Source organism: Nitrosomonas communis (genome assembly GCF_900114745.1).
Lineage (GTDB): Bacteria > Pseudomonadota > Gammaproteobacteria > Burkholderiales > Nitrosomonadaceae > Nitrosomonas > Nitrosomonas communis_A.
In genome coordinates this window covers 57672-115342 of record NZ_FOUB01000005.1, presented here as the reverse complement: position 1 = coordinate 115342, position 57671 = coordinate 57672, and the positions used below count along the sequence as shown (strand labels likewise).

The following is a 57671-nucleotide window of genomic DNA, read 5'->3' as shown; positions in this document are numbered from 1 at the left end:
GCTGCATCATGTCGGACTCAGGTTTTTCTTGAGATAATCATTCCGCATGTGAGTGATTTACTGAATTGTGGCTCTGATTGTGCTTGAAGACTCAGATTTTGCTTTGCCGAGAAAAAATGATGTTGATTTGGCTGAATTGGTGCCAATAGCATGTTTTCATCGAAACATGAGGTATTACTTTGGATATGCTTCATAAATGACACAATACATTTCGGGATTTCCGCGCAAGATTAAGTAATAACATTGGTATGTTATTAGCAATCGAGATGTTTGTGCCCAACCATTACAACATGTGTTTGCAATGCAACCAGCATCATATCTATAAGATATATCTTGTTCAATCATCATAGTCTTTATGAAAGCATAGATATATGCCATCATAATGAGGTGTTATCTACTAATAAATTCTTTTAATACACTATACTAGTAGAAAAAAAGGAAGGATTGCCTATGATCTTACGTGCAAATTCTAACGTACATTTTGCAATTATGACAACAGCTAAGTCACTCTTCTTATAGAAATCTTAATCTAGATAAAAAGTTTATTGGATTTATAATCACTTGCTTTTTGCCTAACAAAATTATGAGTGTTTTAAAGAAAATTACCTATATAGATTACTCATTTCAGGAATAATCAACTAAATGTTTCCGGTATAATCAGATATCATCAAAAAAGCTATCGTCATATAGATGAATTTGAATTGCAGGAATGTATTAAATTACTTCTCAAATAAATATATTGTCTCTAAATCGCATGAATACACTTAATTAATATGCAATCAATATTTGGCAGACAAGAGAAGCAAAATCTCTCATATATGATCTTAAGTTGCAAATGATAATTCTCAATTAAATACAGCAAGTGTAAATGCAGTATCACTAGAATCAAAGTTCCTCCTTTTATTTTATCGTAACACAAGCTGCTTACCACCCCCATTTCAGAGAAATAGTTTGATGCACGATCAAATAAACCATTCATAATTCTGAGATAAATTCTCATTTCTTAAGCAGAAATATAGAAATTTTTCCAATAAAGTCAAGATCTTATGAAAACATCCACAAACAATTTAAACCATGGTGCGCAGCAACAGAGCGACGAGGATAAATTATCTATTAATGACAATCGATATGAATTATCTCCTTTACAGGAAGGAATGTTGATTCATTCCTTAGCAGATCCTGGAGTAGGTATGTATATTTCACAGGGAGTTCATTCGTTTGAGCAAATTGATGTGGAAGCCATGATAGAAGCCTGGCAAATGATCGTTGATCGCCATGAGGTGCTACGTACTTCTTTTGTTTGGGAAAATATGGATAAACCCATGCAAGTTGTACACTCAAAGGTGAATGTAAAGTTTGAAATGCACGATCTGAGAACACATAGAGACTGGGAACAAAAGATAAAGGTACGCGAATTACTGGCAGCAGATCGTAACAAAGGATTCAATTTAAGCTGTGCACCTCTATTTCGTCTGCATTTAGCGCAACGCTCCGAACGGTCTTATTATCTTGTATTCACTCATCATCACCTCTTATTAGATGGTTGGTCTATTCCAATCCTATTAAACGAAGTTCGATCTCTATATCAAGCTATTTTACGTAAGCATGAAATTTCCTTGCCACAACCCAAGCCTTTCCGGTTGTATATTCAGTGGTTACGCAAACAGAAACTAGACAGTGAAAAAAAATTCTGGCAAGAATATTTGAAAGGTTTCAAACAGCCCACGCCACTACCGTATGACCTTGGTCCGCATCGGCAGGTAGGATATCCACTCAAATTTCAGGAATGGAGTTTGGAAGTTAAAGATCCCTTATTCACTACCCTAAAAACCACAGCAAGAAATTGTCATGTTACACTCAATACACTGATTCAAGCAGCCTGGGCAATTTTGTTGAGTCGCTATAGCGAACAAGAGAATGTAGTATTTGGCTGCTTACTATCTGGCCGATCTTCTGCCATGAATGGGATTGAAGCTATGATTGGCATGTTTCTTAATACATTGCCAATGCTTGTAAAGGTCGACCCTAAAGCACCGCTCAATAAGTGGCTTAAATATTTACATGATCAGCAAAATGCGCTGCAAGAACATGAATTCAGCCCGTTGAATCTTGTACAACGCTGGAGTGAGATTCCACCTGGTACGAGTTTATTTGAATCTGTTATTGATACCAATAATACACACCAACCCCAAGCAGAAACCGATGAAGCCTTGTTGACACCTATTAACCAGAGTGTCCCAATACTTTTATTTGCAAAACCAGCAGCTGGCAGGCTGATATGTGTTCTTATTTACAACGATCGTCGATTTACCAAGCCTGCAATTGTTCAAGTCGGTGAACAATTAATCACATTGTTAACCTCAATGTGCGAAAACTCTCTGCAACCAGTGGGAGAGCTTACCATGATTTCGGATGCTGAGATCAAACGTATCACAGCATCATGGAATGATACCCAGACTTTTTACCCCAGAAACAGTACTTTGCATCAGTTGTTTGAAGCTCAAGTTGCGTCTAAACCAACTGCTCTTGCTGTAAAGTTCCTTGATCAATCACTTAGCTATGAAGAATTGAACCAGAAGGCTAATCAATTAGCACACTATTTATACGCGATGGGGATTAGCAGGGGAAAACTTGTGGGGTTTTGTCTTGATAGATCTTTGGATATGGTCATAGTGATACTGGCAGTTTTGAAATCAGGGGCAGCATATATACCACTTGACCCGAATTATCCTTTAGATCGCTTGAAAAGGATGCTTACTGATTCCAAGGCAGAACTATTACTTACCCAAAAGAAATGGTTGGCTGAGCTTGAAGGAATAGCACCGCGTCACTTGTGTGTCGATATCGATTTCAAGAACTGGGCATACGAAAAAAACACCAATCTTTTCATTGATCTAAGCCCTGAAGATATCGCATACATTCTGTATACCTCCGGTTCAACAGGAGTTCCTAAAGGAATAATGATACCGCATCGTGTGACAGTTAACCGGATGTTCATTGAATTTGATCCGTTTGAGCCTGACGAAGCGCTTTGTGCCAAAACTTCTATCTGCTTTGTCGATTCAGTTTGGGAGTTATGGAGCGCTTGGGCTAATGGTCTACCGGTAACTTTGATACCTGAAGCACAAATTAAAGATCCAAGTCGACTACTTGACATTCTGTCCTCTTCCGGGGCCACTCGTATCGTGCTGGTACCCTCTTTATTACGTTCGATGCTGGATGCAGAACCTGACCTACGTTCCAAAATACCCAGGCTGAAACATTGGATCTGCAGTGGCGAGGCTTTACCAGCAGACTTGTCAGCACGGTTTATGCAAGCATTGCCCCATGCTGTACTGACTAACCTCTATGGCGCTACCGAAGTCTGGGATGTCACGCGTTGCGATACACGTGATGAATTACCCTACGAGACTATGCCGATTGGTAAAACCATGGGTAATATGCAGACGTATATATTAGACGAAAAGATGCATCCAGTTCCAATCGGCATCATCGGGGAACTATACATTGGGGGTGAACACATGGCTCACGGTTACTGGAGGCGTCCCGATCTGACAGCCCGGCAGTTTGTACCTAATCCATTTAGCCGGGAGCCAGGTCAACGCTTGTACAAGACCGGAGATCTTGGACGTTGGTTGCCTGATGGCAATATCGAATATCTGGGTCGACGTGATCATCAAATACAACTGCGCGGCTTTCGCCTGGAACTAGGGGATATCGAAAGCGTTATTCGCCAGCATCCGAGCATTTCTCAAGCTGCTGTGGTTGTCACAGATGACCAACGCTTAGTAGCGTATATCGTCTCTGATAGAGATCCGCCACCCAGTTCGGTGGAACTTCGTAAACATGTAAGATTGCGCTTACCGGAACATATGACGCCTGCTTTTTATCTTCCGCTAAAAGATTTTCCGCTCACTCCAAATGGAAAGACCGATCGACGCAGATTGCCCAAACCTAAGGCCGAATCGCTTAAACAAATTATCGAAAAGGAAGCCATTTCACGTCCGCCAGAGTCGCCAACCGAGAAAACAGTGGCTACAGTATGGGCAAACAATCTAAAGCTTGATAAGGTGGGAGCTGAATCGGATTTCTTCCAATTGGGTGGCGATTCATTGATGGCCGTTCGCATTATTACTCAAATAGGGAAAACCCTGAATATTAGCATACCGCTAAGTGTGTTGATGGAAACCCGAACCGTAGCAGATTTGGCAGGCTGGATTGATAATGCTATTTCTAATGGCCTTGCAAATCCTTTGACTAAGCTTCCCGATATTTCTAAAGTTGACCATAAGAAAGCTCCCTTATCCTATGCTCAACAGCAAATGTGGTTATTAGATCAGTTAAACCCGGGCAGCATTTCGTATACCGTACCTAATATCTTGGGTTTCCCCTTCAAGGTTGATATTGAAGCTTTGAACATGGCCTTGGCAGAAATTCTACGACGCCACGAAACATTACGTACCACTTTTGCGGCCATCGATGGAGAACCGTTTCAGGCTATTCATGAAGTGCATCAGGTAAAGATCCCTATAGTAGATTTAACAGATTTACCCATTGAAAATCGAAACCAAGTTGCCCAGAAGGGTATACGTGAACAAATCCGTTTGCCATGGAATCTGGCTACTGGCCCATTATTTCGCTACCAACTAATAAAGTTTGCAGAAGATGACCATATTTTGGCAATGACCCTGCATCATATTGCTACCGATGGTCACTCCATGAGCATACTTTCAAACGAGATTCGAGTGCTCTATAAAGCCTTTCAAGAGAGACAGCCATCACCGCTAAAAGAGCTACCAATTCAATACGCTGATTACGCCATTTGGCAGCGCGACTGGCTTAAAGGTAAACAGCTTGAACATCAGATAAATTTCTGGAAGCGGAAACTTAGCGATACTAGTGTTTTGGAATTACCAACGGATCATGCACGCCCGACAGTACATCGATACAAAGGCAATCATTTCAGTATTTATCTGGATGAAACTGTTTTACAAAAGATGCGCGAATTGGCGTCAGAAGGAGGAGCTACTCCCTTCATGGTATTGCTGGCTTCATTTCAATTACTGCTTGCACGTTACACTGGCCAGAATGATGTTTGTGTAGGTACCCCCACATCCAATCGCGCTCAGCCACAATTAGAAAAATTAATCGGTTATTTTGTCAATACGTTGGTGATTCGAACCAAGATTGAAGGAAACCCTAGTTTTCGTGAATTACTCGATATTGTTCGCTCTGAATGTTTGGAAGCTTACGACCATCAGGAAATACCCTTCGAAATGCTGGTGGATGCACTGGGTGTGCAACGAAATCTGAGCTACAACCCTTTGTTCCAGGTATTGTTTGTACATCAAAAGCTTAACCACGAGGAGCAGGTTGGCACACCCACCCGGCATTTAGCTCCAACACAAGAGACAGCCAATTTCGATCTGGTGCTAAACGCTCAGGAATCTATGGATAAGCTGGAATGCAAACTCATATATAACTCAGATCTATTCGAACCTAGCACGATCGAACGTTTGGGTGCTCATCTCGAATTATTGATGAGGCAATGTGTAACTGACCCGGATCAGTCAATTTCACATACCTCGCTGTTACTTCCCAGTGAACGTTTACAAATTCTACAGTCCTTCAGTCAGCAGAAAACCCTTCCCTTTGAGACGCGTCTAGCCCATCAGATCATCGCAGCCAATGCACACGCAAACCCAGATAAAATTGCAGTGCAGCTCGACGATAACACGCTTACTTACGCTGAACTTGAACGGCGTGCCAACCAGATGGCGCACCATCTTAAAAAATTGGGTGTAGGTTCCGAAACTGTGGTGGGCTGGTGTGTAGAAAGAACACCCGAGATTTTTATCGGTTTGCTTGCAATCATGAAAGCGGGCGGTGCATTTTTATCCTTAGACCCAGCATATCCTCCAGAACGCATGGAGTATATGCTGCGAGATACAGCAGCATCTCTAGTCATCACCCAAAAAAAATTATTGGCACACATTCCATCTGATTGCTGTCCTCTTGTTTTGCTGGACGAAGATCAAGATATTATTTCTGGCTATGAAACTACACCGCCTGATAATGAGGTGCAGCCTGAGAATCTGGCTTATATCATCTACACTTCTGGTTCTACCGGTTTACCCAAAGGTGTAATGATAGAACACAGAAATCTAGCCAACTTGATATCGGCACAAATTCAAAAATTTGCTATCACTCCAGAAAACAAGGTGTTGCAAACACTTTCCTTGAGTTTTGATGCTGCTTTGGGTGAAATTTTTCGCACACTGATGGCAGGTGCAACATTGTATTTGGCTCATAAGGACAATTTAATGCCGGGAGCCCCAATGATTGAGTTACTCAAAAACCAGCATATTGATTCGGTGACCTTGTCTGCAGCTGCATTGGCTGCATTACCCAAAGTCTCGCATGAATTGCATGAATTGAAAAAAATTACTGTTGGTGGTGATACGTGTGCTCCCGAATTAGTTATGCATTGGGGAAAAAATCGGAGATTCATGAACGGATATGGGCCTACTGAGACTACCATCGGTGCCACCCTTGCGATTAATTGGGAACCCCATAAAAAGCCTCCTCTTGGAAAACCACTACCTAATGTTGAGGTCTATGTTCTGGACCGCTGGATGCAACCCGTTCCGGTTGGCATCCCTGGTGAGCTGTATATTGGTGGTATTGGTGTTGGACGTGGCTATCTTAATCGCCCAGAGCAAACCGCTGCCAGTTTTATACCCCATCCGTTTAGTACCCAACCTGGGGCACGCCTATACTGTACAGGCGATTTAGGGCGATGGCTGCCTGATGGTCAACTGGGTTTTCTGGGACGCGCTGATCATCAGGTCAAAATTCGCGGCTACCGTATAGAATTAACTGAAATCGAGGCTGCGCTAAGCCGACATCCTAATGTCAATCAAGCTATAGTAATCTTACATAAAAAAGCGGATATTAAGCGTCTGGCGGCATACGTGACCCCTAAGGGCGATTTAAGACCGACTGGAAGTGACCTTCGCGCATATTTAAAAAAATGTCTTCCTGATTACATGATTCCTGCTTTCCTAACAGTATGCGATTCTTTACCGCTGACTGTTACTGGAAAAATAGACCGCAATGCCCTTCCTGAGCCTTCAAAGGATGAGCTAAGTCAGGCACAAGAGTATGTTGAGCCTAAAACGGTTATTGAAAAGTTTTTTGCTGGTATTTGGGCTAATGTACTTGGTCTAGAAAAGGTTAGCGTTAATTCTAATTTTTTTGAGCTTGGTGGCGACTCGATTATGAGTATCCGTGTCGTAGCGCGAATAACCGAAGCAGGTTACCAACTGACGTTGAAAGAGATGTTCAAATATCAAACTGTGGCTGAACTCGCTATTGCATTAAGTGCTGATAGAGAAATAGTGGCAGCGGAACAAGGTCTAGTAACTGGCAACATTCCACTAACGCCTGTACAGCAATGGTTTTTTGATCTAAAGCTGGTTAACCCGCATTATTTTAACCAATGGATGGTTATTCCCACCCCCCCTGTTTTAGATTGTGACAAGATGCGTAAGGCTATAGAAGCAGTTACAGCGCACCATGATGCCTTGAGAATTCGGTTCAATCAAGACGATAATGGCAATTGGACACAGTATAACTCAGATATTCTAGAGCCTATTCCCTTCTCCATAGTTAATTTGTCGAATAATCTAGACATTGAATGTGAACAGATCATCCATACTGAATTTGAGCATCTTCAACAATCACTGAATCTCGAATATGGACCTTTATTTCAAATATGCTGGTTTAGCCTCGGAGCAAATCATAGGGGGCGTTTACTGATAATTGCACATCATTTAGTCATTGATATCGTATCTTGGGCAATACTAATTGAGGATTTAATGACAGCATATCGGCAATTAAATGATTCGAAAGAGGTTCATCTGCCGATAAAAACCAGTTCATTTAAACAATGGGCACAAGCTCTTGTTGAGTACGCCCAATCACACAATATAAAAGAAGAAGTACCATACTGGTTGAGTATTTCAAAACAAACATTCCAGTCTTTACCGGTTGATAACATTGACCCTGATCATAGTCTTGCCACTACCCAGTCTGTTCTCGCAGAAGTAGCGCCGGCGAAAATTCAACATCTTCAAAATGTGGTGGCACCATTTTTTAAAACTCAATTTAGTAATATTTTATTAGCAGCCTTGGCTATTTCACTTAGCCGGTTTAGCAGTAATACACAAATTCAGATTAAAGTTGAAGGACAAGGGCGAGAAGATATTGGTGTGGAACTGAATCTTTCGCGCACACTGGGGTGGTTTACCAGTTTCTATCCGTTATCGATTACAGTATATCCTGATCTTCAGCTCATGGAGCAAGTCAGCGCTGTAGTTCATCAAATAGAGACAGTACCTAACCGCGGAATCGGTTATTCGGCGTTGTGCTATTTGAATCATGATAAAGAGTTGCAGACTAGTATCAATTTGATACCTGAATCAGAGATTGTATTTAATTTCAGCGGTCAATCTGGAGCACGTGACTCGAACAGTGCTCCTTTATCCGATAAGGATATTTTTCCTTTAGGGCAACTTGCTGAGACAGGAAAAATTCAGCTTGCTGAATCTGATCAAGGACAACGGCGTCATCTCATCGAAATTGGTGCGGGTATTCTGAATGGTTGCTTATTTGTTCGATTCACTTATGGTGGCAAAAGATTTAAGAAAAGCAGCATTGAAAGGCTGTGTCACACTTTATTAAGCACACTTGAAGAAATGATTGAGTTTCCGGTTATATGAAGGTTAATGACTATATTATTACCAGTGGCGGCCCTTGGAAGGTCATCGTTACGCTAGTCAGACTCGAATCGATCAGATTAGATGGCATAAATTTCTAAGAGTCTGTTTCAAAACTCCTGAAATAAGGCTGAGTGGCGGCCAACCCTTTATCCTTCGCCTCACTGGTAGTGTTATCGAAACTTTACCAGGAGGATCAAACAGTATGGACGTCCATCACCCGGAAAGAGTATGCGCATAACCGGTCAGGTTAAGCAAGTAATATGACAAACGCGTCATAGGAAAAGATCAAACCTCATTTACCGCCGCCATCCAGAATGGGGCACTCCCGCAAAGCCTGTCTTTGTGCCGTGGTTAACGTGATTTACTATTTGCTGCAATCGGGTTGCCAGTGAGACATGCGGCCTAAAGTCTTTCCGCCATGGCAGACGATCAGCCGTTATTATTCCATTTCCAAATCAAAAATGACGCGAAGGCCAGCCGCAGACAGTATAAATAATACGGCAAGGTGAAGCCGACAAAGTCAGTTTTGATTTAGAAATGGAATTAGACCTTCAACAAAACATTCATGTCTTAAAATATTCTGATCTGGATGAAATGAAATTGAATACCAAGAGCATTGAATCAATTAAAGCGCTTCTGAAAAGTACCATGATTCGCATCTCTAAATAGTTTTGTATAAAAACGCCAGTTAGCTCCACCTATAGCTTGATAAAGTTTCATAGGCTCATGACCAACGTTGGGAATAACACGTAAGACATGAGGCATTCTCAGCCGTGTTAAATGTGCAGCAAAATCCAAATTAGGTCCTTTTATGTTATCTTGCTCACCGATTACGATACGAATAATACTTTTACGAGCACGTATTTTGTCAGCATATTCCTCACCTAGTATCCATGGACTCATAGCTCTAAAATAGGCAGGATCATTTCCATAAACATTCTTCATTATCCTGACGCGATCAGGGGCCTTTTCTTTAGGCCCTTTGGATGCGGTAAAATCCAATTGCATTGGTCCAGCTCCCAGTATAGATACTGCACCAAAGATATCAGAATACTTAATACCCAAACGTGCAGCACCATATCCCCCCATGCTGAAACCTTCAATAAGCCTACCATGACGAGATTGGATGGTACGGTAAGTCTGATCTATATGAGGTATTAATTCATTGATGATTACTGTTTCCATCGGTACAGCACCGTCTTTTGAATTACACCACATACTTTCAGCCATTCCATTGGGAAACACCAGCAGTACTGGTGGTAATTTGCCATTTTTTATAGCTTGGTCAAAATACTTGGCCAGCATTGGCAAATGCTCTACGCCACCGGTGTGCCCATGCAACCAATAAATTACCGGAAAACGTCTCTCTTTCTGAATATGGTATGCATCTGGAAAATAAATATGATAACTAACATTTTGTTTAGCTGCATTGCTGTGAAAAAATTGTTGCTTTAAACCCGGTGCAGTAGCGGGAGGTGTAATCCACTGGATGCTGTATACATTGGCTGCATTCACGATACCTGAGGTCAAGATGACCGAGCAAAATAAACTAATGAGCGATGTTTTTGCTCTAATGATAGTAATGATTATATTTCGATAACTTTGAGCTGATGATACTTTTCGAATTAAATTGCGTAAATTATTCAATCCCATCTGTCTTCTCATTCACCATTACTATTGTCAATTTACACCAAAGTTTCCGTGATATTTGGTTAATATAAGCTGGAACTATACTTCACTAGCATATCTATAATTGATTTTCTGGAATAAATATTAAATTGAATACCAAAATCATACGAAGATGATATTCAATCTTTATTTGGGTTTTTATTTTTATTCTGCAGAAAAAAATTAATAAGCATTTCTTTTTATTAAAAATGTAACATCCTAAGCCTGTTTAATAGAAGAAGAGGTTACAATTCTATCGAAAATTTCTTTATAAGCTTTTGCTGTTTGCTGCTCTTCGCCTGAACGATGAGGAATAGAGAGCAGTTCTGGATATTTTTTTTCTAGATCCTTGCCATGAAAAATCGCAGCTTTGAACTCATCAATCGCATCGGCATATAAATTTTGACGCATCATAATCTCAGCAAGTAGTCGATGTACTTCTCCTAAATTCCGATTGCCTTTGCTCAACTCAACTAGGATTTTCTTTCCTTCTGATAAATTATTTTGTTCCAGGTACATACGAGCAATCCCTAGCTTAGCGGCTAGAAGACGTGGTGCAATCTCATTTGCTATTTTAAATGCCTTTAATGCTAGATCGTATTCACCCATCGCCGCGTAGGAACGTCCCATGATACAGTGAAGCTGAGCATTATCTGATTTTAAGTCAATTGCACTTTGGCACGCGGTAATAGCTTGCTTGTAATTTCCTTGTGCCACAAGCAACTTTGCAAGACTTAGAAATGCTTGCCAAGAATCAGGATTACTCGTGGTGGCTTTTGTAGTTTCTTGTAGAGCAACATCGTGAAGCCCTTTACGCTGATAGATTCTAGCCAGCATAAGCCGAGCTACTTCAAGCTGGGGATTTTGCTCGAGCACTTTTTTCAGGCAATCAATTGCATCTTCATGTCGACCAGTCTTGGCATATACTCGACTCAATCCTAAACTTGCATTTACCATTGCAGGATTAATATTTATGGATTCCTTGAATTTTTCTATTGCCTTTTCATTGAGGTTTTGACGTGCATATACATTTCCGGACATGATAAGTGCAGGCACAAAATTCTTTTTTACATGAAGAGCCGCGGAGTAGTGTTCGAGCGCATCATCATACTGTTTTTTAGCAGCAAGAATATTGCCTAAACCCACATAAGCAGCCGCAACATCAGGATTTTTCTTCAAGATAGTCTCAAAAACTTGTTGAGCCTCATCAAAGCGTTTTGCTTTTATTAACCCTTGAGCAGCTTCAAACGATGCATTTAGATCCTTCCCTCCCCCGAATTTGCCAATATTTTTATTAGTTGTCGGAATTGATGTCGTGGTTTCCTGATCTACATTAATAGAATTACTGTTTTGCTCCACAACTTCTGAGGTTTGGTTTTTTGTTTTGGCATTCCACTGAAACATATATTTTCCTTTTTTAAAAGACTGCTACACTGGGTTAATTGGCATGTTATATCACTAATTTCATTTCCAAATCAAAACTGACCTTGTCGGCTTCACCTTGCTGTATTATTGATATTGTCTGCAGCTCGCCTTCGCGTCATTTTTGATTTGGAAATGGAATAAGCTTGTAAACAATTTACTCATGAGAGGATTATGTAATCAAGGAATGTGGTAATGAAAATAATAGCTGAAGGTTTAACCTCAGTCATATTATATAAGCTTAACTTTTCGTCTTTATAATCCTATTCTTTTAAAAGGAATAATAAAATATTCAAATAATATTCTTTTATCATATTAAATAAAATTATAAAAGATAAGTTAATCCATGATTATGGATGGCTCTCTTGACTTAAATCCCCTGGCATTAAAAATTGCATTCAAGCAAACTGAAGATGAGTTCCCTAATATTTTTTAAATAGCCATCTGATGGAACCATACATTAAAGGTCTTTTTCAGAGTTTCTTCAGTAGCCCAAGCTATATGCGGGGATAATAAAGTCTTCTCGCTTTTGAGCAAGGGGTGGTCTATATTTATTGGTTCATGCGAAAATACATCTGCACAATATCTATGCAACTTACCAGATCTTAAAGACTTAGCTATAGCTATCTCATCCACAATATTTCCTCTTGAAATGTTGACTATGATCGAATTGCTGCATATCTTCTCAACATGACTCTCATTCAACATATGGAAAGTGTCGCTCTTGATGGGAAGAGCAAAAATTATGAAATGACTGTTTTCAATTAAATATGGAAAGTTGACAAAAGTTACATTCTCAATATCTTCATCCTTATTCAAATGCTTACGTGTAACTAAAATTTTCATTCCCCATCCATTGCATAGCTCAACTATCCGTCTGCCAATCTTCCCAAAGCCCACAACGCCAAGAGTTTTGCCTCGCAATGTGAAATTCGTACTGGTCGCTTGATTCCACTCCCCATTTTTAACAGATTTGTCAAATTGAATCATGTTCTTACAAGCACATAGCAGTTGAGTAACTGCAAACTCAGCAACTTCATTACAATAAAGGTCTTTAGGTAAACTTAAAACTTCAATACCACAATTCTTTGCTTCATCTAAATCAATCAAAGAATCAATAGACTGATATTGAAAATTAATTAATTTCACTTGCCCCTTTAATTGCTGTAATAAATATTTTGAAAAGGTTAAATGAAAGACATCTATCATCAACACGTCAATATTTTTAATTTTTATTGTATTTACCAGTTCGCCCTCAGTAAATGTACCCTCTAAAAATTCTCCCTTAATATAAGATGGGTAATATTTCTCGAGATTCTCTTTGCAAACCCCGATATAAAGTAGTTTCATATTAACTTTAAGCTGCTAACTTTACAAAATCATGAAATCTTTGCAGGCATTTATTAAGTCTGTCAGCTACCAGATCCATTTCATCATCGGTAATTACTAATGATGGAATAATTTTGATACTATTAAAATTGATGCCACACGCATAAGTTATCACATGCTCCTTTAAGCATTGAGAAACGAATGTTTTAGCTAATTGATCCGATGGCAACTTTGATATCGGATCAATAATATCGAAGGCTATCGCAAATCCCATTCCTCTTAAATCAGCTACATAAGGGCTATTGCTTAAAAAAGCTATTTTTTCGAGGAAAACTTTACCTTTTTCAACCAAACCATCAAAAAGTTTTTCTTTTTCTACTAATTTCATTAATTGATTCGCTATTCCTAACCCAAAAGAGCTATTGTTGAATGTGGTTTGGAAGGCAGTGCCTCTAGGAGACACTTTCGAGTAAAGTTCGGGACGTGCTATGACAGCACTAACTGGAAAATAGCCGCCTGCTATTGATTTTGATAGAAGTACGATATCTGGCTCATGTACTCCAAATTGCTGATGCGCAAAAAAAGAGCCTGTTCTTCCGAAGCCCACTTGTATCTCGTCAATAATTAATTTTACATCTTTACGTTTGCAAAGATTGCTTAGCTCTAAAAGAAAAGAATCTTTGGGAATAACGAATCCACCTGCACCTTGTACCGGTTCAACAATAACTGCGGCAACATCATAATCCAGGATAAGTTTTTCAATTCTTTCTAGAGAATCATTAATCGTTACATTATTATGCTTGCTAGGAAACGGAACGGAAAATGTATAATCTGATACAGGAATTCCAAATTGATCCTTTACTACCAAGCGTTTATCTGTTACAGAGACTGCCCCATCACTTACACCATGAAAGGAGCCATCAAACGAGATAACATATCTTTTACCGGTAGCATAACGACATAACCTAATGGCATCAGAAACAGCTGCCGAACCTCCTACATTGAAATAGGTAACATAATTTTCACTTTTGCTTACCTTTTTGGAAAAATATTCACTCAATTCAAGTTTGTCTTTTGTATGAAATGAATGAATTTGATCTACCCTTTCTATTACTTCCTTGACTATACTGACAATTGGCGGATAGCAATGCCCAAAATTTACAGAACTATAGTTAAGCACTAAATCCAAATAGGGTTCATCCTGTTCATCAAACCAGACCCACATTCCTTTTGAACTTACAGGCATTAGAAACTCATCGTACATTTTCGATTCATCACTAGGGCACGCATAAGTATCTCTTATATATTTATATTCCATTTTGGTCACTTTCTTTTGCTTAAAGTTAAGGTAGAAGATTGTATTGAGATGAACATACTTCACTTACAACTGCCCATTGTTGAGGGAGATAACCGCTTTCAGCCCATCTCCAAAGTTCCTCCTCATCTATGGAGAAACATATTACTGGTGATTTTTCTGTTGTAGTGCTATTCGATTGTTTATAGGCTAAAGATAAAACATGGTATGGAGAAGGGTAATATTGCCTCAGCTTCCAGAGTGAGTCGGGCGAGATGGCGAATTTTTCTATTATTCTTATTTCATTCATCGGCAATGACATCCCCCTGCCATCAGCCTTCATCACTGCCTCCTTCGCAGTCCAATGCCTCATGAGAGCTAACATACTATCCGGAGCTTTTCTAATTGCTTCAATTTCCTCGTTTGTAAAAACATGATTCATCCAGAGCATATCCAATTCGATAGTTTGCAAGCGCTCTACATCGACACCAATTGATTCAAACTTCGAACAGACAACCGCCACCATGCCATGTGTATGAGAAATATTAAAATGTATTACGTCTTGCCCAACCAATTCTGGTTTACCGAATTCACTGGTGCTAAATTGTAAAAACGCCGGCTCTTCATCAGTAGCTTCGGAAAGCATTAATCGTTTCAACGTGTGAGCAGCGATGAAACTCCTTTGATCATTGATTCGCAGGAAACGACTGACTCTATTTTTTTCCAATTCATTCAACAAATGGATGCTGGGCAGAGGAGTATCATCCGAACAGGATAACTCAACGACAACCAGCCAAGGATCCCGCTCTGGTACAAAACTCATGCTAGCTTGATATGAATGCAAGAATGACAAATTTAATATTCAACATCAAATTCAACTAACTATTTAAGTTACTCTAAATTGTGAGTTTGTAGGTCAAGATAGAGATTCTTTTTCCATTTTACGGCGAAGTGAAAGTGGGCGCATATCTTCCCAAACTGAAGCAATATACTCTAAGCATTTTTGTTTCCCACCAGATTGACCAACTTTATGCCAACCTAAAGGTATTTCTCTGTCATTAGGCCAAATTGAATATTGTTGCTCATGATTAACAACAACCTCATAGAGATCATCATTAAAATGCTCGTTTTCTAGCTTATTCATAAAATTCTTTGAAAAGTTAAATGCCAAGTCTAGCTTTATCTATATTACATATTTATTTTTCATTATAATTATACATCATAAATTTATTATTTTTAATTGTGGGATTGAGCATGTTTTCCTCTTTCTTGGCATCAGTTTTATTTGTTATTTTTGTTTATGCTGTAGGAATCATGCTTGCACCTTTTCCTTACTGGAGAACCTACCTCCTTCTCTGGAAAACGGTCTTATGCTCACCGAGTACTTGGCGCGCCAAGCTAAAACAGATTGCTTTTCTGATCAGAGTTTTGATCACTGTACCCTTTTCGACATTTCTTTGGTATCTGGATGAAATCCTCTATCCTCATTACCGCAAGCGCATCATCCAACCCATCTTTATCATTGGGATGCCGCGTTGCAGAACGACTTTTTTACATCGAACGCTAGCCGCTGACGACCAAAACTTCTTTGCAATGCGCCATATTGAATGGCGTTATCCTTTTATATCAATGCAAAAATTTATTAAGGCTCTGGGATTAGACAACAATCTGAAGAACTTAAATTACTGGTCCAAATCGGAAGCTGGAAAACTAGCTGCGAAAATGCATCCCAATACACTAGCAGACTGGGAAGAGGATGGAATATTTTTCGAGGAAAATTATCTTCATCACTTTTTTATTTTTCTGCGCTTTCCATATCCGGCCATCCTACCGCACTTAGATAATTTCCCAGAACTTCCTCAAAGCGTACAACAAAGAATGCTTCGCAGCTACAAGAAGGTTCTGCAAAAGATTCTTTATTTACGTGGGCCGGAGTCAAGATATTTTGTCTCTAAGGAAGTCACAAGTCACAAGAAAATCCCAGCGCTGATAAAAATGTTTCCTGAAGCACGCTTTATATTAATCGCGCGCCCTTCTAATTACTTTATGCCTTCCTTACTCGCTTTGATCAGAATGTCGACTTTATCTAAAACCGGTATTGATCCACTGTCAATCCCTGAATGGTCAGATAAGGTAATTGCGCGCATGCGCGAAGATAGTAGCCGGTTGGTGCATCTCTGCAGAACGACAATACCCGCTGATAAGTTAGTGTTGGTATCATCTGAGATTTTCTCTGAAAACCTTGATATTGCGGTTCTGGCAATTTATCATGTGCTGGGACTTCAATATGGAAAAAATTTCGTTACTTATCTCGACCATCTAAAGGCACGACAAAAATCTAGGCAACGCGGTTATGACTATGACTCGATGAAATTGGAAGGTTTTGAAGAATATGATGCATTTGAACAAGAAATTTCAGCGCGCATTAAAGCAAACTTTCCTTCACTGAAATCAACGGTGGAGTTACCCCCTTTTAATGAACACACTATAGTTCCGCATAAAGGAATTAAGAGATGGTTTGAACATACAAACCTGCGTATCCGCCGAAGTTTCGCCAGCAGGTAATAGGGTTTGGTTATTATTCCTTTCCAAATCAAATATAACGCGAAGGCGAGCCGAAGACAGGATAAGTAATGCGGCAAGGTGAAGCTGACAAAGTCAGTTTTGATTTAGAAATGGAATTACACCTTTCGAGAGAAGAAACCCTCGCTTAATATCAGACTCCCTCAAGCTCTTCCAACCGTGATGTAATGATTCTTATGCCGAACTCAAGTTACTTTAGTTTTGCAGTGTGAATATATATTCCGCGCGGGCACGGATACGGAATATATAAAGCAGTTATGCTCCTTTATAACCCGCAATTGTGACCGTGCTGAGTATATCACACGATACTCAAGCTCGAACGATGCACTTCCGCACGTCGGCACATCCTGCGAGCTTCTTTATAAAATCGAGTCTTCTATTTGCTTGAGCGATGCTTATCAGCGTACCATGCTACTAATAACATGATAGCTGCAAATACTGCCAGTCCAATTATAGATTCAATCGCCATTATCCGCTCCTTTACGCAGAATAAAGGAAACAATCAAGAACATGCTTGCCAGAAATATCAGTGCCAACACACCAAAGAGAGTTATTTTCTTATCAATCAAACCACCTAGTAAGGCCGCAACAACTGATGCAGTAGCCACATTATCTGATACTTTAGCTAAGCCTTCTCGCTGCTCCTTGTTGAATACGAGAAACTTCATATAATCAGCTTACACCAATACTTTTGCAAAAGCAAAGATGGGAAATTGGGTTATTGCAACGCAAGGCAGGTAATTCCATCTCCAAATCAAATATGACGCGGAGGCGCGCTGCAGACAGTATAAATAAGGCAGCAAAGGAGGCGCCAACAAGACCAGATTTGCTTAAGAAAATGGAATAACTTTTAGCACCAGCACATCTTCTTGTACCACTGCAATGTTGCTATCAAGAATTTGGCACTCTCTAACAACATTTCACAAAAACAATTATGTTGAGTGCCACACCAAGCCGGTTAAGGTTTTCAATTCTAGCTGTTTATCGCAAAACTCCCATCGCTTTAAGCAATGGCATTGCTTTAGTTACAAAGCTCGCATAGTTTGCTTTGATTTCTTTTAAACTTTCCTCATCATTTTCGATGACCTGTCCTTCTTTGACCATGCGTTCATTGTTCTCTTGGAAAATTTGCCAAACGAACGCTGCGGGATCAGCTATTTTTCGCTCCTTAGCTAGCAGGAAAAGCTGTTGCATGCGGTTCACTGATACAGCGCCACCTGTTACAGGGGCAGCCAAATAAGCGATGTCACGGCTGAACACCGCACGGTTAAGAATCACATTGTTGAGATGATCGCTGCTCGTGCGCACCTTCTTTACCGTTTCCTCATCTTGACAAGGAGCCAGATGGCCCATACCCACCAGAATGGTAACTGCTTGCAGCACCTGTTGAGCGTTCGCTATATTAGCCATAGCTGTACACAGACTACGGAGAGTCTTAGGTGCGAACTCACGCTCGGCCAAGGTAGCCAGAAGGGGATCATAGATTTCTGGTTGTAAATTCCCCTCCAACCAATTCCCCACAATCTTGCGCGGAATATCTTCCGGCCAGTTCATCAATACGAAACGTGTATTAAGCAGGCGCTGGCTCTTTTCCGGGTCCGTCAAGCGGCACACCCCGCGCATAAAAATATCTTTACGGAACTGAGCAAAGGTAAAATAGTCACGCATCTGCTCCTTGAGCACGGGATGTGTGACTTCTCTCATCATCTCCTGTGCTTCAGGGCTGAGGTTTATGGCATCGACTGCATTGAGCGGAGTGGCTGAAGCAGCAAATTCGAGTTTGGCATCTGCCAGGCGGTCGGCCACATCCGCAAAATACATCACGTTCCAATCGCGGTTGAAAAATTCATGCGCGATGTAGTTTCGGTTCTGTTCCTTGATCTTGGTCAGCCGTTCCTTAACTCCTGGCACTGCGCGTGCGTAGGCTGAATTGGCATCCAGTAAACGCTCTGAAAACTGAATCGCAGAATCCATGCGCGCAAATGCACCTTGCGCACGACTAGCGAAACGGTCATGCAGTGCGAACAATTGGCGCAGCGGCGCAGCTGGCGCCCAGCCAGGGAAACAGTTATAACTCAAGTAGAGCACACCGCCTGGTTTCAGGAATTTACGTGCAAAATTAACGATTTGCTGGTGATTCTCTATGCTCACCCAAGTCCAGATACCGTGCAAAGCGATGTAATCCATTGGAGGCAGATCGGCATGCAAAAATTCCTCAAAGCTTTCATCGCGAATATCGAGCGGCAAGGCAGCAGCTCGCGCCAAACTTTGGGCAAATGCCGCATGTTCAGGATTGAAGTCCGTTCCAAAGAAGCGCCCTGGTGTCGTAGCGCCATGCAAATTAAGTGACAGCCCTTGCCCAATGCCAAGTTCACAGTAATTCGGTGTGGCTGACTCGGGTGGCATCACGCCTTGCAGCAACAGGCAAAAACGAATGAAAACAGGCGAGATCTCGCGGTAATAACCAAACGTGTAACCGACTTCAGTGAAATATCCTTGTGACCAATCTTTATCCATATTTTCTATTTAATTAAAAACCCTGCCAGTCTTGCGGCTGGCAGGGTTCTTGTTTTAGACAAGCAGAGGCGAGCCCCTGCCTGTTCTATCAGGCGAAACTGAAGTTGGACGCACCGAATTGGCCGTCGGTCACACCAACCAGGTTAATCGTCATATCCGACGTGCCATCACCATTAAGGTCAACTTTCACCGCACCGCCCGGTTGGGCTCCAGCTGCGATCGGATTAGCATCGGCCACATTAGTAAAGCTAACTTGTGTAGCGCCGGTACTGGTAAAGGCTGCGTTGCCAATGAAGCTGGCAGTGCCCGTTTGCAGGGCGGCAGCAAATTGAATGGAATCCGCAGCCACATCAAAGTTATTGATTACGTCCAGGCTGCCGTTGGGAGCAGGCTGGCCATCGGATTCTGCCGCCGCATTGTAAATCAGCTTGTCAGCGCCAGTACCTAAAGCGATAACGTCACCACCCAGACCGCCGGTAATGATGTCGCCCTTATTCGAAGCAATGTAGGCATCACCACCTTGACCACCCGTAAACGTCACAGATTTGTCGTTGTTTTTGAGATCCACAAATACACCTCCAACAGCACCGACACTATCCTTCACTACACCGGTCGCATCAATGGTGGTTATATTTTTGCTGGCACTCAGACCGTCACCAGCTACACCGGCACCAATACCTATCCCATCCGAGCCGGTTACCTTCAGAGTAGTCAGTGCAGTATCGGCCAATTTATTGAGTCTCGCACCAGCGCCAGACGTCGCGTCGGTTGCTAGAGTGATAGTTTCCACGCCACCAGCATTAACCGTCACTTTGTTGGTATTGAGATCGACGCCTTTACCAAAAGTCAGAGTTGCAGCATTTTCAGCGCCGGCAACAGCACCTTTGACATCAACTCCAATTGTACCTCCGCCTACGCCTGCGGCACCCTTGAAGGTTACATTGGCGTTATTGGCCAGGTTCGTCAGAATCAGAGATTTACCATTCAGAGTAAGCGCATCATTAAAGGTAATGTTGCTGATACCGAAAAATTCGCCATTCACGGTTGCGTTCGCAGCCAACGGGCCACCCAAATTGATGCCAAGGGTTTCTACGTTCTTCACTGAACCTGCTTTGTTAATAGCTTGCAAGTTGGCCAGCGTGGCGATTAGCGTGTCATTATCACTGCTCTTGCCATCCTTGTCCACCGTGCCGCCGCCATCAATAGAATCGGTAACAGTGAAATTACCCAGAGTGAGCGTATCATTGCCGGCGCCGCCGGTGAATTTGACATCCTTGTTGTTGGTAGTCAGATCGAGCGTGAGGCCACCGCCGTTACCTGCAGCATCTACCGTAGTGACATTGTTGAACTCGCCGCCTGGGGCCACAATATCCAACGAGCCGCCGCCAGCAACTTTAATCGTACTCAGTCCGCCAATGGACTTTCCTGTTCCTCCTCCGTCAGAAAATTGCACAAAATTTTTGCCTTCCGCGATTACGGACAGCGTCACATCTTTTGCGGTATTGGCTGTCGTCGCATGTCCCACGGATTCAAGCACACGATTGGTCGCGCCGCCACCAGAAGAGACAGTAGACAGAGTGAGCGTTCCACCTGCAGCAATTGTGCCATCTTTGAAGGTAGCGTTCTGGATAGCGCCCCCCTCGACATTCAGGGCCCCGATAGCAGCATTGCTTTGAATGTTTGTCAAATTCAGAACCGAGCCTTTAAGGGCGCCAGAGTTCCACAACTCCGTAGCACCAGTCACATTTGACAAGTTCAGATTAGTCGCAGCAGGATTTACATTTTTAAAGACGATTTTTTCCACGTCTTTGATAGTCGCGCCTGCAGGCCATGCATTACCATTAACAACAACCAAGTTAGCGGTATCAAAACCAGCACCACCGTTAACATTATCGCCATTGGTCAGTGTACCACTCGGTGCATTATCCACCACACCATTGATTTCATCGTTGCCAGTAGTGGTTTGAGGATTATCCACACCGGTAGTAAGATGGAAAGTGTTATCAGGACCAGTACCCTTTCCGGCTACAAATGCTTCAGCTTCAGCTTTTGTCTTAGGAGCGGTCGGCGTTACGCCTATCAGCACATTTTGCATTGCATCCAGAGTTTCACCTTTTCCATCTCTGGAATAGACATCAGCCACTGTAACCTTGTTTTGGAACAAATCAGCGGTAGGTTTGAATGCTTCAGCAGGAGTGCCCAAAAGATACGTAGCTGCTTCAAGCAGGACACTTCCTATGCTCGCGCCTGATTCAAGGCGGCTAATGAAAAAGGCCTCTGCTTGAGCATCTGGGCTGGCCGCATCCGTATTGCCTGCCGTCAGGCCGAAATTTTTCAGCAGGTTGGCCGCAATCTCTTCATTGGTCACGGCACCCTTCAGAATACCTTCCTTAAACTCATCGGTTGCCACCAGAATATCAGCCAGCTGTTGATTGGTCATGCCAGACTCAACCGCTTTAGCCAAATCCTGCATTATTTTTGCACTAGGGGCGGCATTAAATGTGGCCACCGTCAGCGCAAGTATATCTTCCTTTTGTTGTTGGGAAATAGCCATAACACGTATTCCTTTTAAATAAAGTTAAAAAACTTAAGACAAAAAACCAAAACCATATGTCACGAAATTGCTGAGTATGAAATAAATAATCCTTGCAACCTGTTAAATGTCAGATTTCGCGTTTCTATTTACCTTGTTGCCATTTCACGACATTGACATTGGTCCTGCCGCCCGAAATCGCCACAGTTGACAAGTTTGGAGGATTCTGCCGAAAAAAACCATTGCATGCAAGTGATCAAATATTTTTGAGTGGATTATGTTGTTTATTTGCAACATTCTTAACCTTAACTATAGAAAAAAATAACAACCTGCTGAAAGAAGATTAGAGGATAAAAAAATGCTCATTTACATCTTTTAATTTGCATATTGTAGGAAGATGCTTGCGTTTTCGGTCAAAGCTACTTTTAGTTACTTTTAATTAACTACCCAATTCCCGGAAGGGATCAACTTTGACATACCGCATTCTGCCACTGTTTATGCTCGACTTAATATTATTTTTATATTTTGTATCCGTTTAGTTGAAAAAGAAGTGATTTTTCTCATATTAATAACTTGCAGTCAGCAGCAAATCTTCATTTTTATTCTTACACCGATCGCTTTTTTAGAGGCAACTCTGATAATGACCCATAACTAACAATTTTTTCTCTGGCGATTCCGAATTATAAAAAAGAAGTAAAAGTGCTTACACAATTTATGAGTTTATACGCTAATATCCCCATTTTTGCTCTACGAATGAATTGATCAGGGTGTCATTATGAAACCAGAAAATGTTGCGCACTATCTGCGGAAAAATCCGCAGTTTTTTGCCGAATATGCTGAAATGCTGGCGGATATCAGAATTCCTCATCCTTATGAGGATCGAGCGATTTCGCTCAGTGAACGCCAGATGGTTTCACTACGGGAAAAAAACCGCTTGCTGCAAGAAAAACTGCACGAACTCATCAGTATCGGAGAAAATAACAATATGATTGGTGAAAAAATGCACCAACTGACAATTGCTTTGATGGAATCCAATTCTCTCGAAGAAATGCTGAATGGGTTAAATGACCATCTGCGTGAAAATTTTTCCATCCCACAAGTCATTGTTCGTTTGTGGTTCTTGAAAGATTCCCCTGACGATAAGCGACGCCCTGAATTCACGCCTGTCAGCGAGACCGTGCGTACCGCTGTTGAAAGCATGGCAAAACCTTACTGCGGCCCGCATTTAACAGATGAGATCAAGCAATGGTTTGGAGATGAAGCACCTCAGTTACGGTCTTTCTCCCTAATTCCGCTATGCAGGAAGCATACCTTTGGCTTACTGGTGATGGGTAGTCCAGAACTGGAACGGTTTTATCCCGATATGGGCACGCTTTATCTGGAAAGGTTGAGCGAGCTCATTGCAGGCGCGCTCATTCGCCTCGGGTGTTGGAATACTGAAGCACAGGTACATGAACTCCCACGCTCCTGAAGAGAAAACAGTCCTGGTCAGCGCATATCTCGCCCATCTGACCAATGAGCGCAGATTGTCAGTACTGACAGAAAAAAGTTATGCAAGAGATCTGGCTATTCTGCTGCAATTATCTGAAGCAACCTCTTTAAATCAGCTGCGCGCACACGACATCCGACATTTTATCGTCAAACTTCATGGAGAGGGCCTCTCCGGCCGGAGTCTTGCAAGAATGCTCTCTGCCTGGCGAGGCTTCTATCGCTATTTAAGCCGTCATCATGGCTATGTCGATAACCCTTGCAATGGCATGCGAGTCCCCAAATCTCCCAAAAACTTGCCACACGCGCTTTCTCCAGATGAAACAGTAAAACTGATGACTTTCGCGCAGGAAGATGGGCTAAGTATTCGCGATCGTGCCATGCTCGAGTTATTTTATTCATCTGGCTTAAGGTTGGCAGAATTAACGCAACTCAAACCCGAAGATATCGATTTTTCTGAGGGCACTGTGCGGGTTCGAGGAAAAGGGAACAAGACTCGGGTGGTGCCGGTCGGCAGTCATGCCTTGCAAGCGCTACAAGCATGGCTGAAGCAACGCGCCGCCATGCTGGCGCCTGGAGAAACTGCACTCTTTCTATCGCTCCGCGGCAAACAAATCAGCCCTCGTGCAGTCGAGTATCGCCTCCAGACTCGCGCCAACCAACAGAATCTCAGCACTCACACCTTTCCTCACGCCTTGCGCCATTCGTTTGCTTCGCATATGCTGCAATCGAGTGGGGATTTACGGGCAGTACAGGAAATGTTGGGGCATGTCAGTATCAGTACCACTCAAGTTTATACTCACCTCGATTTTCAACATCTTGCAATGATCTATGATAGCGCCCATCCTCGCGCCAAAAGAAAAAAATAACCGTAGTCAACAAGTAGTTGAAAAACGTACCCAAGGCAGAATTGGCACTGGGCTTAACTTAGAATGGACCAGCATGATCCAGCACGATCCGATACCTTGCCTTACCTGCTGCCAGATGCCCGATAGCATCATTGACTTTATTGAGCGGGAAATGCTCTACTTGCGGTGCAATATGGTGCCGGGCGGCAAAATCCAGCATGGTAGCCAGCATAGCTGGTCCGCCGGTGGGTGAACCTGAAACGCTTTTCTGTCCCATGATCAACTCAAATGCCGGAATAGGCATCGGCTCCAGCACGGCGCCTACCACGTGCATACGACCATTCGGTTTCAGCGTTTTGAGCAGCAATGTCCAGTCAAGCGGCACATTCACGGTAACCATCAGAAAATCAAGCGAATTGGCTACTTTGCGGATTTCCGCGTTGTTACGACTGGCAACAACGTGATGGGCACCAAATGCCCGGGTTTCTTCCGCTTTTGATAGATTCGAAGTAAATGCCGTCACTTCGCACCCCCAGGCACGGGCGAATTGCAACGCAAGATGACCGAGGCCGCCAATCCCAACAATACCTACCCGGTCTGTCGGTTTGATACCATGAATAAGCAGCGGGGCAAAAACAGTAATGCCACCACACAACAGCGGCCCGGCAGAAGACATTTCCAGCGCACTAGGTAATGGAATGGCCCAGAGCCAATGGGAGCGCACGCGCTCTGCAAAGCCGCCATAATGGCCGATAATGGTCGGTGCCGCTTGCAGGCAAAGATTATGGTGACCGGTCAAGCATTCATGACAATGCATACAACTATTGACATTCCAGCCAATACCAACACGCTGCCCAATCTTCAGTTCTTTGACGTGATCACCGACTGCCACAATACGGCCCACTACTTCATGCCCCGGAATAACGGGATATTTCGATAACCCCCAATCATTATTAATAATTGAAAGATCAGAATGGCATAAACCGCAGAATTCGACCGCAACTTCAACTTCTTCCAATCCTAGCGGACCAGCATCATAAGTAAACGGCTCGAGTTTTTGCTTGGCACCGAGCGCAGCCCATCCGCTGATATGATTAGTCATCAATATTCTCTCTTGCTTTCAGAACGCATCCATCGTTAAAGAAGCCATTAGTAAACTTATCAGGCAAGTCCGTACATCATAACATTTGCTGCCATCACTCTGAGATTCTATAGTTGACGTCATGCATTTATTTCCATTCTATCGCTACCTTCGAATAATCGCCCACCAGCGCGCGATATTGAGTAATGTCATAAGCGAAGCGGAAACATAAGTCCAGGCGGCTGCTTTGAGTAATCTACGGGCATGCGGTGCATCGCCTTGTTTGAGATAATTTCCTTGCTCCAAAAGCGGTAGAGCACGCACAAAACTTGCATTCATTTCCATTGGGAGGGTAAGCAAGTGTACTAACGTTGAAGTCCCTAACGTTAATAACCCACCGGCCAAAAATAATGCACCGGCCAGGGGTGCACGAGCCAATGCCACTACAAGCGGCGCCAACATGAGGATACTCGCCCCCATTTTTTCCGCTGGTGCAGCCAATTGCACTAGCCTGGTGCGCATTTTTAACGGTAAATAATCATCCCGATCCTGAACGGCGTGCCCTACTTCATGCGCCGCCACCGTAATCGCGGTGAGCGATCGACCATTGAATTTCTCCGGAGTGAGGCGAACCACCTTTGCCTGGGGGTCATAATGATCACCCAACTCTGTAGTCTCGATTTTGACTTGTTGTAAATTTGCTCGATCAAGCAGGGTGCGGGCCAATTCTGCGCCCGTACAAGCATAGCGATCATGCGGCTGGCTATACTTCTCCATGATGTGTTTCACCCAATAAGAGGGTCCGACCACTAAAATAACTAGCAGGATAATCAATATCAGATAGAACATAGCGTTTTTTTAGACTGCAAACAAAGAAAGTTAATTTGGACGATACGTTATTTTATTTTTAAATCAGACCTGACGCGAAGACAAGCCACAGGCAGCATAAATAATATGGCAGGGACAAGCCGGCAAAGGTCGACAAAGTCTGGTTTGATTTAGAAGTGAAATTATATGAGATTCGCTTGGATAGCATCAGTTCAGATTATTATTCATGGCTTTTTTGCTTCAGCGCTTCACTTTGATTACACTTCTCCTTTTGCCGATTAAAATAGACATATGGAAAACGCAAGCAAAATATTGAAAAAAGCACATGAACGTGCTGAGGAGATGGATTTACCTTATAAAGGGGCTTTATTCCCTGCCGAAGCATTCGCATTGTTACAAGCAACGCCCAATGCCAAGTTGATTGATGTTCGCTGTAAAGCTGAACTGGACTGGGTTGGTCGCATTCCTGGCGCAATCGAGGTCGAATTGAGAACTTACCCAAGCATGCAACCTAATCCAAATTTCATTGATCAGGTTGCTGAAAAAGTACAGCAAGACGATGTGATCATGTTTCTTTGCCGTAGCGGCGGACGTTCAGATTATGCAGCCACCATCGCTACCCAGTCAGATTTTCCTAATTGCTACAACATACTAGAGGGTTTTGAAGGCGATAAGGATGAAACGGGCCATCGCGGCCGCAAAGGCGGCTGGAAGGCAGCAGATCTGCCTTGGGTACAAAGTTAACGTTTCGATGGTTACTTATTTTTCAGTAGAAGCGCCGTCCTGGCGCTTGCTCAAGCGGCCAGAAGCCGCTACTACTTGGTTGACCAGACGTAGGGAACAATAAGCTGCGGGCATTACGCAGTAAATCTGGTGTAATGCGCTGCGCTTATTGCACCCTACATTAAATTAGACTGTTGACCAGGCAATCAGTCCGGTGTAAGCCGTTACCAGGATTATGATACCGAATCCGATGCGATACCATGCGAAGAGAGCGAAATCATGGTGGCTGATATAGCGCAGCAATCCACGGATCGCCAGCCATGCACTTATAAACGAAGCAATAAAACCAGTCGCGAACATACTCAAATCTTCCATTTGCAGCAAGTCTCGACTCTTATAAACATCGTAAAAGGTAGCGGCAAACATAATCGGGATCGCCAGAAAAAAGGAGAATTCGGCCGCTGCCTTACGTGATAAGCCAAAAAATAAACCTCCAATAATCGTCGCCCCCGAACGGGAAGTGCCTGGAATCAAGGCAAGGCACTGGGCACAGCCAATTTTCAGCGCATGTTTCCAGTCCATACCTTCTGCCTGCTCAACATCAACTATATGATCACGGCGCTCTGCCCATAAAATTAATATGCCCCCGATGATCAACGCCATGGCAACCGGTAAGGGATGAAATAAGTAAGATTTGATCGTTTTGATAAATAAAAAACCGAGGATGGCAGCAGGCAAAAAGGCAATCAATAAATTTAACAGGAAACGATTCGATTCTTTTGTACCTATGCCGGTCACGATTGCTGTCAGTCGGGCGCGATACTCCCAGCATACTGCCAGTATCGCCCCCAATTGAATGGCCACGGTAAAAACCTTGGCCTTGTCATCATTAAAATCAAGCAAATCACCCATCAGGATCAAATGACCTGTAGAAGAAATTGGCAGGAACTCAGTCAACCCCTCAACAATTCCAAGAATCAGCGCTTTGATCAGTATCGGCCAATCCATGTCGGCCTTTTGTTCAAAGATTCAAAAAATAACAATGAACGATATGAAAAAACCATCATAATTTACTGTAAATCTCCGCGCCTTTTTCTTTAAACTCAGTAGATTTCTGCTCCATGCCTTTTTTTAACGCATCATCCTCGCTAATGCCTTGTTGCGCTGCGTAGTCGCGTACATCCTGAGTAATCTTCATTGAGCAGAAATTGGGACCACACATCGAACAAAAATGGGCAAGTTTAGCCCCTTCCTGTGGCAGCGTTTCATCATGGAATTGTTTGGCTTTGTCCGGGTCCAGGCTGAGATTGAATTGATCATTCCAGCGGAACTCGAAGCGCGCCTTGGAAAGCGCATTGTCGCGAATCTGCGCGCCAGGATGCCCCTTAGCCAGGTCAGCCGCATGCGCTGCAATCTTATAGGCAATGATACCGTCCTTGACATCATCTTTATCAGGCAATCCCAAGTGTTCCTTGGGCGTCACATAACATAGCATGGCGGTACCATACCAGCCGATCATGGCGGCACCAATGGCAGAAGTAATATGATCATAGCCTGGGGCAATATCGGTCGTAAGCGGTCCCAAGGTATAAAAAGGTGCTTCCTGACAATATTTAAGCTGTAGATCCATATTTTCTTTGATCAAATGCATGGGGACATGACCCGGCCCTTCGATCATCACCTGCACATCGTGCTTCCAGGCAATCTGCGTCAATTCACCCAATGTTTTCAATTCAGCAAATTGTGCTTCATCATTGGCATCATAAATCGAGCCCGGCCGGAGTCCGTCTCCCAGCGAGAAACTGACGTCATAGGCCTTCATAATGTCGCAGATTTCCTCAAAATGGGTGTAAAGAAAACTTTCCTGGTGATGCGCAAGACACCATTTAGCCATGATCGAACCGCCCCGTGAAACAATGCCAGTCATGCGCTTGGCGGTCATGGGAATAAATGGTAAACGCACCCCAGCGTGAATGGTAAAATAATCTACACCTTGCTCCGCCTGCTCAAGCAAGGTATCGCGGAATATTTCCCACGTCAGTTCTTCTGCTTTGCCATCAACTTTTTCCAATGCCTGATAAATAGGTACCGTACCGATCGGTACCGGGCTGTTACGAATAATCCACTCGCGCGTTTCATGGATATTTTTACCAGTGGAAAGATCCATGACCGTATCCCCTCCCCAGCGAATAGCCCAGGTCATTTTCTCGACTTCTTCTTGAATGCTGGAACCCAGCGCAGAATTCCCGATATTGGCGTTGATTTTGACTAAAAAATTACGCCCAATGATCATCGGTTCGGATTCCGGGTGATTGATATTGGCGGGAATAATGGCCCGTCCACGTGCGACTTCATCGCGCACAAACTCGGGAGTAATCAAGCGCGGGATCGCCGCACCAAAATCGTGGCCAGCATGCTGGCGAACGAGTAAATCATTGCTTTGCGCCTCTATCATTTCTCGCCGCTGATTTTCCCGGATCGCAATATATTCCATTTCAGGGGTAATCATGCCACGGCGAGCATAGTGCATCTGAGTCACATTAACGCCTGCCTTGGCGCGTCGCGGCGGACGCTTGAGATTGAAGCGCATTTGCGAGAGCTTCGGATTATTCAAACGTTCTCGACTGTAAGCTGATGTCAGCCCTGACAGCAGCTCAGTATCGCCACGCTCATCGATCCATTTTTCACGCAGGGGAGATAATCCGGCACGAATATCGATTTTGACGGTAGAATCCGTATAGGGCCCGGAAGTATCGTACACATAAATGGGAGGATTTTTTTCTGTGCCATTGCTGATGGCGGTATCCGATTGACTGATCTCCCGCATAGGAACCTGAATATCAGGACGAGTACCCTGTACGTAAATCTTGCGCGAATTGGGCAATGGCCTGATCGCAGCTTCATCCACCTGCGCAGTTTGGCTGGTAAACTTTTCTAACTTTGAAATAATTGTATTCATAATATGCTCCTCAAAATACCGTAAGGAGCAAGTGGAATATCCCTAGCTTCCCTACGGCGGCATTATCCGCATCAGGTATTAAGGGACTGTCTCACCGACACTTGGAGCCTGGAAAAAAATGGATTTTGCTAACAAGTTTATTGCGCACCACAATTTAATCTCCAAGTGCGGACCCCTAGCTGAAGCTGTGAAACTAATAGAAATATGAAATAATTGCAAGCCTGATTATTTCATCCATAAAAATAATGATTATGAAACTCGACACTAATCTCGAACAAAACCGCTTCAATATGGTGGAACAACAAATCCGGACGTGGAATGTTCTGGATCCAGCCATTCTCAATTTACTATACAAAGTGAGGCGCGAAGAATTCGTGCCAGCAGCCTACCGTTCCCTTGCCTTTGCAGATATGGAAATCCCTTTAGACCATGGTGCAGTTATGCTGACACCCAAAATGGAGGCGCGTATCCTGCAGGAATTACATATCAAAAAAACCGACAAAATTCTCGAAGTAGGCAGCGGCAGCGGCTACATGACAGCATTGCTGGCAGAGCTGGGTGCCCAGGTGTACAGTGTTGAAATTGTACCAACACTTTGTAGCATAGCCAAAATGAATCTCCAGACCCATGGCATTACTAATGTCACTTTGGAACAAGGGGATGCAGCCCAGGGCTGGCCTCAGCACGGTCCTTATGATGTCATCGCCCTCACCGCATCCACACCCATATTATCCGAAGCTTTCCAAAAAAGTCTTAATCCTGGGGGACGTCTGTTTGCGATTGTTGGCGAAGAACCTTTGATGGCAGCAACGCTTGTCACCTGTGTGACGCCTGGCGTCTACGAGACAAAGATGCTGTTTGAAACCTGCACAGCCCCCCTGAGAAACGCCCTACAACCTCAGCGGTTTACTTTTTAATGCATTCGATCGTACACATTAGCTTACTTTTCACAGAGAAGGATATTTGTATTAATATCGCTCACTATCTGGAAGAATTTTGCTAAAAGTACTCATGAAAAATCCGTGGCACCTGGTTGTTATGCTCGTTGCTATCGGCATAATCCTGCAAACACCCACGCAAGCAGCCAGCCTCATGAATATTTACCGTGAAGCGCTGGAGCAGGATGCGCAATATGGTGCCGAGCGGGCTGCTTATATCGCAGCGCAGGAGAAACTGCCGCAAGGCAGGGCAGGATTGCTCCCTAACATTAATTTCACTGGAACAGCTCAGAATCAGTATATCGATACCAATTTCGGTCCGGAGAGAGTAATCAAAAATCGAGGCATCGTACTTGCCGCCACTCAGCCGCTTTTTCGCATTGAAAATTTTATCATTTATGAGCAATCGAAAAATCAGGTTGCACAAGCTGATGCAAGATTTGTTCTGGCTGCCCAGGATTTGATATTGCGCGTATCGCAAGCATATTTTGACGTGCTCATTGCCCAGGCCAATCTTGAGGTCGTGGAAAGCCAGAAAAAAGCCATCAGTGAGCAACTGGAACAAGCCAAGCGCAACTTTGAAGTGGGGATTGCCACAATTGTAGACACGCATGAAGCACAAGCTCGCCATGATCTGACGATCTCGCAAGAAATTCTGGCCAGAAACACGCTCGAAGTTAACAAGCGCGCCCTGCAAGGAATCATCAATCGATTCCCAGATCAGTTGATCAGTACCAGCATAGATAAAATAGTATCAACTTCGCTTATCCTACCCTACGAGAATATGGAAGAGTGGGTAGCCTTAGCCGAGCAGAAAAACTTCTCCCTTAAAATACAACGGATCGCCTTTGATCTGGCCGAGCAGGACATCAAAAAAGCGAAGGCAGGACATTACCCAACGCTTGATCTGGTCGCCCAGTATAGCAATCAACAAGGCGTTGGCGGTGCAATTACCGGGATTGGTATCGATTTAGAATCGAAATCGGTAGGTCTGCAACTTAATGTACCTATCTTCCAGGGGCTTTCAGTGCAATCTCGCATTCGCGAAGCTTTAGCCAACCGGGATAAAGCACGCCAGGATGTGGAAAATACCAAACGGACCATTAGCTTGCAGGTACGCCAGCAATTCCTGAATGTGACTAACGGCATTGCCCTGCTCAAAGCTCAAAAGCAGGCACTCGCAACAAGCAAGAGCCAGTTGGATTCCACTGTGCTAGGAAAGGAAGTAGGCATCAGGGTAGAAGTAGATGTTTTAAATGCTCAACAGCAATTCTTTGCCGCACGCAGAGATTTGGCGCAAGCGTATTACACCTATATGATGTCGCGATTACGCCTCAAAGCCGAAGTCGGGGAACTCGATGAAGAAGTATTGAAAGAAATTAACGAACTGCTATAGAAAAAGTTTTATCCTTTGTTATATAGTAAGTTGATAAAATATATTAAGAAGCTGACCAGACAGTCGCTGCCTGTGCAAGCAGGGAGAGGAAAGTCCGGACTCCAGAGAGCAAGGATGCCGGTTAACGGCCGGCCGTTGTGAAGCGAGGAATAGGGCCACAGAGACGAGCGTATTAAGTTACGGTGAAACGCGGTAACCTCCATCCGGAGCAAGACCAAATAGGCAGGCTATGACGCTGCTCGCTGAGCCTGCGGGTAGGTTGCTTGAGTACACAGGTAACTGGGTACCTAGAGGAATGACTGTCCACGACAGAATCCGGCTTATCGGTCAGCTTCCCCAATCTCCCACGATAACTCGATTGCTTTTTGCTTGTTCCATTTCTAAATCAAAACTGACATTGGCGGCTTCACCTTGCCGTATTATTTATATTGTCTGCGGCTCGCCTTCGCGTCATTTTGATTTGAAAATGGAATGATGTCGGCTGAGATGCGAATGTGGTTAATTTAAATGAAATGAACCATTTAATCTGAATACAATCACCAAGTGTATAATCCTAACATCGCAGTTGAACGCTTGCGCAGTTGAACGCTTGGTTAGTAAGCCAATCCCATGACAGATAAAGATAGCTTTAAAAACTTCTCACTTACCTGCATAGTAAAATCGCTGAGGCAGGCAGAATGCATCGCATTAGCAGAGAATGTGGCAATGCTCTTAGCTGCAGGGAAGAGACTTGCCTCACCGCAAAATTGCCCGTTACACGTTCATCCCATTACAGAGTTCAGGAGAATCCGTGACTGATCCTTTCAGCATCTTGCAATGATCCATAAATTTTTCCAACGTATTTTCATGCGCAATTCATCTACTGCCAACACTGTCCCAGTGTTGCGTACGATACTACGCAAGGAACACTGCATTAGCCGCAATCAAATTAGTCCAGGTGCATTAAAGGTAACTGGAGTGTTACAACAAGCCGGGTTTTCTGCATTTGTCGTCGGGGGCGCCATTCGTGATTTATTGCTGGGATTGGAGCCCAAGGACTTTGATGTCGCAACCAATGCGACTCCCGAGGAGGTGCGCGCGTTATTCCGCCGTTCTCGTATCATTGGACGACGTTTTCGACTGGTACATGTCACCTATGGCAGCGAGATTGTGGAAGTGTCCACTTTTCGTGCCAATTATCCTATTAATGGCAGTAGTATGGAAATAAATGCTGAAAGCCATGCTGATCAACACGGGCGTTTGCTGCAGGATAATATCTTTGGCAGTCAAGAAGAAGACGTGATGCGGCGGGATTTTACGGTTAATGCGTTGTTCTATAATCCCGCTACTGAGGAAATTCTTGATTATCTCAGCGGCTATGAAGATATTGAGGCGAAACGCTTGCGTATCATTGGCGAGCCTACCCAACGTTACCGGGAAGATCCGGTGCGCATGTTGCGAGCAGTTCGACTGGCTGCCAAGCTTGATATCCAGCTTGATGAAGCAACGGCAGTGCCCATAGGCGATTTGGCACCATTGTTGCAGAATGTGCCAGCAGCCCGATTATTCGATGAAATGCTAAAACTATTGATGTCTGGCCACTCGCTTGCTTGTGTTTTGGATTTACGTATGCGCGGACTTCATCATGGTTTGCTTCCCATGCTGGATGTCATTCTTGAACAACCCCTGGGTGAACGCTTTATTACTTTGGCACTTGAGAATACCGATAAGCGCGTGCAGGAAGGCAAACCCATCTCGCCAGGCTTCCTGTTTGCAACGCTACTCTGGCATGAAGTGCTGGCAGCCTGGAATAAACGCCAGGCTAATGGGGAGAAACCTATGCCTGCACTGCATTTGGCTATGGCTGAAATATTGACATTACAACGTCAGCAGCTCGCTATCCCACGACGGCTGGATTCAATCATATATGATATCTGGACATTACAGCCGCGCTTTCTGTTGCGAGCAGGACATAAGCCATTCCGCCTGCTTGAACATCCTCGTTTCCGTGCGGCGTATGATTTTCTCATGTTGCGCTGTGAAAGTGGTGAGATCGATATGGAAGTGGGACAGTGGTGGAAAACTTTCCAGCATGCTGATACCGCTACTCGCGAAGCGATGCTGTTAAAGGAAACGACACCAAAACGACGCAAAAGAAACCGTCGACGCAAATCAGCAGGAACGACAGACCATAGAAAAGTGACGTCGCCAATTTAGCGGCCACCATGGAAAAATGATCTGATGCCATCCACTTCGACTAAGTTAGCCAGACAGGCCTTTATTGGACTAGGCAGTAATTTGGAAAACCCTTTATTCCAAATCAGACGAGCTATTTCGCTGCTAACAGAGCTTCCTGACTCCCGCTTGATAAGGCAATCTTCCCTATACCGCAGCGCAGCGATTGGTGCAGTTGATCAGCCTGATTTCATTAATGCTGTCGTCCACATCGAAACCATGCTTATGCCGCGGGCTCTCCTTATGGCTTTACTTGAAATTGAACGGCGTTGTGGGCGTATTCGAACTTATCCCAATGCTCCGCGCACCCTCGATCTTGATTTATTGTTATATGATGATTTGCAATGTCATGAGGAAGGTTTGGTTTTGCCACATCCCCGCATGCATGAACGCGCGTTCGTATTACAGCCACTGATGGAAATCGAACGTGATTGTAAAATTCCTGGCCAGGGGTTGGTTACCGAGCTACTGGTCGCATGTACACAACAACGACTTGAATATATTTCATCATTATGATACTTGAAAAATATCACTACATTGCTATCGAAGGCCCAATTGGCGCTGGCAAGACCAGTCTTGCCCAGAATATGGCTGACCGTCTGGAATGTGCTTTAATGCTGGAACGCCCGGAAGAGAACCCTTTCCTTGAAAAATTTTATAGCGACCGCTTACGCTACGCATTACCTACGCAGCTATTCTTTTTTCTGCAACGTATCGATCAATTCCGATACGTGACGCAGGCGGACGTTCTTTCAAAACCAATGATCAGTGATTTTTTATTGGATAAAGATCAATTATTTGCTCGTATGACACTGAACAAATCTGAATATGATCTCTATCAGAAAATTTATTCTCAAATACAGCCCCAAGCGCCTTCTCCTGATCTCGTCATTTATCTTCAGGCTTCACCAGAAAAGCTGTTAGAGCGCATCAAGCGTCGTGGCAGTACTTATGAGAAAAACATATCCGAAGAATATCTATATAAGTTATCCAGTAGCTACACACAGTTTTTTCATCAATATGAAAAAACGCCGGTCATCATCGTCAACAGCGAGAATCTTAATTTTGCTAACAACACGGCTGATTTCAACTTGTTACTCCAGCGTATCAGCCAGATGAGAGGTGCGCGGGAATATTTCAACTGTGGCCTTAGAGAATATCTGTAAGTCATTATGGACTAAATCGTCATGAGAATAACTCGAGATACCCTACAAAAAATGCACGCAGCAGGTAACAAGATCGCTGCACTTACTTGCTATGATGCGACCTTTGCCGCCCTATTGGAAAATGCTGGCGTCGATATTCTTTTGGTAGGCGATTCATTAGGAAATGTCATGCAAGGCCATAGCACCACATTACCCGTCACGATGGATGATATGATTTATCATACTCAGTGCGTGGTGCGCGGATCAAACAAAGCATTCATCATGGTTGACATGCCTTTTGGTACTTCCCAGGTATCACCTGAAGAAACTTTCATGAATGCAGCCAGACTCATGGCCGCAGGCGCACAGATGGTCAAGATTGAAGGCGGTCAAATTATGACTGACACCATCGACTTTCTTACCCAGCGCGGCATCCCTGTATGTGCTCATATCGGCTTGATGCCACAATCGGTTCATCAGTTGGGCGGCTACAAAGTTCAGGGACGAACAACGAATGAAGCTGAACAACTTCTGAATGACGCTATGCTACTGCAGGAAGCAGGGGTAGGCATGTTGCTTATGGAAACGATTCCAGCGACTTTAGCTGCTAGAATTAGCCGGGAGCTGTCTATTCCCACTGTTGGTATCGGCGCGGGGGTAGACTGCTCTGCTCAGGTACTCGTATTGCATGACATGCTGGGAATTTATCCAGGTAACAAACCCCGGTTTGCCAAAAATTTCATGGTAGGCACTGACAGTATCCAGGCAGCGATCGAACATTATGTGCAAGAAGTCAAGACAGAAAAATTCCCGGCAGCAGAGCATACTTTCTAACCATTCATTTCTCCTAAAGCGCTGGTCGTGGAAATCATTACTAATATTGCATCGTTGCGAACTCGCCTTAAACGTGAATCGTCCATAGCGTTGGTACCAACCATGGGCAATTTGCATCAGGGTCATTTGTCATTGGTTCAACTAGCACAGCAGCATGCAGGCTGTACCGTCGTTAGTATTTTCGTCAATCGGCTACAATTTGCCCCACACGAAGATTTCGATCGATATCCACGCACGCAAACAACTGATTGCCATCTTTTGGAAAAGCTTGGAGTGGAGATTGTATTTTTACCTGACGAAAAAACGCTTTATCCAGCTCCTCAGGAATTTCAGCTACTGCTCCCGGCTATAGCTGATACGCTGGAAGGACAATTCCGCCCTGGTTTTTTCCAAGGTGTAGCAATTGTTGTGCTGAAATTATTTAATATCATCCAGCCACAGTTGGCCGTTTTTGGCAAAAAAGATTATCAGCAACTGTATCTGATACAAAAAATGGTGCAGCAATTGAATCTGCCCATCAAGATCATGGCTGGTGAGACAGTACGCTCGCAAGATGGTCTTGCGTTAAGTTCACGCAACAGCTACCTGAGCGAGTCAGAAAGACAGCAGGCTAGTTATTTGTTTCGCACCCTGTTTCATGTGAAACAAAAAATAGAACAAGACGATCATAATCTCCGGCTATTAGAAGAATGGGCAACATGTGAGCTCGCCAAGCAGGGATGGAAGGTCGACTATATTGCCTTGCAACAGCGTAAAACGCTCCTACCAGCCAATAACAACGACACTGATCTGGTCATCCTCGGCGCAGCCTGGCTGGGCCAGACCCGCTTAATCGATAATCTGGAGATTGCGCTTACTTCATAGCGGGGAAACTCTAAGCAAGTCATCAAGCGGGACGAAGTGCAAGTAGACGGAAAACAGAAATAATTCCATTTGCAAATCAAAAATGACTTTATCGGCTTCACCTTGCCGTATTATTTATACTGTCTGCGGCTCGCCTTCGCGTCAATTTTGATTTAAAAATGGAAAAAACATCCCTTAAGAATAACCAAGCAAGGAGAATGTTAATAGGCTGGTATATGAAAATCACCGCGAAATTTCCCTTTCCCCACGTGGGCGTACCAGATGCTAAGTGGCATGATCTCCTGCGGCATAGCGAAATGGCATGAAACATCCAAACCATCAGCAACCTCATCTTCACAATAGCCAGAATGGTCTATATTTCGCTGCGAGCATTACGCTCATCTACGCAGCGATAGAAGCCAGCGTGGGATGGTGGGCGAATTCGCTGGCATTACTAAGCGATGCCGGGCATATGTTGACCGACACCAGTGCTCTGCTGATCGCCGCACTTGGAGCCTGGTTGGCGCAACGTCGCCCGACGCCACGCCATTCTTATGGGTTAGGCCGTGCAGAGTTCCTTGCAGCTTTAATCAATGGTCTGTTAATACTGGTAATGGCGAGTATTGTTATCATCAATGCCATTGAACGGCTGCAACAACCACTGCCCGTGCAAGGAGAGATCGTGTCTACCGTGGCGTTTATTGGCTTGGCACTCAATGTGCTCGTACTGTATCTACTAGGGCATAGTGAAACTGACCTAAATCAACGTGCCGCTGCGTTACACGTTTTGAGCGACCTGCTAGCCTCTATCGTCGCCATATTGTCTGGGCTGGTAATCATCTTCACCGGTTGGACTTTAATCGACCCGCTGCTATCACTGCTCATTGTAGCGTTTATCCTGTACTCCACTTTGCGTCTGTTGCGTGAAGTGCTGCATGGCCTGATGGAAGGTGTTCCCCTGGGGTTGTCGCTAACGGCCATTGGCACTGAAATGGCAGCCCGGCCAGGAGTGTTGTCGGTACATGATCTGCATATCTGGTCATTGTCATCACAGCGATTCGCATTATCAGCCCACGTGGTGCTGCTTGATCTCAATCAATGGGACAATATTCTGGACGATTTGCGTCATATGCTATTGGAGCAATACGGCATAGATCACGTAACGTTGCAACCTGAAACCCCTGCAAGTGTCGTACGTTCCCCAAGCTGCTGAGCATGTGCACATAACCAAGAAATCACCGGGCTTATTATCTCCGTGCGATCATTGCCTGCCTAGCAAACTTATTCCATTCCTAAATCAAAATTGACTTTGTCAGCTTCACCTTGCCGTATTATTTATACTACTGCGGCTAGTCTTTGCGTCATGTGTGGGCTATTCCTCGGAGTGCCGATAAGTTAGACCAAACAGTCATCAAAAATTGCACTTCGAATTTGAACCTACGCAACTTTTCAGCAGTACATTTTGCGAAATAACGCTTCGCGCAAAATTTTTATACCCATACCATCATACCCATCTCCAGCGGATGAGTCAGCAGCGGATGATAGGGATACATGCGTAAATAATATTCCTTCTTGCCACATAACTCAGGCACATAATTCAGCTCAAACAAGTGTTCCTGCATTTCGTTTATTCCTACAAACTTAAAACGAACATGCTGGTAGTGGTTTAACCTCACTTTCTTATTCTCTTGGCAAATGAGCAGTTCCACCACCACATCGTCAGGTTGCAAGCCATTTAATTGAGCCGCCACTTTGAAATGTAGGGCATTGCTGAAATCAATCCGCTTACACGGCGTATCCTGCCGCCGTAGCGAAACACCTCCCCAAGCTGCACTTACTTTCGCCTTCCAGGCAGCAACCTTTTTGGCATTCGCAAAATTATCTTGAGTATAATGCGCGCCTTGTGCATGAGCGCGGGTATAAAACTTTTTGATATATTCATTCACCATGCGCGTTGCATTGTAGCGCGGCAGCAAAGAAGCTATTGAGTATTTGGCCATTTTAACCCATTCTGCAGAATAGCCGAATTTGCCTCGACGGTAATACATCGGAATGACCTGATCCTGCAGAATTTCGTAAAATGCTTGACTCTCATCTTTATCACGTACACCAGCATCAGTATCATCCGAAGCTGGTTTGACGGCCCAGCCATTTTTTCCGTCAAAGCCTTCTTCCCACCAGCCATCGAGCACACTCAAATTGAGTGTGCCATTCATCCCTGCTTTCATACCGGAAGTGCCGCTTGCTTCAAGCGGGTAAATAGGGTTATTGATCCAAACATCCACGCCAGCTACCAATCTTCTGGCAAGACGCATATCATAGCCTTCAACCAGTAATATCCGCCCTTCAAATTCCGGCAGCCGTGCTACTTGGCTAACTCTTCGAATCAAATCCTGGCCAGGAATATCCGCTGGATGTGCCTTGCCTGCAAAAATAAGTAATACCGGTCGCTCTGGATCAAGCAGGATTTTTCTCAACCAGTCGAGATTCTCGAATAACAGCGTTGCACGTTTATAGGTCGCAAAGCGACGCGCAAAACCCAATACCAGTACACTCGGATTGATTGGATCCACCAGTTTTAGAAGTCGGTCAAGATGTGCCTCCGAGCCGCGATTGCGTCTATTCTGCTCGGTCAGGCGGGCACGAATACCGTAGAACATTTGGGATTTTAACGTCTGCCGTGCACTCCAGAACAGATGATCAGGAATCATATCAATACGTGACCAGAATTCAATGTCACGCATTTTATCGCGCCATTCGTAGCCAAGATATCGGTCAAATAGATTCGACCACTCCTGCGCTAAAAAAGTCGGTACATGCACACCATTGGTGATATAGGAGAGCGGATTCTCCTCTGGCTCAATTTGGGGCCAGAGATCACGGCAGATACGAGCGGAGACATCACCATGGATCTTGCTCACCCCATTATGCGTGCGTGACATATGGACAGCTAACGTGGTCATGTTGAAGTCATCACTACCAGACATATGTCCCAATGCCATAAATTCTTCCCAGGAAATCTTCAAGTCATGACAAAACTCAGCAAAATAGTCATGCATGATCGCCCGGGAAAAGTAATCATGTCCTGCGGGTACAGCGGTATGGGTGGTAAAGACCGTATTGACTGCTACTGCTTCCATAGCACTGGCAAAATCCAGTCCCTGCTGCACCAGATTGCGTGCCCGTTCCAGCATCATAAAGGCTGCATGTCCTTCATTAGTATGCCATACGGTAGGTTTAATCCCCATTTTCTGTAACGCACGGACTCCACCAATTCCTAAAAGGATTTCCTGTTCGATCCGCATCTTTTTATCTCCGCCATAAAGCTGATGGGTAATCAAGCGGTCATGTTCGGGATTCTCCGGTAAATCCGTATCCAGCAAATATAAGTTGACGTGACCTATGATGGCCCGCCACACTTTTACCATTACTTTACGTCCCGGCAAGGCTATTTGCACATGGACTTCTGAGCCATCATCATGCAAAGCTGGCTTCACCGGCAGAACTTCAAAATCTGAATCAGTATAAAGTGCGTGCTGATTACCTTGGGCATCGATCGTTTGGAAGAAATAGCCTTGGCGGTACAGCAGTCCGACTGCCACAAAGGGTAAACGCAAATCACTTGCTGCCTTGCAGTGGTCTCCAGCCAGAATACCGAGCCCGCCAGAATAAACTGGAAGGCTTTCATGAAAACCAAATTCAAAGCAAAAATAAGCAATCCGGTCAGGTGGACTGAAGCCTTCGATATGGTCATACTGCAAGGACTCTGCATGATACGCATCATAGGATGACAGCACACTGTTATAACTGGACAGAAATGTTCGTTCAGATGCAGCCTTGTGCAGTAACGACTCATCGACTCGCCTGAGAAAAGCCTTAGGATTATGCCCGGCTGCTCCCCATAAGCGGGGATCAATGCGAGAAAACAAACTACGTGTTTCACGATCCCAGCTATATCTAAGATTATTGGCCAATTCTTCCATGCGGGATAGCCGAGCGGGTATTTTGGGATTAACAGTGACAGTAAAGGTTGTTTTAGTAATCATTGATTGCTCTCCTTGCCGAGATAAATGCTAAGACTGTCAAGCGCCGATAAAATGCTCACGATAATATTTTAATTCTTTGATTGAATCGTAAATATCTGCTAGCGCTTCGTGCTTACTTTCTTTATTCAACCCAGCCATGATTTCAGGTTTCCAGCGTTTCGCCAACTCTTTAATTGTGCTGACATCCAGATTACGGTAATGGAAATATGCTTCCAATTGCGTCATAGTGCGAGCAAGGAAGCGTCGATCCTGGCAAATCGAATTCCCACACATTGGTGAGGTTGCAGGCGGAACATGATTTTGCAAAAAAGCGAGCATAGTCGCCTCAGCTTGCATTTCTGTCATCTTGGAAGCTTTAACTTTATCAATCAGTCCAGATTTAGCATGAGTCGATTGATTCCATTTATCCATACCGTCCAGTATAGCGACCGGTTGTGACACGACTAATACCGGGGCTTCTGCTACCACATTTAATTGTGAATCGGTCACGACCAGAGCGATCTCAATAATACGATCGCGATCAGGATTCAGACCTGTCATTTCCATATCTATCCAGATGAGGTTATTGCTATCTTGTGCCATAATGCGTTTTCTTGAATTTTAAGAGATTGATTTTGTCATATTGAAAACCATCCGTCACTTAATGCTTAGTGAAGGAGAAATACTTGTGAACAAACCGGCACGGCTTGTGTTCCAATAATTGCGATTTTTATTGTGACTTTTCTTTCATTTTGTCCACTTGTTTGGTTCGTGTTTTAGTAAAACTTGCTGTGCTCGTTTTAGCGAAACTCGCTGTGCTCGTTTTCACAAGGTTTGAGAGTTAATCCATTATATTTTCTATATTATTTTGACTATGCCAACTTTTACTGCTGTATTTATTACCGCATTATTACTAACTACTGTTACCCAACTATGGTTAGCGATCCGCCATATCCGTCATATTCGCGCCTATCGCAACCAGGTTCCGCAAGATTTTGCCTCACAAATTGATCTTGCTGCTCATCAAAAAGCTGCTGATTATACTTGCGCTAGAACCCGCCTGGATTTTCCCAGTACCTTTATCCATGTTCTTCTACTATTAATGCTCACGCTGGGAGGCGGACTCAATACCCTCGCAAGCTTCTGGGCGAACTGGTTTACTGATCCGATCCTCCATGGCATGGCGCTCATTATCAGCACGGTTTTACTGTTAAGTGTGATAGAAATTCCATTCAGTTATTACCGAACTTTTGTCATTGAACAGCAATTTGGCTTCAACAAGATGACACCGATCATGTTTTTTTCTGATCTGATCAAGCAATATACATTAGGCTTTCTGCTTGGGGTACCCTTGTTATTCGTCATGTTATGGCTGATGGAGAAAATGGGTAATAGCTGGTGGCTTTATGCCTGGCTGGCATGGGTCGCTTTCAATCTCTTCCTCCTGGCCATTTATCCGACCTGGATCGCGCCGTTGTTTAACAAATTCTCGCCATTAGAAGACACTTCCCTCAGAGCGAGAATCGAACAGCTTTTGCATAAGTGCGGTTTTGAATCAAGTGGCTTATTCGTCATGGACGGGTCACGCCGCAGCAGTCATGGCAATGCCTATTTTACCGGCTTTGGCAAAACTAAACGAATTGTATTTTTCGATACGTTGTTGTCACGTCTGAAAGCATCGGAAATAGAAGCTATCCTCGCTCACGAGCTTGGCCATTTCAAACGCCATCACGTCATCAAACGTATCGTCTGGTCATTCATCGTCAGTCTGGCCTTTTTGTGGCTATTAGGTTATTTGATGCAGCAGAACTGGTTCTATCAAGGATTAGGCGTGACTGTCCCATCCGTTCCTTCCAACGCAATGGCGCTGCTACTATTTTTTCTGGTGATGCCAGTCTTTACCTTTTTACTGCATCCACTGTCTAGCTTATATTCTCGCAAACATGAATTCGAAGCAGATGAATATGCGGCACAAAACGCTTCCGCCGCTGATTTGATTCATGCGTTAGTGAAGCTTTATCAAGATAATGCAGCAACGCTCACGCCTGATCCAATCCATTCCGCTTTTTATGACTCCCATCCTCCAGCTGCGATTCGTGTTGCCCATCTCAAGAAACTCATTTCCGCATAGAGGTATTTATGGCTGATATCTGTGATCTAACGAACAAGCAATGCAAACCCTGCGAAGGGGGTGTGCCTCCTCTTACTGCAGAGGAAGCAAATAAATTAATGCAACAGCTGGAAGGATGGTCGCTGATGACTAATAAAATCAGCAAGACATTTGAATTCAAAAACTACTATCACACCATGGCATTCGTGAATGCGGTGGCATGGCTTTCCCATCGTGAGAATCATCACCCTGACATGATAGTAAGCTATAACAAGTGTCAAGTCGAATATATGACGCATGCTATCAATGGATTGTCTGAAAATGATTTTATTTGCGCTGCCAAAATTGATTGGCTGTTCAAAATTTGAGCTCAAAATATCCTTCTAAGACAAAACTTACTCAGTCACTGACAGGCCAGGTCACTGCTAGCTACGGCAGGCAATATGGCGTCCAAACAAGTGATGGAACATTGTTATCGTGCGTTATGCGCGGCAAGAAAGGCGGCATCGCCTGCGGGGATCAGGTTAAAATCCTCCCTACCACCTCGGGCCAAGGCGTGATAGAGACTGTTTTATCACGCTCAAGTCTGCTCTATCGCAGTGATGCATTTCGTCAGAAACTGATTGCCGCCAACGTCACTCAGCTTATCATCGTAGTCGCTGTGGTGCCTACTTTCAGCGAAGAATTAATCGATCGTTGTCTAATCGCAGCTGAGAATCAGCGTATCAAAGCGCTCATCGTGCTAAACAAAGCTGATTTGCTCGAACAAGCCCGCGCAGCAGCGACTACGTTGTCGTGTTATGGTTCCCTGGGCTACCCTGTCTTGACTATCAGTGCTGCCCAAAATATCGAACCGCTTAGACCTTATCTGCAGGGTCACACCAGCGTGCTAACTGGCCAGTCCGGTATGGGGAAATCAACCATCATCAACGCATTAATTCCAGATGCAAAACGCACCACGATGGAAATTTCCACTGCACTCGATAGCGGGCGTCATACCACGACGCATACGCGCCTCTATCATCTTGATTTAAAAAGTGCCGTCATTGATTCGCCTGGTTTGCAAGAATTTGGCTTGCATCATATTGATAGCAGTGAGCTGGCCGGAGGTTTTGTTGAATTCCGCCCCTATCTTGGGCAATGCCGCTTCAGTAATTGCCGGCACATGACAGAACCGAATTGTGCGTTGTTGCTGGCAGCCCAGGAGGGGAAAATTAATGCACGGCGTCTAGCTACCTACCAAAAACTGATGGCAGCGGCAGAAAATCGGAAAGCGTGGTAAAAGTTGCTTCACTTGCCATCAAACTGGCCCCAGCAATGAATGATAAATTTCACGATATGCCATCGCACTTGCCCGCCAGCTAAAATCCTTACTCATGCCATTTTTCTGTAGCTGCCGCCAAACTGGCTTATTCCGGTAGGCTGTCACCACACGCTGGATGCCGGCTAGAAATGCGCCCGGCGTCATAGCATGGAATTGAAAACCACTTGCACTGCCATCTGCCAGTGTAGCCTCAGTACAATCCACAACAGTATCAATCAAACCGCCGGTAGCATGTACCAGCGGAGGCGTGCCGTAACGCTGACTGTACATCTGATTCAGGCCACAGGGTTCAAAACGCGACGGCATCAGGAAACTGTCAGCACCCGCTTCGATCAGGTGAGATAGCGCTTCGTTAAACCCAATGTGCGCGGCAATCTTGCCAGGATAAGTATCTGTCAGCTTGACCAACTGCTCTTCCAGCATGGCATTTCCACTTCCCAGCAATACGAGTTGGGCAGGTAGCTGCACAAGCTGTGGTGCGAGCTGCAGGATGAGATCATAGCCCTTTTGTTCGGTAAATCGGCTGATAGCGGCAAACAGCAAAATATCACTGTCGGCCTCCAGTCCCGTTATCTGCTGCAGTGCAAGCTTGTTAGCCTTTTTGGCAGCCAGATTATTGCTGGAATAGTTTTTGTTAAGATGAGGATCAGTAGCAGGATCCCATTCCATCGTATCAATACCGTTGACGATGCCATCAATATGCTGGCTGCGTGCAGCCAGTAATCCTTGCAAACCAAACCCAAGCGGCGCCTGCTGGATTTCCCGGGCATAACTGGGGCTGACTGTCGAAATACGATCAGCATAATAAAGCCCAGCCTTCATAAATGACAGATTACCGTAATATTCCACACCGTTCATATTAAAACTGGCAGCAGGTAATCCCAATTGAGTAACTGTTTCTGGCGGAAAACAGCCCTGAAAGGCAAGATTATGGATAGTCATCATGGTAGCTGCTTTTTTCCCGGGATGAAAATGAAGGTAAGCAGGCGTCAACCCACTTTGCCAATCATTGCAATGTGCGATGTCAGGAAACCAAGTCAGCGGACTGGCATCACTTGCCAGTATGGCGCCCATTTTTGAGAGCAAGCCAAAACGCAAGGCGTTGTCCGACCAGCCTTGCCCAGCGGTATCGAGATAAATTCCGCCTTCACGTTGATACAATGCAGGGCAGTCGATGATGTATACCGGTATATTCTCCGAATGGTTGACTGACAGTTTGGCTGACCATAGCGTAACAGGTGAAAAATGGTGGAGATCATTGAATGTAGCTACTTTCCGTTTGTATTTGAGCCCTGACATAACGGCGGGATAGCCAGGCAATAACAAGCGTATATCTACGTTCAATTCACGCAAAGCAGTGGGTAATGCGGCGCTGACATCACCCAGGCCACCGGTCTTACACAATGGATAGACTTCTGGCGTAATAAACAATACTTGCAGATCATGACGGGAAGAGGGAGACATGTTTGCTCAATAAACGGTTACATAACATGGGTAGCCATTAAAGTCGCTCAAAAATCGCGGCAATCCCTTGCCCACCGCCTATACACAGCGTTACCAGGGCATAGCGTCCGCCTGTACGATGCAGTTCGTAGATCGCCTTGATTGATAAAATGCAACCGGTTGCCCCAATCGGATGCCCAAATGCCACGGCAGCCCCATTAGGATTTGTTTTGGCGGAATCAAATCCAAGTTCACGCGCGACGGCACAGGCTTGCACAGCAAAAGCTTCGTTCGATTCAATCACATCCATATCGGCGAGCTTGAGCCCTGCACGCTTCAGTGCCTGCTTGACAGCAGGGACCGGGCCGATGCCCATATAGCTTGGATCAACGCCCGCATAACCATGAGCAACGAGGCGCGCCAACGGCTTCAGATTCTTTTGCTCAGCTGTTCGCGCATGCATGAGCACCATAGCCGCTGCACCATCATTGATACCGGAGGCGTTACCTGCAGTGACGGTGCCATTCTCCTCAAAGACGCTGCGAAGCCCAGCCAGTTTTTCCAGGTTAACCTGCTCGCGCGGATGTTCATCGGTATCGACCAGCGTCATTCCCTCACGCACGGAAATTTCAATTGGCAGGATTTGCGTTTTAAAATAACCCTGCTTGATGGCAGCAATTGCACGCCGATGACTCTCCATAGCAAACTGGTCCTGTTCTTCGCGGCTGATTCCCCATTTCTTGGCAATGTTTTCCGCCGTCACACCCATATGAACTTGATCGAACGGATCAGTCAAAGCGCCGACCATCATATCTACCGCTTGACTATCTTGCATGCGCTGCCCCCAGCGAAGCGCCGGTAACAGATAACCCGCTCGACTCATCGATTCAACGCCACCCGCAACCGCCACCTCAGTATCGCCTAACAAGATCAGATGAGCAGCGGATAGAATGGCCTGCAAACCGCTGCCACAAACTCGATTCAAGGTCAGGGCTGCAGTAGATTGCGGCAAGCAGCCCTGCAGGGCTGCTACACGAGCGAGATACATATCGCGTGCCTCCGTGTGGATCACCTGACCAAAAACCAAGTGACCAACCTCAGTAGGGTCAACACGCGCGCGTGCGACAGCTTCGCGTACCACCTTCGCCGCTAAAGTAACCGGAGCGACACTCTTCAGCGCCCCGCCGTAATCACCGATTGCGGTGCGCACCCCACTCAGTATCACAACCTCATGTGCTGGCACGAGACATCCTCTTTCTATTGGAGGTTTCTAAAGTACATATCTGGCCAAATCCTCACTTTGAGAGAGTTCTTTGAGACGCGAATCAACATAAACCGCATCGATGACGATCGACTCGCCGCTGCGCTTGCTCGCATTGAAAGAGATTTCTTCCAGCAGCTTCTCCATGACTGTATGCAGTCTTCTGGCCCCGATATTCTCGGTTTTCTCGTTGACAAAATAGGCAATTTCCGCCAATCGCTTGATGGCATCCTCGGCAAAACTCATCTCGATCCCCTCTGTTTTCAGAAGCGCCTGATATTGCCTGGTCAGACAAGCATCGGTATTGGTGAGAATCTGTTCGAAATCGGCTGCGCTCAGACTTCCCAATTCCACCCTGATCGGAAAACGCCCCTGCAATTCGGGAATCAGATCGGAAGGCTTGGAGAGATGGAATGCGCCGCTGGCAATGAACAGGATGTGATCAGTTTTGATCATGCCATACTTGGTAGAAATCGTGGTCCCTTCAACCAGCGGCAATAAGTCACGTTGCACCCCTTGCCGCGACACATCAGCACCTGATGCTTCAGAGCGACTGGTGATCTTGTCGATTTCATCAAGAAACACAATGCCATTCTGCTCGACATTCTGCACAGCACGCAGCTTCAGTTCTTCGTCATTGATAAGCCGTGCAGCTTCTTCTTCGATCAGGATTTTTTTGGCTTCGCGTATCGTGAGTTTGCGCGTTTTCTTTTTCCCACCTCCGATGGTCTGGAACATACCCTGAATCTGTGACGTGAGCTCTTCCATTCCTGGCGGTGCAAAGATTTCCATGCTCGCCTGTGGGATAGCGACCTCGATTTCTATTTCCTTGTCATCCAGTTCGCCTTCACGCATTTTTTTGCGGAATTTTTGCCGGGTTGCGCTGCTCTCCTCGCTCTCTGCTCGAAAATCGAGATCGCGCGCAGGTGGTAATAATACATCGAGAATCCGTTCTTCCGCACGATCCTCCGCCAGCGGGCGCATTTTTCTGATTTCCCGTTCACGTCCCTGCTTGATGGCGGATTCTACTAAATCGCGAATAATGGAATCGACATCGCGTCCAACATAACCCACCTCCGTAAACTTAGTCGCTTCCACCTTGATAAACGGCGCATCTGCGAGCTTCGCCAACCGTCGCGCAATCTCTGTTTTACCGACGCCGGTGGGACCAATCATTAGGATATTCTTGGGCGTGATTTCCTGTCGTAGCGGATCACCCACTTGCTGTCTGCGCCAGCGATTCCTGAGCGCAATCGCAACGGCGCGCTTGGCGCTAACTTGGCCGATGATATGTTTGTCCAGTTCGTGAACAATTTCCTGTGGGGTCATTTGTGACATAGTAATAGCTTCTCAGAAGGAGTGAATCAAATTAATCGAGCGACTCAATAACGTGAACCTGATTGGTATAAATATCGATATCACCCGCAATGGTCAGTGCTTTGGCAATAATCTCCTTAGCAGGCAAATCGGTATTTTCCAACAACGCCCGCGCCGCTGCCTGGGCATAGGCACCACCGCTGCCAATGGCAGCCAGGCTCATTTCTGGCTCAATCACATCGCCCGCTCCAGTGATGATCAGAGTGGCCTCTCCATCCGCTACCACCAGCATTGCCTCAAGGCGCCGTAAAATACGGTCGGTGCGCCAATCCTTCGCGAGTTCAACCGCAGAGCGCATGAGATGGCCTTGATGTTTTTCCAGCTTGCCTTCAAAACGCTCAAACAAGGTAAAGGCATCCGCGGTTCCACCCGCAAACCCTGCCAGAATCTTGCCATGATAAAGCCTACGCACCTTGCGCGCGCTGGCTTTGGCAACGACCGTACCGAGCGTTACCTGACCATCGCCTCCCAATGCAACTTGTTTGCCCCGTCGTACGGATACTATGGTGGTCATGTGTCTTAATCTATTTCTGAAAAAGATCAATTATAACGCTGATTCAAAAGTGACACGTAGTCGAAATAATGAGAATCGATTACTTTTGCAAAAAGTATCAATTATTTCAAAAAATGTGGCCAAGCATGTTTATCGATAGTTTGAAAAAACCTCATGAGTTTTAAAACCTGAATCCGATTTTCCGCAGATCCTGAACTTGTTACATAATCTAATGCAGTCAATTGTTATCGCCTACATAAAGGAGGGGCAAGATGTCAAAAGCAGCTTGATTCTATTAGGGCGCAACAAAATTGACAGAGAAATCATATAAAACCATAATGGTTCCTAAACGGTTTCTAATCATGATTATGCCCACGACACTAACACTAAAGAATATTCCTGATGAATTATATAAGCGCCTCAAAGCATCGGCTGAAGCGCACCGACGTAGCCTAAATAATGAAGTGATTGTATGCCTTGAAACAGTATTGCTCCCGGAGCGAATATCAGTGGAAGAGCGTTTGACACGAGCAAGAGCGCTTCGAAACAGCCTGCCAAAGGATAAATTTCAGCCACAGGATATTGATTCACTCAAACGCGAAGGACGGCCATGATTGTGGTAGACACCAACATCATGGCCTACCTTTACTTATCAGGTGACTTCACACATCTTGCAGAAACGCTGCTTCAACATGAGCCTGAATGGGCTGCTCCTGTACTGTGGCGCAGCGAGTTTCGCAATATTCTAGCTGGATACATGCGGCGGCGTTATTTAAGTTACGAACAAGCCAGAGATATCCAGGCAGAAGCAGAAAACCTTCTGCTGGGGTTAGAGTTTGAAGTTGATTCTCATAGCGTCCTAGCGCTCGTGCGTGACAGTGACTGCTCAGCCTATGATTGCGAGTTTGTAGCCCTTGCTATGAAGCTGGGTACAACTTTATATACGATGGATGCAAAGCTGATACAAGCATTTCCACATCATACCACTGCATTGACAGCTCAAATATAGGTATCTGATCATGGCACGTACTTTCCTGATCGATATAAGACCCGCGTCGAAGGCATGCTTCAAGCGCACTGGCGTTGGGACTATACGTTGGCCCAAGTAAGTGAACATTTTGGTGTAAGCGACGGACCATCAGCCAGGCGGTCAAACAGGTTGAAAAGGGGGAACAGAAATGTCAAATGTAAGGCCTGACCCCCGAGATGCCGAGACATACGTTTACCTATAATACGCATGGGTTGCGTACCACAATGGTGACACCTGATGGCACAACGGTTTTTCATTATGACCTGAATGGCCAGTTGATTGCTGAAACCACTGAAACCGGTAGCCTCATCCGTATTTATATCTGGGCAGAAGATATTCCCATTGCTCAAAAGGATACCGCTTTGACCTACCTGCATGTTGATCATCTCAACACGCCGCGCGTGGGTACAAACACCAGTGGTGTTATCGTCTGGCAATGGGATAGTGATGTCTTCGGCAGCACTACACCCAATGAAGACCCCGATGGCGATGGGATAGCCACTCATGTGAACCTTCGTTTCCCTGGGCAGTATTATGTCAGGAAACGGGACTTCACTATAACTATTCCAGAGATTACGCCGCAAGCACTGGTCGTTATATTACGTCTGATCCTGTTGGGCTTGAAGGTGGATTGAACACTTACGCCTATGTTGGGAACAATCCAATTAACTTAACTGATCCTTATGGTCTTTGGGCTATCGGCGATCCGCTGCCACAAGGGGTAGTTGATGCAACAGCAGGTTTTGGGGATGCACTTTCTCTTGGGTTCACAGATTGGATTCGCGAACAGATGGACACTAATAACGTCGTAGACAAGTGCTCCGGCGCCTATTCTAATGGGACTTATGCCGGGCATGGTTTGGGAGCAAGCCTTGCGGGTGCTGGCCTATATCGAGGTTACCAACTTGGTTGGGAATTATCAATTGGAAAAAATTTTAGGGTTGCACCTTTTGGAAATAGAACAGGCCATTCGATTGGGCGCTTTCCTCATTATCATCGAAGAGGCGTAGATTCTGTGACTGGTCAAACAAGGCCAGGTCAGGGTATTGGAAGACATCGTCCTTGGGATACTACTGATAATTCATTTGGGGATCGCTTCTGATGAGGGCTCCTATTATTGTCGTCGAGCATGGCGATGTCGCAATATTTAACTCAGCGGCGAATGCTGAAATATGGTTAGAACCCATAGATGTGAAAAATGGTGAGTATGTCGCTTACGACAGGGATGGACGTCTGCTGCAACTTGTTATAAAACTGATAGAAAAACCATCGTTCATTGGCGAAGTGAAATCCATTGAATCTGTAAAAATTAGTGGTGCTGAGGAAGGTGTTAACCATGTAATCGCTTTACGGAAAGCATTAATAAATTTTTTTAAGAAAACTGAAGCCTATAACCAAAATGATGAATCGCTGCCATTAAATGAATTAGTTAATAAAGCAGTCAATCAGTACGGATATGCCAAGTAATTCCATTTCTACTTCATAAGTGAAATAATAGAAGTAGCTTATGAAAGGAGATATAGCGCTATTTCGGGGGCAGGCCTTACATTTGACATTTCTACCCTTTCCTTTCAACCCATTTGAGTATTTGGCTCACGATCGTGCCGCTCACAATAGAACGGGGCCAGGTCGCGAATGCGGAATTCGATCTATTTAAATGCTTTCCCCAAAGCTTTCTCGAATAAAGAAGGCAAGCCTCATTTAAAAAATCATATTTTATGCATAATGCTCACAGGTTTATGATAGGGTTTTATTGGATTTATTTAAATCTTTTATTTTGGAGATGCAAACGTTGACATAAGGTTATGGTGCTGATTTTTGCGAGAGCAAATCACTTTACTTGATACTTAAAAGGTAAATGAATGAATAAAACTGTAATGGCTTTTACATACTGGCAAGACGGCGAGATGTGGTTAGGTTACCTTGATGAATTTCCTGATTATATGACGCAAGGGGAATCGCTCGAGGAATTAAAGGAAAACCTGAAAGATATTTATAAGGAGCTGACAGATGGTCATATTCCTGCAGTCCGGCACCATGCAGAACTTAACGTGTTGTGAAGAGAAGAGACTTGATCGTAAGGCTGGAGGAAATGGGATGTATTTTGATCCGCCATGGTGGAAAGCATGATTGGTATCAAAATCCAGAAACAAAAGTTTCTCAGCCTATACCATGTCATCGTGAAATCAAAAAGTACTTGGCTAAGCATATCATTAAGGAATTAAGTTAATCTCTTCTAGATTTAATTCGCCCGTAGCTCTTGCTACGGACTACATCGGGGTAAGGGCCGTAGGGCGTAGTAGGCGAAGCCGTATTGCGCCGCTATGACCAGATTTAACATTCTTGGCTACACGAAGCTATCTTCTACTCTCTACGGTATCAAAACCACTTCTGCTGGCGGTATGCCGTTGAAGTTAGTAGCTGTCGTCCAGGAATAGGCTCCAATGTTTTCACAATAGATAAGATCTCCGATCTCCAATTCTGGCATATCCTCGCTCACTGATATGATGTCCAGTGAATCACAGGTAGGTCCAGCAAGGGTGGTTATTTGCGTGACTCCTCTACGAAAGGTATGGTACTGGTATTTCGCATGATCGAAGATGATGCCGGACAGTGAGCCATACACGCCATCGTCAAGATAGTACCAATGCTTATTGCCACGAATCGATTTGCCCACCACCTGCATAACCAAATAGCATGCTGGCCCAACGAACGCCCGGCCTGGCTCAGCGATCACTTGGACATCCGGACCGAACAAGCGTTTCAATTCCTTCTTTATTTGAATCGACATGGGAGAGAAGATATCCTTGTCCTGGTCAAAGTGTCGGATCGGAAAGCCGCCACCGATATCGAGAATTTCCAGGGGCAACTGCTTAAGCTTAGCCTCATTGAATATCATTGACGCCATTTCAAGGGATGCAAGATAGTTCTCCTCGTTGGTACTTTGCGACCCAACGTGGAAACTCACTCCCACCGGTTTGAGTTTCATTTGAAAGGCTTTGATAAGGAGAGGAATCGCATCGGTCGGCTCGGCCCCGAATTTTAAGGACAGCTCGACGAGCGAGCCGACATTCGGCACCTTTATCCTTATCAAGACGTGCGCACCCGGCGCATATTTCGCGATCTTGTTGAGCTCGTATTCTGAATCGAATGTCATTAACCGCACACCATGCTGGGCCGCAAACTGCAAAGCCTCGGGCCGCTTGACTGTGTTCGCAAAGATTATGCGATCGGGTTTGACGCCGAGATCGAGAACCGCTTCCATCTCCTGCATCGACGCAACGTCAAAACCGATTCCGTACTCTGCAAGTATCTTCAACACGAAGGGATGGCTGTTCGCTTTTACCGCATAGAACGGATTAACGCTTGGCAGTAGCGTCTGAAATTTCTTCACCTGCTCGATGAGTAGGCTCTCGCTAATCAAAAATAGCGGCGTACCGTGCTTTTTCGCAAGGGAGGTGATGGTTTTTTTCAACTCTGTTGTGTTTTTCTTCATCGGCAGGCCCATTTACAAGGCCTTACAGTTGGCATTTCTATTTTCTCTTTTCAGTCTGTTCCACTGTCCGGCTCACAGGACTGTACGGCTGTAGAGTGCAATAGGCGAAACTATATTGCGCCGCCATGACAAGGTTTAAACTTCCGGCTACTAAAAGATATAAATGCTCTTTTTGAATCAAATTTTATAGCCATGCTAAGCGGTAACAAAAACCCAAGCAATAATTTAATTGCATACATTTTTTATGGACATGCATACCTCATATCTGCTTTCAGATAACAAGTTTTAGCCCATGCCGGACACACCAGGGCACATACGCTTCGCTATTGCACCCTACGCAAGCTGCGAGAAGGCTGACTAGAGCAGTATCTGGTTTAATTAAAAAATGGAATCAGAACTGAGGAGAAAAGAATTTATGCCATAGTGTGCCATCGAAGCTGACGACCCAGGCGCCTCTGTTCCTGGCATCGATATTTTTCAAACCACCGACTTCTTCGTATAGAATGAAAGTAATGCCATCATCTGATGAGCTCGATACCGTTCCATCTTTTCCGCTGAACCAGATCAAACCGTTTGGTGCGATGGCAATATCTTCTATACCGTTTGCCGCTGTTTTGTTCCAATTTCCCGCGGCCAGATTCCACAAGGTACCATCGGATTTAACTGCCCATACCATATTTTCAGATTTAACAGAAATCCGACTAAAATCACTTCCCTCAATCTGCATGAAGCGCTGCCCTTGATCGCTACTAAACCATATGGTGCCATTTTTTCTAACTACCCAAACTTTTTTGCTATCGAGGGCAATAGCCACATCTTCTATTTCCTTTGCTGCTGTTTCGCTCCAGCTATCTGTGGCAAATTTCCACAATGTCCCATTGGATTTAACTGCCCATACCACACCATCCGGTCCAACAGATATTCGGCTAAAACCGCTTGTCTCAATCTGTGTGAGTGAGGAGGCGTAGATATTATCCGACTTCCAGACTGCGCCGTTCTTATCGGTCAGCCAGATGATGCCGTCAGGCGCGACAGCAACATCTTTCATTCCGCTTATTGCTGTACGACTCCAGATTTCAGCCTGAGCTAACGAAGAATACATTCCACATAATAGTAGAAATGTGATCAGCAAACTTCGCAATAAGCACCCTTCTCGATGAGCAAATATCATTGGTAAACCTCCCCAGTTTTTCAGCAATCCTGAATCAATCGGAACTCGGCAAGTTATGCAACAGAGAGGCCAGTTCTATATTCAATAACATGTGATACAGTTCATAAAATCTAGATCTGTAGACCTGGCCATCAATACATAGTATAGCAGAGAGCAGACTCTCTACTCCCCTTACGCGTGTTTACGTGCTCCTCGGTACTAATTCCATTTCCAAATCAAAAATGATGCGAAGGCGAGCCGCAGACAGTATAAATAATACGGCAAGGTGAAGCCGACAAAGTCAGTTTTGATTTAGAAATGGAATAAATGATCAGCCATGACTATTAGGCGTATTTAACCAGATATCGATGCGCTGACTTATGGCTTGAATAGTGCAATAGCCATTAGTCAGCAAATGAAGGCCGGTAATATCCTGTCCGATAACGGTGGGAAAACCTCGAACTCCCCATTGAATAGCCTGGTGAAAGTGATCCTGTGTTGTCTGCTTAGCAACATCTGACGCAAACACTTGCGAGAATGGTTCGGCAGAGATACCTACCTCAGTCGCGAGTTGAATCAGCACTTTGGGTTGGGTCACATTGGCTTGTTCAACGTAAAAAGCATGTTGAATGGCAGCGAGTAACGGAAAGGTATACGATGAATCGATGAGCGTAGCGCTGACCAGAGCGCGGCACGCGGGTTCGGTATCGTAAATGAATCCCGCTGGCAGAGCACCTTTAAACATGAAGGGTTGTCCGGTCACACGCTGTACGTTATGCCAGTGCTGCAGTATCTCTGCACGTTTCCCGGGTGCAAGCGGTTCGGTGGTGCCGGCACGCAGCCCGCCCACTACCAGCTTGATCGCCAGGCGCTCGCCATAATTACGCCTGATTGCTTCAATGACGGGTGAAAACCCCCAGCACCAGGAGCACATCGGATCAGCGATATACCACAATGTGCGTCCATTCATGTCGGCAGGTAAAGACAGAAAAAGATAGTTTATGCGGCCGTGCGCGATGCTCTTTTACGTTCATGCTCCAGCAGAAAGCGTTTACGTATCCGAATGCTTTTGGGCGTAATTTCTGCCAATTCATCATCCGCAATAAATTCAATAGCAGACTCCAAAGTCAGTTGGATCGGTGGTGTCAGCACCACGGCTTCGTCATGGCCGGAGGCACGAATATTGGTTAATTGCTTGCCCTTGATCGGATTAACCACCAGATCGTTATCGCGGCTATGAATTCCGATCACCATGCCTTCATAAACCGGATCACCCGGGCTGACAAACATGCGTCCCCGCTCTTGCAGTTTCCAAAGGGCATAGGCGACTGCTTCGCCATACTCGGCAGAAATCAGCACCCCGTTTCTGCGTGCTGCAATTTCCGAGCGCATCGGTGCGTATTCATCGAAAACATGACTCATCATGCCGGTACCACGCGTCATGGTCATGAATTCAGATTGGAAGCCAATCAGACCCCGTGCAGGGATACGATAATCCAGTCTGACCCGGCCATGCCCATCCGATACCATATCAAGCAAATCGCCACGCCGCATCCCCAGCGCTTCCATCACGGCACCCTGATTTTCTTCATCGACATCCACCGTGAGCACTTCGAAAGGTTCGCATTTTTCCCCATTAATTTCACGAATCACCACTCGGGGGCGCGAAACAGCTAATTCATAACCCTCGCGCCGCATATTCTCCAATAAGATCGTCAAATGCAATTCGCCACGCCCGGAAACTAGGAAAGAATCAGTCTCACCCGTTTCTTCCAGCTTGAGCGCCACATTGGTGAGCAGTTCTTTTTCCAGACGCTCGCGTAACTGGCGGCTGGTGACAAATTTTCCTTCTTTGCCCGCAAAGGGAGAGGTATTGACCTGAAAAGTCATGGACAGGGTTGGCTCATCTACCTTCGGCATTGGTAATGCTTCAGGATGATCGACATCTGCCAGGGTAGTGCCGATGCTGAGCTCTTCAATTCCGTTCACTAACACGATATCGCCTGCTAATGCTTCACTCAGCGGCACACGTTCCAGGCCGCGGAAACCAAATACCTGGTTGACGCGCGCTTTCTTGGGGGTTTGATCTCCGGTCATAACCATCACCTCCTGAGCAGGCTTGAGTCGTCCGCGCGTAATCCGACCCACGCCAATGCGCCCAACAAAGCTGGAATAATCAAGTGCATTGATTTGCAATTGCAGCGGTTCGTCAGGATTACCAGAAGGTTCAGGCACATGCCTGAGAATGGTTTCGAACAACGGTCGCATATCCGGGCTGGTTTGCTTCGGATCCAACGTGGCAAAGCCATTGAGTGCGGAGGCATACACGACTGGAAAATCCAGCTGCGCTTCCGTTGCATTCAATTTATCAAACAGATCAAAAGTATGATTGATCACCCAATCCGGTCTCGCACCAGGACGATCGATTTTGTTAATGACGACAATCGGCCGTAGCCCCAGCGCCAACGCTTTTTTGGTGACAAAACGTGTCTGCGGCATCGGCCCTTCCACGGCATCCACTAGCAACAACACCCCA

At 44.9% G+C, this 57671-nt stretch carries 46 protein-coding genes and 1 other RNA gene (2 of these 47 cut by a window edge); 23 read left to right on the top strand and 24 right to left on the bottom strand.

Features of this window, described 5'->3' with window-relative positions; all coding sequences use genetic code 11:
- A protein-coding gene (locus BM122_RS03750) for an HlyD family secretion protein (protein WP_074903780.1) crosses the window boundary here: on the bottom strand, positions 1 to 10 show its beginning. It extends 2273 nt beyond the left edge of the window; only the first 10 of its 2283 coding nucleotides appear in the window; the start codon lies at positions 8 to 10; the stop codon falls past the left edge of the window.
- A 1036-nt stretch (positions 11 to 1046) separates the two neighbouring features.
- On the opposite strand from BM122_RS03750, the gene BM122_RS03745 reads away from it, so the two are divergent.
- Positions 1047 to 8783, top strand: a complete 7737-nt coding sequence (locus tag BM122_RS03745; protein WP_083398318.1) for a non-ribosomal peptide synthetase — start codon at positions 1047 to 1049, stop codon at positions 8781 to 8783.
- Positions 8784 to 9404: 621 nt separating this feature from the next.
- On the opposite strand, the gene BM122_RS03735 is transcribed toward BM122_RS03745, so the two are convergent.
- The 6 genes from BM122_RS03735 to BM122_RS03710 all read right to left on the bottom strand — a co-directional run bounded on the left by BM122_RS03735 (position 9405) and on the right by BM122_RS03710 (position 15640).
- Positions 9405 to 10436: an alpha/beta hydrolase gene (locus BM122_RS03735; RefSeq protein ID WP_177198037.1), complete on the bottom strand. Its 1032-nt coding sequence runs from the start codon at positions 10434 to 10436 to the stop codon at positions 9405 to 9407.
- A 234-nt stretch (positions 10437 to 10670) separates the two neighbouring features.
- Entirely contained in the window at positions 10671 to 11855 is a 1185-nt protein-coding gene (locus tag BM122_RS03730) for a tetratricopeptide repeat protein (protein ID WP_074903779.1), read from the bottom strand.
- A 450-nt stretch (positions 11856 to 12305) separates the two neighbouring features.
- Positions 12306 to 13223, bottom strand: coding sequence for a 2-hydroxyacid dehydrogenase (locus BM122_RS03725; protein WP_074903776.1), 918 nt, complete (start codon positions 13221 to 13223; stop codon positions 12306 to 12308).
- Between the two features lie 7 nt (positions 13224 to 13230).
- The gene (locus BM122_RS03720; RefSeq protein WP_256211861.1) at positions 13231 to 14520 is read right to left on the bottom strand and encodes an aspartate aminotransferase family protein; all 1290 of its coding nucleotides are present in this window, start codon (positions 14518 to 14520) and stop codon (positions 13231 to 13233) included.
- A gap of 25 nt (positions 14521 to 14545) precedes the next feature.
- Positions 14546 to 15319, bottom strand: coding sequence for a 4'-phosphopantetheinyl transferase family protein (locus tag BM122_RS03715; protein WP_074903772.1), 774 nt, complete (start codon positions 15317 to 15319; stop codon positions 14546 to 14548).
- Positions 15320 to 15412: 93 nt separating this feature from the next.
- On the bottom strand, positions 15413 to 15640 hold the full coding sequence (locus BM122_RS03710) for an MbtH family protein (protein WP_074903770.1): 228 nt from the start codon (positions 15638 to 15640) through the stop codon (positions 15413 to 15415).
- Positions 15641 to 15750: 110 nt separating this feature from the next.
- Here BM122_RS03710 and BM122_RS03705 point away from each other — a divergent pair, with 110 nt between their 5' ends.
- Complete coding sequence (locus BM122_RS03705; RefSeq protein WP_074903768.1) at positions 15751 to 17061, top strand: sulfotransferase; 1311 nt, start codon at positions 15751 to 15753, stop codon at positions 17059 to 17061.
- Positions 17062 to 17537: 476 nt separating this feature from the next.
- Here the strand turns inward: BM122_RS03705 and BM122_RS03700 are convergent, their stop codons facing one another.
- The 3 genes from BM122_RS03700 to BM122_RS03690 all read right to left on the bottom strand — a co-directional run bounded on the left by BM122_RS03700 (position 17538) and on the right by BM122_RS03690 (position 22150).
- A complete protein-coding gene (locus BM122_RS03700) occupies positions 17538 to 17747 on the bottom strand; it encodes a hypothetical protein (RefSeq protein WP_074903766.1) in 210 nt (69 codons plus the stop codon).
- A 313-nt stretch (positions 17748 to 18060) separates the two neighbouring features.
- Positions 18061 to 19596, bottom strand: coding sequence for a methyltransferase regulatory domain-containing protein (locus tag BM122_RS03695; RefSeq protein ID WP_074903765.1), 1536 nt, complete (start codon positions 19594 to 19596; stop codon positions 18061 to 18063).
- Between the two features lie 88 nt (positions 19597 to 19684).
- Positions 19685 to 22150, bottom strand: a complete 2466-nt coding sequence (locus tag BM122_RS03690) for a beta strand repeat-containing protein (RefSeq protein WP_074903763.1) — start codon at positions 22148 to 22150, stop codon at positions 19685 to 19687.
- Between the two features lie 754 nt (positions 22151 to 22904).
- Here BM122_RS03690 and BM122_RS03685 point away from each other — a divergent pair.
- A complete protein-coding gene (locus tag BM122_RS03685) occupies positions 22905 to 23600 on the top strand; it encodes a DUF484 family protein (protein ID WP_074903761.1) in 696 nt (231 codons plus the stop codon).
- On the top strand, positions 23581 to 24486 hold the full coding sequence (gene xerC / locus BM122_RS03680; protein ID WP_074903759.1) for a tyrosine recombinase XerC: 906 nt from the start codon (positions 23581 to 23583) through the stop codon (positions 24484 to 24486). The genes BM122_RS03685 and xerC overlap by 20 nt, the downstream gene beginning before the upstream one ends.
- Before the next feature lie 58 nt (positions 24487 to 24544).
- Here xerC and ahr read toward each other — a convergent pair whose 3' ends face one another.
- Together ahr and BM122_RS03670 are read right to left on the bottom strand one after the other, a co-directional pair.
- Positions 24545 to 25567, bottom strand: a complete 1023-nt coding sequence (ahr, locus tag BM122_RS03675) for an NADPH-dependent aldehyde reductase Ahr (protein ID WP_074903757.1) — start codon at positions 25565 to 25567, stop codon at positions 24545 to 24547.
- A gap of 144 nt (positions 25568 to 25711) precedes the next feature.
- A complete protein-coding gene (locus BM122_RS03670) occupies positions 25712 to 26395 on the bottom strand; it encodes a zinc metallopeptidase (protein ID WP_074903756.1) in 684 nt (227 codons plus the stop codon).
- 291 nt (positions 26396 to 26686) lie between these two features.
- Here BM122_RS03670 and BM122_RS03665 point away from each other — a divergent pair, with 291 nt between their 5' ends.
- Positions 26687 to 27118, top strand: coding sequence for a rhodanese-like domain-containing protein (locus tag BM122_RS03665; RefSeq protein ID WP_371264888.1), 432 nt, complete (start codon positions 26687 to 26689; stop codon positions 27116 to 27118).
- 165 nt (positions 27119 to 27283) lie between these two features.
- On the opposite strand, the gene BM122_RS03660 is transcribed toward BM122_RS03665, so the two are convergent.
- Both BM122_RS03660 and thiC read right to left on the bottom strand, forming a co-directional pair.
- On the bottom strand, positions 27284 to 28105 hold the full coding sequence (locus BM122_RS03660; protein ID WP_074903752.1) for an undecaprenyl-diphosphate phosphatase: 822 nt from the start codon (positions 28103 to 28105) through the stop codon (positions 27284 to 27286).
- 55 nt (positions 28106 to 28160) lie between these two features.
- Entirely contained in the window at positions 28161 to 30056 is a 1896-nt protein-coding gene (gene thiC, locus BM122_RS03655; RefSeq protein ID WP_074903750.1) for a phosphomethylpyrimidine synthase ThiC, read from the bottom strand.
- 251 nt (positions 30057 to 30307) lie between these two features.
- On the opposite strand from thiC, the gene BM122_RS03650 reads away from it, so the two are divergent.
- The 9 genes from BM122_RS03650 to BM122_RS03610 all read left to right on the top strand — a co-directional run bounded on the left by BM122_RS03650 (position 30308) and on the right by BM122_RS03610 (position 38639).
- The gene (locus BM122_RS03650; RefSeq protein ID WP_143083302.1) at positions 30308 to 30973 is read left to right on the top strand and encodes a protein-L-isoaspartate O-methyltransferase family protein; all 666 of its coding nucleotides are present in this window, start codon (positions 30308 to 30310) and stop codon (positions 30971 to 30973) included.
- Between the two features lie 121 nt (positions 30974 to 31094).
- Positions 31095 to 32390: a TolC family outer membrane protein gene (locus BM122_RS03645; protein WP_256211860.1), complete on the top strand. Its 1296-nt coding sequence runs from the start codon at positions 31095 to 31097 to the stop codon at positions 32388 to 32390.
- Positions 32391 to 32437: 47 nt separating this feature from the next.
- Positions 32438 to 32729: RNase P RNA component class A (rnpB, locus tag BM122_RS03640), an RNA gene on the top strand.
- A gap of 477 nt (positions 32730 to 33206) precedes the next feature.
- The gene (gene pcnB, locus BM122_RS03635) at positions 33207 to 34586 is read left to right on the top strand and encodes a polynucleotide adenylyltransferase PcnB (RefSeq protein ID WP_074903745.1); all 1380 of its coding nucleotides are present in this window, start codon (positions 33207 to 33209) and stop codon (positions 34584 to 34586) included.
- Between the two features lie 24 nt (positions 34587 to 34610).
- Positions 34611 to 35120 (top strand): 2-amino-4-hydroxy-6-hydroxymethyldihydropteridine diphosphokinase, encoded by a 510-nt coding sequence (gene folK / locus BM122_RS03630; protein WP_074903743.1) that lies wholly within the window; start codon positions 34611 to 34613, stop codon positions 35118 to 35120.
- On the top strand, positions 35117 to 35770 hold the full coding sequence (locus tag BM122_RS03625) for a deoxynucleoside kinase (RefSeq protein ID WP_074903741.1): 654 nt from the start codon (positions 35117 to 35119) through the stop codon (positions 35768 to 35770). The genes folK and BM122_RS03625 overlap by 4 nt, the downstream gene beginning before the upstream one ends.
- Before the next feature lie 21 nt (positions 35771 to 35791).
- Positions 35792 to 36583 carry a 3-methyl-2-oxobutanoate hydroxymethyltransferase gene (gene panB / locus BM122_RS03620; RefSeq protein ID WP_074903739.1) on the top strand — a complete coding sequence of 264 codons (792 nt, stop codon included), beginning with the start codon at positions 35792 to 35794 and terminating at the stop codon, positions 36581 to 36583.
- Positions 36584 to 36610: 27 nt separating this feature from the next.
- Complete coding sequence (gene panC, locus BM122_RS03615) at positions 36611 to 37447, top strand: pantoate--beta-alanine ligase (protein ID WP_074903737.1); 837 nt, start codon at positions 36611 to 36613, stop codon at positions 37445 to 37447.
- Positions 37448 to 37748: 301 nt separating this feature from the next.
- Positions 37749 to 38639: a cation diffusion facilitator family transporter gene (locus BM122_RS03610; protein WP_074903735.1), complete on the top strand. Its 891-nt coding sequence runs from the start codon at positions 37749 to 37751 to the stop codon at positions 38637 to 38639.
- Between the two features lie 277 nt (positions 38640 to 38916).
- Here BM122_RS03610 and glgP read toward each other — a convergent pair whose 3' ends face one another.
- Both glgP and orn read right to left on the bottom strand, forming a co-directional pair.
- Positions 38917 to 41472: an alpha-glucan family phosphorylase gene (gene glgP / locus BM122_RS03605; protein ID WP_074903733.1), complete on the bottom strand. Its 2556-nt coding sequence runs from the start codon at positions 41470 to 41472 to the stop codon at positions 38917 to 38919.
- A 36-nt stretch (positions 41473 to 41508) separates the two neighbouring features.
- A complete protein-coding gene (gene orn, locus BM122_RS03600; RefSeq protein ID WP_074903731.1) occupies positions 41509 to 42054 on the bottom strand; it encodes an oligoribonuclease in 546 nt (181 codons plus the stop codon).
- Positions 42055 to 42325: 271 nt separating this feature from the next.
- Here orn and BM122_RS03595 point away from each other — a divergent pair, with 271 nt between their 5' ends.
- From BM122_RS03595 to rsgA, 3 genes are read left to right on the top strand one after another with little or no spacing between them, the layout of a single operon-like run.
- The gene (locus BM122_RS03595) at positions 42326 to 43582 is read left to right on the top strand and encodes a M48 family metallopeptidase (RefSeq protein ID WP_074903728.1); all 1257 of its coding nucleotides are present in this window, start codon (positions 42326 to 42328) and stop codon (positions 43580 to 43582) included.
- Positions 43583 to 43590: 8 nt separating this feature from the next.
- The gene (locus tag BM122_RS03590; RefSeq protein ID WP_074903726.1) at positions 43591 to 43929 is read left to right on the top strand and encodes a 4a-hydroxytetrahydrobiopterin dehydratase; all 339 of its coding nucleotides are present in this window, start codon (positions 43591 to 43593) and stop codon (positions 43927 to 43929) included.
- Positions 43926 to 44843, top strand: coding sequence for a ribosome small subunit-dependent GTPase A (gene rsgA / locus BM122_RS03585; RefSeq protein WP_074903835.1), 918 nt, complete (start codon positions 43926 to 43928; stop codon positions 44841 to 44843). Before BM122_RS03590 ends, rsgA begins: the two co-directional genes overlap by 4 nt.
- 18 nt (positions 44844 to 44861) lie before the next feature.
- On the opposite strand, the gene glgA is transcribed toward rsgA, so the two are convergent.
- The 4 genes from glgA to hslV are packed head-to-tail and all read right to left on the bottom strand — an operon-like array spanning position 44862 to position 49480.
- On the bottom strand, positions 44862 to 46349 hold the full coding sequence (gene glgA, locus BM122_RS03580; protein ID WP_074903724.1) for a glycogen synthase GlgA: 1488 nt from the start codon (positions 46347 to 46349) through the stop codon (positions 44862 to 44864).
- A gap of 37 nt (positions 46350 to 46386) precedes the next feature.
- Positions 46387 to 47571, bottom strand: a complete 1185-nt coding sequence (locus tag BM122_RS03575; RefSeq protein WP_074903722.1) for an acetyl-CoA C-acyltransferase family protein — start codon at positions 47569 to 47571, stop codon at positions 46387 to 46389.
- Between the two features lie 27 nt (positions 47572 to 47598).
- Positions 47599 to 48927, bottom strand: a complete 1329-nt coding sequence (hslU, locus tag BM122_RS03570; RefSeq protein ID WP_074903720.1) for an ATP-dependent protease ATPase subunit HslU — start codon at positions 48925 to 48927, stop codon at positions 47599 to 47601.
- A 31-nt stretch (positions 48928 to 48958) separates the two neighbouring features.
- Complete coding sequence (hslV, locus tag BM122_RS03565) at positions 48959 to 49480, bottom strand: ATP-dependent protease subunit HslV (RefSeq protein WP_074903718.1); 522 nt, start codon at positions 49478 to 49480, stop codon at positions 48959 to 48961.
- A gap of 347 nt (positions 49481 to 49827) precedes the next feature.
- Here hslV and BM122_RS03560 point away from each other — a divergent pair, with 347 nt between their 5' ends.
- The 6 genes from BM122_RS03560 (at position 49828) to BM122_RS25815 (ending at position 52719) form a co-directional block, all read left to right on the top strand.
- A complete protein-coding gene (locus BM122_RS03560) occupies positions 49828 to 50073 on the top strand; it encodes a FitA-like ribbon-helix-helix domain-containing protein (RefSeq protein WP_074903833.1) in 246 nt (81 codons plus the stop codon).
- The gene (locus BM122_RS03555; protein WP_074903716.1) at positions 50070 to 50468 is read left to right on the top strand and encodes a type II toxin-antitoxin system VapC family toxin; all 399 of its coding nucleotides are present in this window, start codon (positions 50070 to 50072) and stop codon (positions 50466 to 50468) included. The genes BM122_RS03560 and BM122_RS03555 overlap by 4 nt, the downstream gene beginning before the upstream one ends.
- A 652-nt stretch (positions 50469 to 51120) precedes the next feature.
- Positions 51121 to 51591 carry an RHS repeat-associated core domain-containing protein gene (locus BM122_RS23965; protein ID WP_074903711.1) on the top strand — a complete coding sequence of 157 codons (471 nt, stop codon included), beginning with the start codon at positions 51121 to 51123 and terminating at the stop codon, positions 51589 to 51591.
- Positions 51591 to 51956, top strand: coding sequence for a hypothetical protein (locus tag BM122_RS03540; protein WP_074903709.1), 366 nt, complete (start codon positions 51591 to 51593; stop codon positions 51954 to 51956). Before BM122_RS23965 ends, BM122_RS03540 begins: the two co-directional genes overlap by 1 nt.
- A gap of 395 nt (positions 51957 to 52351) precedes the next feature.
- Positions 52352 to 52549 carry a type II toxin-antitoxin system HicB family antitoxin gene (locus BM122_RS03535; RefSeq protein WP_074903707.1) on the top strand — a complete coding sequence of 66 codons (198 nt, stop codon included), beginning with the start codon at positions 52352 to 52354 and terminating at the stop codon, positions 52547 to 52549.
- A complete protein-coding gene (locus BM122_RS25815; RefSeq protein WP_074903705.1) occupies positions 52546 to 52719 on the top strand; it encodes a type II toxin-antitoxin system HicA family toxin in 174 nt (57 codons plus the stop codon). The genes BM122_RS03535 and BM122_RS25815 overlap by 4 nt, the downstream gene beginning before the upstream one ends.
- A gap of 141 nt (positions 52720 to 52860) precedes the next feature.
- Here BM122_RS25815 and BM122_RS03525 read toward each other — a convergent pair whose 3' ends face one another.
- From BM122_RS03525 to typA, 4 genes are all read right to left on the bottom strand, one after another.
- The gene (locus BM122_RS03525; RefSeq protein WP_083398314.1) at positions 52861 to 53997 is read right to left on the bottom strand and encodes a type III PLP-dependent enzyme; all 1137 of its coding nucleotides are present in this window, start codon (positions 53995 to 53997) and stop codon (positions 52861 to 52863) included.
- 379 nt (positions 53998 to 54376) lie between these two features.
- A complete protein-coding gene (locus BM122_RS03520) occupies positions 54377 to 55156 on the bottom strand; it encodes a tectonin domain-containing protein (protein ID WP_074903703.1) in 780 nt (259 codons plus the stop codon).
- 310 nt (positions 55157 to 55466) lie between these two features.
- Positions 55467 to 56105 carry a DsbA family protein gene (locus tag BM122_RS03515; protein WP_074903701.1) on the bottom strand — a complete coding sequence of 213 codons (639 nt, stop codon included), beginning with the start codon at positions 56103 to 56105 and terminating at the stop codon, positions 55467 to 55469.
- Between the two features lie 29 nt (positions 56106 to 56134).
- Positions 56135 to 57671 carry the 3' portion of a translational GTPase TypA gene (typA, locus tag BM122_RS03510; RefSeq protein ID WP_074903699.1) on the bottom strand. Its footprint extends 278 nt past the window's final position, so the window shows 1537 of its 1815 coding nt (coding positions 279–1815); its start codon lies off the right edge, out of view; its stop codon occupies positions 56135 to 56137.

Bases quoted from the DNA above. Each gene is read 5' to 3' on its own strand.
- BM122_RS03745 (WP_083398318.1), top strand. From the start codon at position 1,047: ATGAAAACATCCACAAACAATTTAAACCATGGTGCGCAGCAACAGAGC.
- BM122_RS03735 (WP_177198037.1), bottom strand. From the start codon at position 10,436: ATGGGATTGAATAATTTACGCAATTTAATTCGAAAAGTATCATCAGCT.
- BM122_RS03730 (WP_074903779.1), bottom strand. From the start codon at position 11,855: ATGTTTCAGTGGAATGCCAAAACAAAAAACCAAACCTCAGAAGTTGTG.
- BM122_RS03725 (WP_074903776.1), bottom strand. From the start codon at position 13,223: ATGAAACTACTTTATATCGGGGTTTGCAAAGAGAATCTCGAGAAATAT.
- BM122_RS03720 (WP_256211861.1), bottom strand. From the start codon at position 14,520: ATGGAATATAAATATATAAGAGATACTTATGCGTGCCCTAGTGATGAA.
- BM122_RS03715 (WP_074903772.1), bottom strand. From the start codon at position 15,319: ATGAGTTTTGTACCAGAGCGGGATCCTTGGCTGGTTGTCGTTGAGTTA.
- BM122_RS03710 (WP_074903770.1), bottom strand. From the start codon at position 15,640: ATGAATAAGCTAGAAAACGAGCATTTTAATGATGATCTCTATGAGGTT.
- BM122_RS03705 (WP_074903768.1), top strand. From the start codon at position 15,751: ATGTTTTCCTCTTTCTTGGCATCAGTTTTATTTGTTATTTTTGTTTAT.
- BM122_RS03700 (WP_074903766.1), bottom strand. From the start codon at position 17,747: ATGAAGTTTCTCGTATTCAACAAGGAGCAGCGAGAAGGCTTAGCTAAA.
- BM122_RS03695 (WP_074903765.1), bottom strand. From the start codon at position 19,596: ATGGATAAAGATTGGTCACAAGGATATTTCACTGAAGTCGGTTACACG.
- BM122_RS03690 (WP_074903763.1), bottom strand. From the start codon at position 22,150: ATGGCTATTTCCCAACAACAAAAGGAAGATATACTTGCGCTGACGGTG.
- BM122_RS03685 (WP_074903761.1), top strand. From the start codon at position 22,905: ATGAAACCAGAAAATGTTGCGCACTATCTGCGGAAAAATCCGCAGTTT.
- xerC (WP_074903759.1), top strand. From the start codon at position 23,581: ATGAACTCCCACGCTCCTGAAGAGAAAACAGTCCTGGTCAGCGCATAT.
- ahr (WP_074903757.1), bottom strand. From the start codon at position 25,567: ATGACTAATCATATCAGCGGATGGGCTGCGCTCGGTGCCAAGCAAAAA.
- BM122_RS03670 (WP_074903756.1), bottom strand. From the start codon at position 26,395: ATGTTCTATCTGATATTGATTATCCTGCTAGTTATTTTAGTGGTCGGA.
- BM122_RS03660 (WP_074903752.1), bottom strand. From the start codon at position 28,105: ATGGATTGGCCGATACTGATCAAAGCGCTGATTCTTGGAATTGTTGAG.
- thiC (WP_074903750.1), bottom strand. From the start codon at position 30,056: ATGAATACAATTATTTCAAAGTTAGAAAAGTTTACCAGCCAAACTGCG.
- BM122_RS03650 (WP_143083302.1), top strand. From the start codon at position 30,308: ATGAAACTCGACACTAATCTCGAACAAAACCGCTTCAATATGGTGGAA.
- BM122_RS03645 (WP_256211860.1), top strand. From the start codon at position 31,095: ATGCTCGTTGCTATCGGCATAATCCTGCAAACACCCACGCAAGCAGCC.
- pcnB (WP_074903745.1), top strand. From the start codon at position 33,207: ATGATCCATAAATTTTTCCAACGTATTTTCATGCGCAATTCATCTACT.
- folK (WP_074903743.1), top strand. From the start codon at position 34,611: ATGCCATCCACTTCGACTAAGTTAGCCAGACAGGCCTTTATTGGACTA.
- BM122_RS03625 (WP_074903741.1), top strand. From the start codon at position 35,117: ATGATACTTGAAAAATATCACTACATTGCTATCGAAGGCCCAATTGGC.
- panB (WP_074903739.1), top strand. From the start codon at position 35,792: ATGAGAATAACTCGAGATACCCTACAAAAAATGCACGCAGCAGGTAAC.
- BM122_RS03610 (WP_074903735.1), top strand. From the start codon at position 37,749: ATGAAACATCCAAACCATCAGCAACCTCATCTTCACAATAGCCAGAAT.
- glgP (WP_074903733.1), bottom strand. From the start codon at position 41,472: ATGATTACTAAAACAACCTTTACTGTCACTGTTAATCCCAAAATACCC.
- orn (WP_074903731.1), bottom strand. From the start codon at position 42,054: ATGGCACAAGATAGCAATAACCTCATCTGGATAGATATGGAAATGACA.
- BM122_RS03595 (WP_074903728.1), top strand. From the start codon at position 42,326: ATGCCAACTTTTACTGCTGTATTTATTACCGCATTATTACTAACTACT.
- BM122_RS03590 (WP_074903726.1), top strand. From the start codon at position 43,591: ATGGCTGATATCTGTGATCTAACGAACAAGCAATGCAAACCCTGCGAA.
- glgA (WP_074903724.1), bottom strand. From the start codon at position 46,349: ATGTCTCCCTCTTCCCGTCATGATCTGCAAGTATTGTTTATTACGCCA.
- hslU (WP_074903720.1), bottom strand. From the start codon at position 48,927: ATGTCACAAATGACCCCACAGGAAATTGTTCACGAACTGGACAAACAT.
- hslV (WP_074903718.1), bottom strand. From the start codon at position 49,480: ATGACCACCATAGTATCCGTACGACGGGGCAAACAAGTTGCATTGGGA.
- BM122_RS03560 (WP_074903833.1), top strand. From the start codon at position 49,828: ATGCCCACGACACTAACACTAAAGAATATTCCTGATGAATTATATAAG.
- BM122_RS03555 (WP_074903716.1), top strand. From the start codon at position 50,070: ATGATTGTGGTAGACACCAACATCATGGCCTACCTTTACTTATCAGGT.
- BM122_RS03540 (WP_074903709.1), top strand. From the start codon at position 51,591: ATGAGGGCTCCTATTATTGTCGTCGAGCATGGCGATGTCGCAATATTT.
- BM122_RS03535 (WP_074903707.1), top strand. From the start codon at position 52,352: ATGAATAAAACTGTAATGGCTTTTACATACTGGCAAGACGGCGAGATG.
- BM122_RS03525 (WP_083398314.1), bottom strand. From the start codon at position 53,997: ATGGGCCTGCCGATGAAGAAAAACACAACAGAGTTGAAAAAAACCATC.
- BM122_RS03520 (WP_074903703.1), bottom strand. From the start codon at position 55,156: ATGATATTTGCTCATCGAGAAGGGTGCTTATTGCGAAGTTTGCTGATC.
- BM122_RS03515 (WP_074903701.1), bottom strand. From the start codon at position 56,105: ATGAATGGACGCACATTGTGGTATATCGCTGATCCGATGTGCTCCTGG.